This is a genomic window from uncultured Lamprocystis sp. (assembly GCF_903933125.1).
GTDB lineage: Bacteria > Pseudomonadota > Gammaproteobacteria > Chromatiales > Chromatiaceae > Thiodictyon.
Genome location: NZ_CAIZIZ010000148.1, coordinates 1 through 57,185, shown reverse-complemented (window position 1 = coordinate 57,185; position 57,185 = coordinate 1). Strand labels below are relative to the sequence as shown.

The 57,185-nt window shown below is 62.7% G+C and carries 52 protein-coding genes (1 of these 52 running past the window's edge); 21 read left to right on the top strand and 31 right to left on the bottom strand.

Features of this window, described 5'->3' with window-relative positions:
- Positions 1-701, top strand: partial view of a class I SAM-dependent methyltransferase gene (locus QZY03_RS07485; RefSeq protein WP_295579698.1) — the 3' portion only. 115 nt of this gene lie to the left of the window's left edge; only the last 701 of its 816 coding nucleotides appear in the window; its start codon lies beyond the left edge, outside the window; its stop codon occupies positions 699-701.
- Between the two features lie 48 nt (positions 702-749).
- Here the strand turns inward: QZY03_RS07485 and QZY03_RS07480 are convergent, their stop codons facing one another.
- A complete protein-coding gene (locus tag QZY03_RS07480; RefSeq protein WP_295579696.1) occupies positions 750-1,013 on the bottom strand; it encodes a hypothetical protein in 264 nt (87 codons plus the stop codon).
- Positions 1,014-1,112: 99 nt separating this feature from the next.
- On the opposite strand from QZY03_RS07480, the gene QZY03_RS07475 reads away from it, so the two are divergent.
- The 5 genes from QZY03_RS07475 (at position 1,113) to QZY03_RS07455 (ending at position 7,933) form a co-directional block, all read left to right on the top strand.
- The gene (locus tag QZY03_RS07475; protein WP_295579694.1) at positions 1,113-3,035 is read left to right on the top strand and encodes a hypothetical protein; all 1,923 of its coding nucleotides are present in this window, start codon (positions 1,113-1,115) and stop codon (positions 3,033-3,035) included.
- Positions 3,036-3,090: 55 nt separating this feature from the next.
- The gene (locus QZY03_RS07470; RefSeq protein ID WP_295579691.1) at positions 3,091-4,125 is read left to right on the top strand and encodes a glycosyltransferase family 2 protein; all 1,035 of its coding nucleotides are present in this window, start codon (positions 3,091-3,093) and stop codon (positions 4,123-4,125) included.
- A gap of 36 nt (positions 4,126-4,161) precedes the next feature.
- Complete coding sequence (locus QZY03_RS07465) at positions 4,162-4,599, top strand: GtrA family protein (RefSeq protein WP_295579689.1); 438 nt, start codon at positions 4,162-4,164, stop codon at positions 4,597-4,599.
- A 61-nt stretch (positions 4,600-4,660) separates the two neighbouring features.
- Positions 4,661-5,614 (top strand): NAD-dependent epimerase/dehydratase family protein, encoded by a 954-nt coding sequence (locus QZY03_RS07460; protein WP_295579707.1) that lies wholly within the window; start codon positions 4,661-4,663, stop codon positions 5,612-5,614.
- Between the two features lie 429 nt (positions 5,615-6,043).
- Complete coding sequence (locus QZY03_RS07455; protein WP_295579687.1) at positions 6,044-7,933, top strand: nucleoside-diphosphate sugar epimerase/dehydratase; 1,890 nt, start codon at positions 6,044-6,046, stop codon at positions 7,931-7,933.
- Between the two features lie 252 nt (positions 7,934-8,185).
- Here QZY03_RS07455 and aroB read toward each other — a convergent pair whose 3' ends face one another.
- The 7 genes from aroB to QZY03_RS07420 all read right to left on the bottom strand — a co-directional run bounded on the left by aroB (position 8,186) and on the right by QZY03_RS07420 (position 15,492).
- Positions 8,186-9,316, bottom strand: coding sequence for a 3-dehydroquinate synthase (gene aroB / locus QZY03_RS07450; protein ID WP_295579685.1), 1,131 nt, complete (start codon positions 9,314-9,316; stop codon positions 8,186-8,188).
- Positions 9,317-9,517: 201 nt separating this feature from the next.
- Complete coding sequence (aroK, locus tag QZY03_RS07445) at positions 9,518-10,042, bottom strand: shikimate kinase AroK (RefSeq protein WP_026199074.1); 525 nt, start codon at positions 10,040-10,042, stop codon at positions 9,518-9,520.
- Between the two features lie 246 nt (positions 10,043-10,288).
- Positions 10,289-12,442 (bottom strand): type IV pilus secretin PilQ, encoded by a 2,154-nt coding sequence (gene pilQ, locus QZY03_RS07440; protein WP_295612913.1) that lies wholly within the window; start codon positions 12,440-12,442, stop codon positions 10,289-10,291.
- Positions 12,443-12,564: 122 nt separating this feature from the next.
- The gene (locus QZY03_RS07435; protein WP_295579704.1) at positions 12,565-13,053 is read right to left on the bottom strand and encodes a pilus assembly protein PilP; all 489 of its coding nucleotides are present in this window, start codon (positions 13,051-13,053) and stop codon (positions 12,565-12,567) included.
- A gap of 113 nt (positions 13,054-13,166) precedes the next feature.
- Entirely contained in the window at positions 13,167-13,772 is a 606-nt protein-coding gene (locus tag QZY03_RS07430; RefSeq protein ID WP_295579679.1) for a type 4a pilus biogenesis protein PilO, read from the bottom strand.
- A 71-nt stretch (positions 13,773-13,843) separates the two neighbouring features.
- Complete coding sequence (locus tag QZY03_RS07425) at positions 13,844-14,419, bottom strand: PilN domain-containing protein (protein ID WP_295579677.1); 576 nt, start codon at positions 14,417-14,419, stop codon at positions 13,844-13,846.
- Entirely contained in the window at positions 14,419-15,492 is a 1,074-nt protein-coding gene (locus QZY03_RS07420) for a pilus assembly protein PilM (RefSeq protein WP_295579675.1), read from the bottom strand. Before QZY03_RS07420 ends, QZY03_RS07425 begins: the two co-directional genes overlap by 1 nt.
- Before the next feature lie 221 nt (positions 15,493-15,713).
- On the opposite strand from QZY03_RS07420, the gene QZY03_RS07415 reads away from it, so the two are divergent.
- On the top strand, positions 15,714-16,328 hold the full coding sequence (locus tag QZY03_RS07415) for a hypothetical protein (protein WP_295579672.1): 615 nt from the start codon (positions 15,714-15,716) through the stop codon (positions 16,326-16,328).
- Between the two features lie 72 nt (positions 16,329-16,400).
- Positions 16,401-17,387: a malate dehydrogenase gene (locus QZY03_RS07410; RefSeq protein WP_295579670.1), complete on the top strand. Its 987-nt coding sequence runs from the start codon at positions 16,401-16,403 to the stop codon at positions 17,385-17,387.
- Between the two features lie 217 nt (positions 17,388-17,604).
- On the opposite strand, the gene rpmE is transcribed toward QZY03_RS07410, so the two are convergent.
- The 5 genes from rpmE to trkA all read right to left on the bottom strand — a co-directional run bounded on the left by rpmE (position 17,605) and on the right by trkA (position 23,191).
- Positions 17,605-17,805 carry a 50S ribosomal protein L31 gene (gene rpmE / locus QZY03_RS07405; RefSeq protein WP_020502836.1) on the bottom strand — a complete coding sequence of 67 codons (201 nt, stop codon included), beginning with the start codon at positions 17,803-17,805 and terminating at the stop codon, positions 17,605-17,607.
- Between the two features lie 239 nt (positions 17,806-18,044).
- The gene (gene hemW / locus QZY03_RS07400; RefSeq protein WP_295579667.1) at positions 18,045-19,238 is read right to left on the bottom strand and encodes a radical SAM family heme chaperone HemW; all 1,194 of its coding nucleotides are present in this window, start codon (positions 19,236-19,238) and stop codon (positions 18,045-18,047) included.
- Entirely contained in the window at positions 19,235-20,320 is a 1,086-nt protein-coding gene (locus QZY03_RS07395) for a TRAP transporter substrate-binding protein (protein ID WP_295579664.1), read from the bottom strand. The genes hemW and QZY03_RS07395 overlap by 4 nt, the downstream gene beginning before the upstream one ends.
- A gap of 13 nt (positions 20,321-20,333) precedes the next feature.
- Positions 20,334-21,788, bottom strand: coding sequence for a TrkH family potassium uptake protein (locus QZY03_RS07390; RefSeq protein ID WP_295579661.1), 1,455 nt, complete (start codon positions 21,786-21,788; stop codon positions 20,334-20,336).
- Complete coding sequence (gene trkA / locus QZY03_RS07385; protein WP_295579659.1) at positions 21,788-23,191, bottom strand: Trk system potassium transporter TrkA; 1,404 nt, start codon at positions 23,189-23,191, stop codon at positions 21,788-21,790. The genes QZY03_RS07390 and trkA overlap by 1 nt, the downstream gene beginning before the upstream one ends.
- Before the next feature lie 87 nt (positions 23,192-23,278).
- Between trkA and QZY03_RS07380 the strand changes: the two genes are divergently transcribed.
- Complete coding sequence (locus QZY03_RS07380; protein ID WP_295579656.1) at positions 23,279-23,557, top strand: twin-arginine translocase TatA/TatE family subunit; 279 nt, start codon at positions 23,279-23,281, stop codon at positions 23,555-23,557.
- Between the two features lie 163 nt (positions 23,558-23,720).
- Here QZY03_RS07380 and QZY03_RS07375 read toward each other — a convergent pair whose 3' ends face one another.
- The 5 genes from QZY03_RS07375 to queF all read right to left on the bottom strand — a co-directional run bounded on the left by QZY03_RS07375 (position 23,721) and on the right by queF (position 27,154).
- A complete protein-coding gene (locus QZY03_RS07375) occupies positions 23,721-24,329 on the bottom strand; it encodes a hypothetical protein (RefSeq protein ID WP_295579654.1) in 609 nt (202 codons plus the stop codon).
- A 114-nt stretch (positions 24,330-24,443) separates the two neighbouring features.
- Positions 24,444-25,253 (bottom strand): iron export ABC transporter permease subunit FetB, encoded by an 810-nt coding sequence (gene fetB, locus QZY03_RS07370; RefSeq protein ID WP_295579652.1) that lies wholly within the window; start codon positions 25,251-25,253, stop codon positions 24,444-24,446.
- A gap of 8 nt (positions 25,254-25,261) precedes the next feature.
- Positions 25,262-25,900, bottom strand: a complete 639-nt coding sequence (locus QZY03_RS07365; RefSeq protein ID WP_295579650.1) for an ATP-binding cassette domain-containing protein — start codon at positions 25,898-25,900, stop codon at positions 25,262-25,264.
- A complete protein-coding gene (gene trmB, locus QZY03_RS07360) occupies positions 25,900-26,607 on the bottom strand; it encodes a tRNA (guanosine(46)-N7)-methyltransferase TrmB (protein WP_295579648.1) in 708 nt (235 codons plus the stop codon). Before trmB ends, QZY03_RS07365 begins: the two co-directional genes overlap by 1 nt.
- A 154-nt stretch (positions 26,608-26,761) precedes the next feature.
- Complete coding sequence (gene queF / locus QZY03_RS07355) at positions 26,762-27,154, bottom strand: preQ(1) synthase (protein ID WP_020502826.1); 393 nt, start codon at positions 27,152-27,154, stop codon at positions 26,762-26,764.
- A 179-nt stretch (positions 27,155-27,333) separates the two neighbouring features.
- On the opposite strand from queF, the gene pap reads away from it, so the two are divergent.
- From pap to QZY03_RS07340, 3 genes are all read left to right on the top strand, one after another.
- Positions 27,334-29,034: a polyphosphate:AMP phosphotransferase gene (gene pap / locus QZY03_RS07350; protein ID WP_295579645.1), complete on the top strand. Its 1,701-nt coding sequence runs from the start codon at positions 27,334-27,336 to the stop codon at positions 29,032-29,034.
- 86 nt (positions 29,035-29,120) lie between these two features.
- Positions 29,121-29,663 carry a hypothetical protein gene (locus tag QZY03_RS07345; RefSeq protein ID WP_295579643.1) on the top strand — a complete coding sequence of 181 codons (543 nt, stop codon included), beginning with the start codon at positions 29,121-29,123 and terminating at the stop codon, positions 29,661-29,663.
- Between the two features lie 176 nt (positions 29,664-29,839).
- Positions 29,840-31,189 (top strand): paraquat-inducible protein A, encoded by a 1,350-nt coding sequence (locus tag QZY03_RS07340; RefSeq protein WP_295579641.1) that lies wholly within the window; start codon positions 29,840-29,842, stop codon positions 31,187-31,189.
- A gap of 94 nt (positions 31,190-31,283) precedes the next feature.
- Here the strand turns inward: QZY03_RS07340 and QZY03_RS07335 are convergent, their stop codons facing one another.
- Positions 31,284-32,237: a nucleotidyltransferase family protein gene (locus tag QZY03_RS07335; protein WP_295579700.1), complete on the bottom strand. Its 954-nt coding sequence runs from the start codon at positions 32,235-32,237 to the stop codon at positions 31,284-31,286.
- A gap of 499 nt (positions 32,238-32,736) precedes the next feature.
- On the opposite strand from QZY03_RS07335, the gene QZY03_RS07330 reads away from it, so the two are divergent.
- The 3 genes from QZY03_RS07330 (at position 32,737) to QZY03_RS07320 (ending at position 36,333) form a co-directional block, all read left to right on the top strand.
- Positions 32,737-32,940: a PqqD family protein gene (locus tag QZY03_RS07330; protein WP_295579639.1), complete on the top strand. Its 204-nt coding sequence runs from the start codon at positions 32,737-32,739 to the stop codon at positions 32,938-32,940.
- Positions 32,941-32,942: 2 nt separating this feature from the next.
- Positions 32,943-33,560 (top strand): lasso peptide biosynthesis B2 protein, encoded by a 618-nt coding sequence (locus QZY03_RS07325; RefSeq protein ID WP_295579638.1) that lies wholly within the window; start codon positions 32,943-32,945, stop codon positions 33,558-33,560.
- 895 nt (positions 33,561-34,455) lie between these two features.
- The gene (locus tag QZY03_RS07320; protein WP_295579636.1) at positions 34,456-36,333 is read left to right on the top strand and encodes an asparagine synthase-related protein; all 1,878 of its coding nucleotides are present in this window, start codon (positions 34,456-34,458) and stop codon (positions 36,331-36,333) included.
- Positions 36,334-36,585: 252 nt separating this feature from the next.
- Here the strand turns inward: QZY03_RS07320 and QZY03_RS07315 are convergent, their stop codons facing one another.
- Positions 36,586-37,410: a hypothetical protein gene (locus QZY03_RS07315; RefSeq protein ID WP_295579633.1), complete on the bottom strand. Its 825-nt coding sequence runs from the start codon at positions 37,408-37,410 to the stop codon at positions 36,586-36,588.
- A gap of 470 nt (positions 37,411-37,880) precedes the next feature.
- Between QZY03_RS07315 and QZY03_RS07310 the strand changes: the two genes are divergently transcribed.
- A complete protein-coding gene (locus QZY03_RS07310; RefSeq protein WP_295579631.1) occupies positions 37,881-39,221 on the top strand; it encodes a heterodisulfide reductase-related iron-sulfur binding cluster in 1,341 nt (446 codons plus the stop codon).
- Positions 39,222-39,290: 69 nt separating this feature from the next.
- On the top strand, positions 39,291-39,869 hold the full coding sequence (locus QZY03_RS07305) for a DUF3501 family protein (RefSeq protein ID WP_295579629.1): 579 nt from the start codon (positions 39,291-39,293) through the stop codon (positions 39,867-39,869).
- Between the two features lie 92 nt (positions 39,870-39,961).
- Here the strand turns inward: QZY03_RS07305 and QZY03_RS07300 are convergent, their stop codons facing one another.
- The 3 genes from QZY03_RS07300 to QZY03_RS07290 all read right to left on the bottom strand — a co-directional run bounded on the left by QZY03_RS07300 (position 39,962) and on the right by QZY03_RS07290 (position 43,804).
- Complete coding sequence (locus QZY03_RS07300; protein WP_295579627.1) at positions 39,962-41,833, bottom strand: nickel-dependent hydrogenase large subunit; 1,872 nt, start codon at positions 41,831-41,833, stop codon at positions 39,962-39,964.
- A 69-nt stretch (positions 41,834-41,902) separates the two neighbouring features.
- The gene (locus QZY03_RS07295; protein WP_295579626.1) at positions 41,903-43,045 is read right to left on the bottom strand and encodes a hydrogenase small subunit; all 1,143 of its coding nucleotides are present in this window, start codon (positions 43,043-43,045) and stop codon (positions 41,903-41,905) included.
- A gap of 156 nt (positions 43,046-43,201) precedes the next feature.
- Entirely contained in the window at positions 43,202-43,804 is a 603-nt protein-coding gene (locus QZY03_RS07290; RefSeq protein WP_295579624.1) for a CDP-alcohol phosphatidyltransferase family protein, read from the bottom strand.
- A gap of 384 nt (positions 43,805-44,188) precedes the next feature.
- Between QZY03_RS07290 and QZY03_RS07285 the strand changes: the two genes are divergently transcribed.
- Positions 44,189-44,638 (top strand): RimK/LysX family protein, encoded by a 450-nt coding sequence (locus QZY03_RS07285; RefSeq protein WP_295579623.1) that lies wholly within the window; start codon positions 44,189-44,191, stop codon positions 44,636-44,638.
- A gap of 288 nt (positions 44,639-44,926) precedes the next feature.
- On the opposite strand, the gene QZY03_RS07280 is transcribed toward QZY03_RS07285, so the two are convergent.
- The 3 genes from QZY03_RS07280 to QZY03_RS07270 all read right to left on the bottom strand — a co-directional run bounded on the left by QZY03_RS07280 (position 44,927) and on the right by QZY03_RS07270 (position 46,827).
- On the bottom strand, positions 44,927-45,466 hold the full coding sequence (locus QZY03_RS07280) for a hypothetical protein (RefSeq protein ID WP_295579621.1): 540 nt from the start codon (positions 45,464-45,466) through the stop codon (positions 44,927-44,929).
- Between the two features lie 358 nt (positions 45,467-45,824).
- Entirely contained in the window at positions 45,825-46,397 is a 573-nt protein-coding gene (locus QZY03_RS07275; RefSeq protein WP_295579619.1) for a cytochrome b/b6 domain-containing protein, read from the bottom strand.
- Positions 46,398-46,434: 37 nt separating this feature from the next.
- Positions 46,435-46,827, bottom strand: coding sequence for a DUF302 domain-containing protein (locus QZY03_RS07270; RefSeq protein WP_295579617.1), 393 nt, complete (start codon positions 46,825-46,827; stop codon positions 46,435-46,437).
- 329 nt (positions 46,828-47,156) lie between these two features.
- On the opposite strand from QZY03_RS07270, the gene QZY03_RS07265 reads away from it, so the two are divergent.
- Positions 47,157-47,378 (top strand): hypothetical protein, encoded by a 222-nt coding sequence (locus QZY03_RS07265; RefSeq protein ID WP_295579615.1) that lies wholly within the window; start codon positions 47,157-47,159, stop codon positions 47,376-47,378.
- A gap of 41 nt (positions 47,379-47,419) precedes the next feature.
- Here the strand turns inward: QZY03_RS07265 and QZY03_RS07260 are convergent, their stop codons facing one another.
- Together QZY03_RS07260 and QZY03_RS07255 are read right to left on the bottom strand one after the other, a co-directional pair.
- On the bottom strand, positions 47,420-48,049 hold the full coding sequence (locus QZY03_RS07260) for a NapC/NirT family cytochrome c (protein ID WP_295579613.1): 630 nt from the start codon (positions 48,047-48,049) through the stop codon (positions 47,420-47,422).
- Positions 48,049-49,434: a multiheme c-type cytochrome gene (locus tag QZY03_RS07255; protein ID WP_295579610.1), complete on the bottom strand. Its 1,386-nt coding sequence runs from the start codon at positions 49,432-49,434 to the stop codon at positions 48,049-48,051. Before QZY03_RS07255 ends, QZY03_RS07260 begins: the two co-directional genes overlap by 1 nt.
- Positions 49,435-49,733: 299 nt before the next feature.
- Between QZY03_RS07255 and QZY03_RS07250 the strand changes: the two genes are divergently transcribed.
- The gene (locus tag QZY03_RS07250) at positions 49,734-51,044 is read left to right on the top strand and encodes a cytochrome c family protein (RefSeq protein WP_295579608.1); all 1,311 of its coding nucleotides are present in this window, start codon (positions 49,734-49,736) and stop codon (positions 51,042-51,044) included.
- A 366-nt stretch (positions 51,045-51,410) separates the two neighbouring features.
- Here the strand turns inward: QZY03_RS07250 and QZY03_RS07245 are convergent, their stop codons facing one another.
- Genes QZY03_RS07245 through sucC form a run of 3 tightly spaced genes read right to left on the bottom strand, consistent with a single transcriptional unit; the run spans position 51,411 to position 55,131 of the window.
- Positions 51,411-53,033, bottom strand: coding sequence for an NAD+ synthase (locus QZY03_RS07245; protein ID WP_295579606.1), 1,623 nt, complete (start codon positions 53,031-53,033; stop codon positions 51,411-51,413).
- 40 nt (positions 53,034-53,073) lie between these two features.
- Positions 53,074-53,949: a succinate--CoA ligase subunit alpha gene (gene sucD / locus QZY03_RS07240; RefSeq protein ID WP_295579604.1), complete on the bottom strand. Its 876-nt coding sequence runs from the start codon at positions 53,947-53,949 to the stop codon at positions 53,074-53,076.
- Between the two features lie 12 nt (positions 53,950-53,961).
- Complete coding sequence (gene sucC, locus QZY03_RS07235; RefSeq protein WP_295579602.1) at positions 53,962-55,131, bottom strand: ADP-forming succinate--CoA ligase subunit beta; 1,170 nt, start codon at positions 55,129-55,131, stop codon at positions 53,962-53,964.
- Positions 55,132-55,374: 243 nt separating this feature from the next.
- Between sucC and QZY03_RS07230 the strand changes: the two genes are divergently transcribed.
- Positions 55,375-57,015 carry an ATP-binding protein gene (locus QZY03_RS07230; RefSeq protein ID WP_295579600.1) on the top strand — a complete coding sequence of 547 codons (1,641 nt, stop codon included), beginning with the start codon at positions 55,375-55,377 and terminating at the stop codon, positions 57,013-57,015.
- Positions 57,016-57,185 lie beyond the last annotated feature (170 nt).

Below are 57,185 nucleotides of genomic sequence, written 5' to 3'. Positions count from 1 at the left end.
CGGGAATCTACCTGCGACCCGGCGCACGCGTCCTGGATTTCGGCTGTGGAAGCGGGCGCGCCGTCTACGATTACCGCGATTGCGGGTTCGATGCTTACGGCTTTGATATTGCTGACTACGTCGAACGGCGCAACCCGACCGATACGGATTTTTTTCGCTTTTCCTTGACCGGCAGACCAGCACACATACCCGACTACCAAGTCAATGCAACGGATTACCGGCTGGACTTCGAGGACCAAACCTTCGATTTCGTTTTTTCGAATTCCGTCTTCGAGCATGTCCAGAATCATGATCTCGCGCTAAGAGAAATCGCACGGGTTCTGAAACCCGGCGGGATCGCGATTCACACGTTCCCACCACGTTACAGCCTGATTGAGCCGCATACGTTCGTTCCGCTCGGCGGCGCGATCACGAACCCGATCTGGTACCGCCTGTGGGCAATGCTTGGTATCCGCAATCAATTCCAACGCGGAATGACCGTTGCCGAAGTCGTCAATGCCAATCTTCAATACAGCCGCACCGGCGTCAACTATGTGCCCGTCAAGTCGCTGGTCAGGACGGCACGTCATCACTTCACCGAGACGATTCTCGCCCCCTATCTATGGACAATCGGCGGTCGCCGCCATCCCTTGATCCAATTTTCGCTGGTGGCATCGCTTTACAGCAGGATCGTACTTGTCGTGCTGCTGTTGCACCGCTAACAGCGACCGCTGTCACGACCGGCAGCGCCAAGACTCTGATAGCAGTTCTTAGAGACTTGCGCCGCACATCAGCATTTTCTCCAGCCCTGCTATCCCATTGATTTCAGGATGAACAACACACTGTTTACCGCTTTGTTTGGTCGCGATAGAAAGACCCAAGCCGGCCAAACCTTTTTTTCGCTTGTTTTCATTGCGAGAAGAGCGGCCCGGCTGCTCTTCCGGCCAGCGGCACTGGTGGTACTCTTGGCCATCGCGTTGCAACTCACCGCGCCCGAGAAGACTGCCAGCATAGATCCCGGCGCTATTACACATGATCAAGGTTTCGCCTATATTCTCCGGCTGCCTAAGGAATCGGGGTTCAGTCTTTTTTCTCCGACGCGTGGCGATGATTTGGATTCGCCGAACGGCTCAGTGCTGGAACTCCTTGAAGACGGGCGTCCGCTGCCCAAGGCGCATGCCGGGCATGATGAGATCAGAAGCCTGGGAAGCGGCCGGTATTCTCACTGGAAACGACTCCTGCTGTTCTCCTCGACCGATGGCATATCACCCGCGTCGGGAGTCCACAGGTACAGCTATCGTATCACTCAGAATATCGCACCCTGGTTGCAGGGACTTGCATTACTCTGCGCACTCCTGATCGTCTTGCACAAGCGGCGGCAATTGCTGACCCTCCTCACCTCACATCAATTTTTCCACTTTCTGATCCTGCTCAGTCTAGGTACCGCCGTGCTGGTCACTGCACTTGTCGCACATTCGCTCTGGGGCGCCTGGCGGCTGGTTGACTTACAGCCCGACAGTTCCACATACCTGGCACCGGCAGCGACGGCGCTGTTTGCAGGAGACTGGGGCCACCTCGTGCGGCCGTTTGTCTATCCGGCGATTGCCTTTGCTGCGATCTGGTCAGGCGGCACCCTCGATCACCTCATTGCATTGCACATTGCCGCCTATCTGCTCGGTGCTCCGCTGATCTATGCGATCGTCCTGCTGCCGGGACAGCTCGCGGCCCGCTCACTCGATCACTCACGCACAGCGTTCAATCGCGCGATGAGTCATCTGATTGCGGCAGCCGCCGTGGTCGTCTATTTTTCGCTTTCCGCCCTTTACCTTGCCTCGGTTTTCTATGTCGCACCGGAGATCTTATCGTCCATTGCGGCACTCGCGGCCCTGTGGCTCTCCCTCAAACTCATGCTCGACCATCGACTGAAACGCGCAAACCTGGCAGCGTGTGCGCTTGGCGCCGGACTCTGCGCCGCGGCGATCGTTGGTATGAAGCCCGCGCTGTTGGCGCTGGCCGGATTGACATTGCTCTTGGCGACCTGGGGCTTGTGGCAACAGCGGATGCGGTTTCAAAAAACCATTTTGATCGCGACCTGGGGGGCCATGATCGCCTTACCAGCCGCCGTCGTCGTCGGGGATCGCTACCTGGCGCAGCAATACCATGACGCATCAGCGCGACTGTTTGGGCCAACCACGGTATTTTGTAATAATGCGGATATCATAGGCCAGGCGCTGGAGACTCCGGATTCCCGAGCCCGGCAACTGCTGGGCGACACCGCGGCGCGCGATGTGGCGCAGTTCCTCAAGGATGTACAAGAAGATGAGAGCTGGCCGCTCCTGGGATTCAATGGCGACCGGTGCATGTATACGCTCGCAATACGACGCATCGCATTGGAGCGTCGCTACTTCGGCCTGACCAGCGACGACGTGGTGCGCACCTATCGTCAGTTGCTGACAGCAAGTATCGCTGATGCGCCTGGGCTGTACGCGCGACGGGTCTTGCGACAGTTCAAGCGCTTTCTGCTCGATCGGTCAGCGGACGACTGTTATCGTCACGAACAGCACGCGTGGTTGCCGGGAACCTTTGCGCCCGACTTGGCGCTGGTCCAGCGACTGGTCGAAGAACGGAGCAGCCGAATCCGGGGGCACGCACTTCCTCATCCGCTCCCACTGGACACACTTTGCAACGATCTTGCCAAGCGGATGACCACTGCTCACATACCCTTGGTCGCACTTACGCTCATTGGGTCAACGCTCTGCTTTTTCGGGCGTCGGACGATGCCCCGACTGCTGATGACGCGGGCCTGGGCGGCGCTGGTCAGCATCGGTTTCTGGCTGTCGACCGCACCGATCGTGGCCCTGGTTCACACCTTTGATATCGAACGCTATATCACCGTGACCTTCCCGCTCTATGTGGTCATGCTGGCATCGACCTTGTGCTTTTCTTTGGCACTCGCCGTTTACGGACTCACTCGGGCAGTCGACTGGGGGCGCGGTCGACGGTCGGACTGGCGGCGACTCCCCAAGCCACCTTCAGCGCTGCCGCCGGCACCCTGACCGGCGTTGTGGCATCCGTCGCTGCCCGCAAGGTCGCGGCGCGGCCGGTTGAGCGGTGGAAGGAATAACCAACACCCTTGATCTTATTACAGATACAATACTGAAACACCTAAGTCCGTCGGATAGATCTGAAGCAATGACGAACGCAATGGCCAACGATCACATGCGGATCGCCGTTCTGGTTCCTTGTTACAACGAGGCGACCACGATCGCCGCGGTGGTGCGGGATTTTCAGTCGGCGCTGCCGCAGGCGACTGTTTACGTATACGATAATAACTCAAACGACGACAGTGCGGCGAACGCCCGGTCAGCCGGCGCAACGGTTCGCAAGCAACCGTTGCAGGGCAAAGGACACGTCGTCCAGCGCATGTTTGCAGACGTCGAGGCTGACGTCTATGTCTTAGTGGACGGCGATGACACCTACGACGCCGGCGCCGCGCCGCGACTGATCGAACGCTTGCTGCGGGAACGTTTGGACATGGTGAACGCGGCGCGGGCGACCACCTCAGGGGACGCCTATCGCACCGGACACCGCTTCGGCAACTGGATGCTGACGTCACTGGTCGGGGCGATGTTCGGGCATCGCTTTAACGACATGCTGTCTGGTTACCGGGTCTTCAGCCGGCGATTCGTCAAGAGCTTTCCGGCGCTGGCGCAGGGCTTTGAGATCGAGACCGAACTGACAGTACACGCCCTTGAATTGAATCTGCCGGTGGACGAGGTACCAACCGCCTACAAGGAGCGCCCGCCCGGATCGACGAGCAAGCTGAATACCTATTCAGACGGTGCGCGAATTTTGCTCACGATCGCGCGTCTGTTGAAGGCCGAGCGTCCGTTTGGCTTCTTCGCAACGGTTGCTGGAATTTTCGCGCTGTTGGGTCTCCTGCTGGCCGTCCCGCTGCTTCAAACCTATTGGGAGACCGGGTTGGTACCGCGCTTTCCGACCGCGTTTCTGATCGTTGGACTGATGGTGTTGTCCGCTTTGTCGCTTGCGAGCGGACTCATCCTGAATACTGTGACGCAAGGTCGGCGGGAACTGAAGCGACTGGCCTACCTGCAGTTGAAGTCGGTCGGGTATGATGCCGAGTAAGGTGCGCACCCGGCGCTTGGGATACGGCGCGAGGTCATGTTGACACCGTCTGAGTTTCGCGCCTTAGGTCGCTTTACGCTCGTCGGCGCGACGGGTTTTGTAATCGATGCCGGGATATTGACTCTGCTTGCGCAGGGCGTGGCCCTCAATATTTATATCGCTCGTCTCTTTTCCTTTGCAGGGGCGGTGCTGGCGACCTGGGCGCTGAATCGGGCCTTTGTCTTCACCGCTAAGGCAGCGGTACGATCCCGGGCCACGACCGCGACCGAACTGGCGCAGTATCTTCTCGTGCAAAGCGGTGGTGCGGCGGTGAATCTGGCCCTATTCGCAGGCCAGATTATGGTTTGGCCCATGCTGCGAGATTACCCTGTGATACCACTGGCGGTAGCCTCCGTGCTGGCGCTAATCGTCAACTTTATCGGTATGCGGCTGTGGGTCTTCGGCGGCGTGAGAAAGCGGTCGGAATCGGCCTGACTCATTGCATCGTCGACCACGGTTGTTGCATCTTGGAGGTTCTTTGACCAACGTTGCCTTAGTGAGCGGAGCCTCGGGGTTTATTGGCCCAAGTCTGTGCCGACGCCTCAAGGTCGCCGGCTGGCATGTCCGCGCGATCATGCGTCGGCCTATGCCGGGGCCTTGGGATGCGTCTGTCTTGGTTGATCTCGGCCGGGAACCAGTGCCCCTGAAGACACTCGCGGACGTGGACTGCGTTTTCCACCTGGCAGGCAAGGCCCATGCGTTGGCGCAGGGATCCGGCGCCGACGAAGAATACCGACTGGCAAATTGCCAGAGTACGCTTGACTTGCTCGCGGCGTCACGCGCTCAGGGGGTACGCGGGTTCGTCTACTTCAGCAGCGTCAAGGCTATCGGAAAAGGCGACGGCCCCGGCAGCAACCCTGGTTTCGAGCCAGCATGCCTGTCCCCTTATGGACGCTCGAAGCGCGCGGCCGAAGACGCAGTGCTGGCAAGCGGGGCGGTGCCGCACCCGGTGGTCTTGCGCCCGTCCCTGGTCTACGGCCCGAACCCCAAGGGCTATCTTGAGCTACTCATTCGAGCCGTGCGGGCCGGTTGGTTTCCGCCACTGCCGGACCTGGGGAATGCGCGGTCCATGGTTCATCGCGACGACCTCGTAGAAGCCGCGCTGCGCTGCACTCTCGACCCTCGCGCACGGGGCCAAACCTATGTCGTCACCGATGGAACGCCGTATAGCACACGGCAAATCTATGAGTTCATTTTGGCGTCCCTGGGGCGCCGGGTACCGGGCTGGACACTTCCGCCTGGCCTACTGCGCGTGGCCGCGCTGGGCGGGGATGCGCTGGGGCGGATGCGTGGCCGCCGTTTCGTATTCGACTCCGCTGTGCTCGACAAACTCATCGGGTCGGCGCTCTATGACGGCGGACAAATCTGTCGGGAATTAGGGTTCGCGCCTTATCGGCATCTTGGCGAAAGCATGGCGGAGATTGTGGCTTCCACTCGGCCTGTTGTTTAGTCAAGGACAAACTCCGGAAACCCAACGGCGGCGAGTGCCGGGCCGGGGATCAAGGCCGGGGCGCGACATTGGCCGCATCCGAACCCTGGCGCGGCGACGGTGCTGTCGTCATGGCAGGCCGGCCACTGCCCGCTGTCGACGGCGCGCTTGTGTTCGTCGATATATCCGCTGAACCTGACGGAGAAAGACCATGACGAAACCGGCTACAATTATCTGCTTCCGAAACGCCAAGCGGCCCGGTGGTGTGTGCGGGCCGAGCGGTTATCGGCGATCCTGCATGGCGGCGATCACTGCACGCCGCACCCTCTGATTGACTGATACCAGGTTGCCTGGGCTCAAGACTCCGCCCGTGCCGCCCGCTGAACTGGTCCCTTACCTGTAATGGAAAAAGTTTCCCCGGATGTCGACACGCGCAGGAGTCGCGCCTTGATGCGGTATTGGTTCCAGCGTTCGCGCTCGCGGGTGCTGGTCTTTCTGCATGATTTGCTGATGATCCCGGCGGCCTGGGCATTGACCTACTGGCTGCGCTTCAATCTCAGCACGGTACCACCCGAGTTCATCGACCAGGCGGTGCGGATGTTGCCGCTGGTCGTGCTGGTCCTGGTACCGGTGTACTGGGCCTTTGGTCTGTACCGCGGGGTGTGGCGCTACGCGTCGATGCACGATCTGGTGCGCATCGCACTGGCCGTGCTGGTCGGGACGACGCTGCTGCTGTTCCTGCTGTTCGTGTTGAACCGGATGGCCTATATCCCGCGGTCGATGCCGGTCCTGTTCGTGATCTTTCAGTTTTTACTGCTGGCGGGGCCGCGGCTGCTGTACCGCTGGCTCAAGGATCGGCGGCTGGATTTCCACGACGGGAAGCGGGTGTTGATCGTCGGCGCGGGGCGGGCCGGAGAGATGCTGGTACGGGACCTGTTACGGGACCGCAATGTCGGCTATGTGCCGGTGGCCTTCGTGGACGACAAACCGCGTCGACTGGGTGGCGTAGTGCATGGGGTACCGATTCGCGGGACTACGCGCGAGATTCCGGCGGTGGTCGAGATCTACGGGATCGACGTGATCCTGCTGGCGACGCCAAGCGCGTCGATGAGCGAAATGCGGCGTTTGGTCGATCTGTGTGAAGCGGCCGAGCGGCCATTCCGGACCGTACCGCAGATCCGGGAACTGATGGCCGGACAGGTGGCGGTCAACCATCTGCGGCCGGTCTCCATCGAAGATCTGCTCGGGCGCAACCCGGTGACCCTGGATTGGGACGGCATCAGCGCCGGACTGACGGAGCGGGTCGTGTTGGTCAGCGGGGCCGGGGGCTCGATCGGCTCGGAGCTGTGCCGACAGATCAAGCGCTGCAATCCGCGGCGGCTGATCTTGCTCGATCACAGCGAGTACAACCTCTACAGCATCGAGATGGACTTGCTGGACCGCCCCGATCCGCCGCTGCTGAGCCGGTACCTGGTCAACGTGACCAATGCCGCCGCGGTCGCGTTGGTATTCGAGCGGACGCGCCCGGACATCGTCTTTCATGCGGCGGCCTACAAGCATGTGCCCTTACTGGAGGACCAGGTCCAGGCGGCATTGCACAACAATGTCATCGGCACGCAGATCATGGCGGCGGCGGCGGATACCTGGGGTTGCGAGCGTTTCGTGTTGATCTCGACCGACAAGGCGGTGAACCCGTCCAACGTCATGGGGGCCTGCAAGCGATTTGCGGAGCTGATCTGCCGGGACTTGAATCAGCGCTCCGCCTGTCGGTTCATGACCGTGCGGTTCGGCAATGTGCTGGGGTCGGCGGGGAGCGTGGTGCCGCGGTTCCAGCAGCAGATCGAGCGGGGTGGCCCGGTGACGGTGACCCACCCGGAGATCGAACGCTTCTTTATGACCATCCCGGAAGCCTGCCAGTTGATCATGCAAGCGGCGGTGATTGGTGCCGGCGGGGAGATCTTCGTACTCGACATGGGTGAGCCGGTGAAGATCCGCTATCTGGCAGAGCAGATGATCCGCCTGTCGGGCCGCGAACCGGGCCGCGATATTGCGATCAAGTACATCGGCCTGCGCCCTGGAGAGAAATTATTCGAGGAATTGTTCTACGCCTCGGAGGGCTTTGCCGATACCCCGCATCCACGCATCCATGTCGTCCGGCAGGACACCGATCCCAGCCCGTCGCTGCTGCAGGCGGCACTGGACGACCTGCGTGAGGCGCTGTTCGCGCGCGACGACGAACCCAGCCTGCGGGTGCTCGCGCGCGTGGTACCGGATTGGCAACCGCAGGATCAGGCACCGATTGGGGAACCCGGCAGAGATAAGGTAATTTCCGGGAAATAATCTACCGACTCGGGGGCGGTTCCGAACAGCACGGCGAGCGCGAAGCCAATACACTTAGACAGGATTAACAAGATTTACAAGATTTTATCTATTCTCAATCTTGTAAATCTTGTTAATCGTGTCAAGAAATCTCGGAACTGGTCCGGGTCGCGGCCGGAACTATAATCACGAAGTTCTTCGGAAATCGCCTAACAGTAACGAGTAAGAAATAGGTTAAACAACGACAACGACCGGGACGCCAAAGGCATCACCCTAAAGGACTGGTTTCGCCAATTCGTGAACGATTCCGAAAGCGGCGTCGGTGACTGGCCCGCTCGCGCCAAGGGTTGCCCGCAACAAGGCCGGATCGAACTGATCGGTGACGACCGCGGCGCCGATCGCGCGCAGCAGCACCAGACGCAGACGACCGTCGAGGACCTTCTTGTCCACAGCCATGAGCTCTAGGAAACGCTGGGCCGGGAGATCGGGCGGCGGCGCGATTGGAAGGCCGGCGCGCCCGATCAGGTTGCGCGTGCTTTGCAGCGCCGCGGCGCTCAGCCAGCCCAGACGTGCGGACAGGTCCGCGGCCATGCACATGCCGACACCGACCGCCTCGCCGTGGAGCCAGTTGCCGTAGCCGGTGCCGGTCTCGATGGCATGCCCGAAGGTATGGCCCAGATTCAGCAGCGCGCGCTCACCGTTTTCCAGTTCATCCGCGGCCACCACCTGCGCCTTGTTCTCGCAGGAGCGGCGAATCGCCTCTGCCAGGGTGTCCGGATCCCGGTCACGCAGAGCCATGAGATGTGTGTCGAGCCAGTCGAAAAAATCGGGGTCACGAATCAGCCCGTACTTGATCACTTCCGCCAGGCCAGCCGAGAGCTCGCGGTCGGACAAGGTGTTCAGCGTGGCGGTGTCCGCGATGACGGCCCGGGGCTGGTGGAAGGCCCCGATCATGTTCTTACCCAACGGGTGATTGATGCCGGTCTTGCCACCGACCGAGGAGTCGACCTGAGCAAGCAGAGTAGTCGGGATCTGAATAAAGGCGACCCCGCGCTGGTAGCTGGCGGCGGCGAAGCCGGCCATGTCGCCGATCACGCCGCCGCCCAGGGCAATCAGGGTACAGTCGCGACTGAAACGCTCGGCCAAAAGGGCATCATAGATGCGGTTCAGCGCGTCCTGCGTCTTGTAGACCTCGCCGTCGGGCAGGATCAGGGTGCTGACGCGCAACCCGGTCAAGGCGGCGCACGCGGCCTCCAGATAGAGCGGTGCGACCGTCTCGTTGGTCACAACCATCACTTGACCGCCCTGGATATGCGGGCGGTAGTGGTCGGGATCGGCGATCAGTCCGGTACCGATATAAATGGGATAGCTGCGCGCGCCGAGCGAGACGGTCAGGGTTGTCATGGTGGTTCGTTTGTCGTAACTGCCAACTCAGGGCGGCGGATAGCGCGGCTGAATGCGCTTTAGCGGCTAAAAAAGCCCGCCGTGGGAGCGGCCTCTGGCCGCGATGCGCCGTTGTGGTGAGAGCCGATGTTGGATATCCTGCGGCCCCGTCGCGGCCGGAGGCCGCTCCCACAGGGGGATGAGGCGCGGCACCCGCCGGCTCTACGTCTCTTCCGACTCGAGTCGGCGGCGGATCTCTTTGACGACCGAGGCGGTGCCGCGTTTTTCGGTGGAGACGACCAGGTCCGCGACCTGCCGATACAGCGGGTCGCGCTCTTCCATCAGTTCACGCAGCCGCTCCAGCGGATCATCGGTTTGCAGCAGCGGTCGACCGCGGTCGCGGGAGGTCCGGCTGTGCTGTTGCTCCGGGGTGCAGTGCAGGTAGATCACCACGCCGCGGGCGGCCAGGCTCTGCCGGGTATCGGCGTTGAGCACGGCACCGCCGCCGGTGGCAAGCACGATGCGCTCCTCCGCCACCAGATCCTCGATCACCTGGCGCTCTCGAGCGCGGAACCCCTCCTCACCCTCGTATTCGAAGATGGTCGAGATATCCACGCCGGTGCGCCGCTGGATCTCATGATCGCTGTCCTTGAAGGTGTAAGACAAGGATTCCGCGAGTTGTCGACCAACGGTACTTTTGCCGGCCCCCATGGGGCCCACGAGGAAAATGTTCTGCGCTCGTATCATCTCTACACATATGCCAGATTTTGACCCGATGGGCAAGGCTTAAGCGCAATGCCGGGCGATTCAGGAAGCCTGCGCCACGGCCGCGCCGGTGTCGTCGCCGGCCATCCGGCCCTGTAGCGAGCGTTGTGAACGCCTGCTTAAAGCAATATTTACGCCAGATCCTGCGTCGCGACCCCGACGGCAGCAACGATCACAGCAGTGATTCTCGTTTGACCGGGACAGTCACCCCCATGGCGATTGTTCCGGTCAATTGCGAACCATGTCTCCCCGCAGGATTTTTGGGGTTACGAAGATCAGGAGTTCGGTGTTGTTGTCCTGCCGCGCCTCTCGCTTGAAGAGCCGCCCGAGCACCGGGACGTCACCAAGCCAGGGCACCTGCTCCTTGTTGAAGGTCTTATTCCGTTCGTAGACCCCGCCCAAGACCACGGTCTCACCATTGTCGACCAGGACCGTCGTCTCCACCGAACGGGTATCGATCGGGGGTACACCGAGCACCTCGCGCGAGAAGTCCGGGTTATCTTTGTTGACTTTCAGATCCATGATGATGCGATCGTCCGGAGTGATCTGCGGCGTGACGTCCAATTGCAGCAGGGCTTCCTTGAACGAGGTGGTGGTGGCGCCGCCGCCGCCGCCCGCGTTTTCCTGATAGGGAATCTCCTGACCGACCTTGATCGTTGCCTGCTTGGCATCGGAGGTGATGACCCGGGGACTGGAAATGATCTCGCCGCGGCCTTCGCGCTGCATGGCCGAGAGCTCCAGTTGGAGCAGGTAAGATCCGACTTTGCCGATCAGCAAATTGATGGCTCCGGACGGGTCCACGGCAGGCAGGCTCACCAGCAGCGGAACCGTGTCGGCGGGACTCATCATGGTCCCCACACCAGCCACCGCGGGATCGCGCGCGTTGTGGACGGATGCGGTGCCGTCCCATTCGCCGGGAATGCCGCCTGACACCTCATTGAAACTCTTCTTTCTAAGGCTTTCCTGCCAACGGGTGTAGCCGAAACGCACGCCCAGATCGCGAGAGAAATCGTTGTTGGCAATCACGATGCGCGACTCGATCATCACCTGACGGACAGGGACATCAAGACGCCCGACGATCTTGCGGATATCCTCAAGCTTGGCCGTGGTGTCCTGAACCAGGAGCGTGTTGGTGCGGGCATCCACCGACACCTTGCCGCGCTCGGAGAGCATGTTGCTGCCCTCGGACTTGAGCATAGCCGAGAGTTCCGCGGCCTTGGCGTAGTTGACTTGAATAAATTCAGATCGCAGCGGGGCGAGTTCCTCGATCTGCTTCTGCGACTCCAGCTCCAGCTTTTCCTGGGCCGCCAACTCCTGGCTCGGAGCGACCATGATGACGTTGCCGGTCTGCCGCATGGCCAGTCCTTTGGACCTGAGGATGATATCCAGCGCCTGATCCCAGGGAACGTTCTTGAGGCGTAGCGTGATGTTACCGCGCACTGTATCGCTCGCAACCAGATTGAGGCCGGTGAAATCGGCAAGCAACTGCAGGACGGCGCGGACCTCGATATCCTGGAAGTTGAGCGACAGCCGATCGCCGGTGTAGACCACTTTCTGTTTCTCGAGCTGCTCTTTTTCGGCCGGCGTCAGGGAGCGAAACTCCAGGGTGAACAAGTCATCAGTCTGATAGGCCAGATAGTCAAAATCGGTGCCGGTCTGGATATCGATCAGAACGTTGCGGCCGTCCGGCTTCGCCTCCACCGCGATCACCGGGGTGGCGAAGTCGGTTACATCCAGACGCCGAAATAAACGCTGCGGGAGCGTGCTGTCATAGATGTCGATGAAGACATGCTTGGCCTGTTCGCGCACGGCTACCCGGGTCTGCGCACTGGGGAGTTTGATGATCACGCGTCCTTCGCCGCCGTCGCCGCGCCGAAAATCGATGTCACGCACCGCGCCGCCGGCCCCCGCGGAGCGCGCGGGCGACGGCACCGAGCTCGCCGCCGCGCGCCGCGAACCGGCAGCCGGTCGCGGCGGAGCCGTGTCCGGTACCCCGGGCACCGCCGCGGCCGGCGGCGGCGGGGGCGCCACGTCACCGCCCTGGGTATTGATTTTCAGGGTGACCTTATTGCCGTTGGCGCTGACCTCGTAGGGGACCGAGTCGTTCAGATTGACCACGACGCGCGTGCGATTGCTGGCCTCCACCGCCACCAGGCTGTGCACTGCGCCAACACCGATCGGGATGGCTTTGCGGTCGAGTTTACTGGTGACGCCTTCGAAATCCAGCGCGATGCGCGCCGGATTCTCGGTCGCGAAGGTCTGGGGCGCGCTGACCGGCCCGGAGAAGTCCAGTTGGATCTCGACCCGGTTGCCGGGGAGTGCGGCAAATTCGACGGTACGCAGGTCGACCGCCCATGCCGGAGCCGCGGTGATCATGACCATCATGGCCAATAGCAGCCAAGCCGGCCATCCGACCCGGCTGACCAGGTAGGGTCGTCCATGGCGAGGCCGCCGGCACGCGTTCACGGGACCTGGGCTGTTCATCGCGGCTTGCCCTCCAAGGGTTACTGGCTGAGCTGGACCGTCGCTTGGCGCTCACGCCATTCGCCGGGGCCTTCCGACACGATCTCGGTCAATTGGATCGCTTCGTCGCTGATGTTGATAATCTGACCATTGTTCATCCCCAGGTAGTTGCCGACGCGCACGCGGTGCAGAATACCATTGGGTCCGCGGATCAGCCCCCACCGGGTCTGGTTCTGTTCCAGGGTGCCCACCATCCGCAAGGCGTCGAGTGCGAACCCCTCCAGTTCTTCCTTGCGCCGCAGCGGGTCAGGCGCAAGGCTGTTGCCCGGCGCGGCGGCCGGCAGATCGCCGCCGCGCACGTCGACCACGAAGGGGTCCCGACGCTCGGCGGGCTCATAGACGAAGGTGTTGATCTGCTTGATGTCCGGGAGCGGCTCGATCGGACCCGGATCACGCGCCTTGACCTTCTGGACATACTCCTCCAAGTCACTCTTGTCCGCCCCGCCACAGCCCGCGAACAGCACCGACAATAGCACGGGAACGAGCAGCCGCAGAAGCCGGACACGCCGGAACCCGCGGGAGCGGGCACCGCCCGCGGTCGGGAGCACCGCGAGAACCCGCCGCGGAAAGTGTACAGGCGCTGTCATTTGGTCGCCGCCTCGTCCAGGTACCGATAGGTCTTGACTTGGGCCTGCAGCAGCAGCTTAGCGTCCGCTGCCCCCCGCTCGCCCCCAGGATTGGAAATCTTCACGTCATGGATGGTCACGATCCGCGGCAGGGCGGCGAGACCGCTGATGAAGCGGCCGAACTCGTGATAACGGCCGGTGACCCGGATGTTGATCGGCAGTTCCGCGTAGAAGTCCTTCGATTGCTCTCCCTCGGGTTGGAACAGCTCGAACTCCAGCCCCGCGGCCAGCCCGGTCTGCGAGACATCGACCAGCAGCGCGGCAACCTCGGTCTTGTCCGGCAGTTGGCGCAGCATGGCGCCGAAGGATTCTTTCATCTCTTCGAGCTGCTGCCGATAGGCATCGAGATTGGCGGCCTTGCGTTGCTTGGTTTCGAAGGTCTGGCGCAGCTCCAGTTCCTTGGCGCGCTCCTGGTCCAGGCGCAAGAGCTGGTTCTGCGTGTCCAGATAGTAAACCGCCCCGCCGATGGCGATGCAGCCGATCAGGATCACGAGCGCCTTGATCGCCGACGGCCATTCGCCGATGTTATTCAGGTCGAGTTCGTTGAGGTCGCGCAGGTCCATGAGGGATTCTGGTGAGTCGGTTGAGTCTTGCCTGGTTGCGTCGTGACTGGCGGATCGTCGGGGTCAGGACGTCACGTCGGGCTCGCCGCGTCGCCGGCCGCGACTCCCGGTTGTATCTGGTCGAATGACAAGCGGAAATGACTGAGGCCGGTGCCGGTCTTGTCCTTGTTCTCGATCAGCAGGAGGCGCGGGTTACCGATCCAGGCGGATCCCTCGACGCTGCGCATGAAGGCGGAGACACGCGCATTCGATTGGGCCCGGCCCTCGAGCACGACACTGCGGCCGGTCTGTTCCATCCGGGTCAGAAAGACCCCTTCGGGCATGGCATTGACCAGTTCGTCAAACAGCCTGACGACCTCCGGGCGACTCTGTTGCAGTTGCTGGATGATATTCATGCGCGCCAGGAGATTGGCCTTGGTCTCCTCCAAGGTCTGGATCTCTTTGATCTGGCGATTGAGTTGGCTGATCTGTTCGTCGAGGAATTGATTTCTCGCTTGTTGGGCGCCGATCCAGGCCTCGACCTGAAAATGCACCGCCGCGGCGACGACCAGCGCCAGCCCCAGGCTCACGCCACCAAGGATGGCGAAGTCGCGGCGCCGCCGCCGCCGTTCGGCCTCGCGCCAGGGAAGTAGATTGATGCGTGCCATCAGTCGAATCCTCGCAGGGCCAAACCGACCGCAACCATCATGCCTGGCGCCTCACGCATGAGTTCCTGTGCCTTGATCCGGGGCGAGAGTGTCATTTGGGTGAAGGGATTCGCCACGATGGTCCGCAGTCCCAGTCGCTCTTCGACCAGTTCATCGATTTTGCGGATGCCGGCGGCCCCGCCGGCCAGGATGATCTGATCGACCCGGCTGAAGGTGGTCCCCGAGTAGAAGAACTGGAGCGCCCGACCGATTTGCTGCGCCAGGGCCTCTTTGAACGGACCCAGGACCTCCGTGTCGTAATTCTCGGCGACATCGCCGTCGAGTATCTTCTGGGTAGCCTGATCGCGCGGCAGGCCGTAGCGGCGCTGCACCTCGTCGGTCAACTGTTGGCCGCCGAAGTTCTGCTCGCGGGTGTAGACGACTTGCCCATCGTGGAGCACATGCAGTGTGGTTGTCGAAGCGCCCACATCGGCGATGGCGACCGTCTGCTCGGCGCGTTCGTCGCCATGCTCACCCATGATCAGGGCGCAGGCGTTCTCGATGGCGTAAGCCTCCACATCGACCACGGCGGCAATCAGACCCGCGGTCTCGAGGGCGTTCACGCGATCGTCCACATTCTCGCGGCGGGAGGCGGCCAGCAGGACGTCGACCATGTCCGCACTCGCCTGAGAACGTCCCAGTACGTCAAAATCGATGTTGACCTCCTCCAGGGGATAGGGGATGTACTGATCCGCTTCCAACTGAATTTGTGTTTCCATCTCCGCTTCGGACAGCGCGGCGGACATCGAAATCACCTTGGTGATGACGGCTGAGCCCGAGACCGCGACCGCGGCCCGCTTGGTTTTGGTGCCGGAGCGCATCACGGCCCGCTGGATGCACTGGCCGACCGCGTCGGCATCGGCGATCTTTTTTTCCACCACCGCGTTGTTCGGCAGCGGCTCGATGGCGAAGGTCTCGACCCGATAGAGGGCCGTGGTCGACCCAACGCTGTGCGACAGCTCGATCAGCTTGATCGCGGTCGAGCTGATGTCGATGCCCAGCAGGGCCTTGCTCTTAGGTCGGAGACCGAACATAGGATTCTCTGTTAAGCTGGCGGTGCGCGCGTAAAGCCTACATCAGAATGACGGGATTTCCCGCGAAATATATCAAACTGCGCCGTCGTGGTGTCGCCGCTGTCGGCACCGGGCGCGGTGAGCAGGCGCATGCGGGTGCATGGCGGCGCGGTGAACCCAGTCTGAGTCAGTCGAGGTGCCGGATGGCGGGACGAGACCGATCGCAAGCGTCGCGTGAGCGGATGGCCTACGAGGCCGCCCGCATCATGGTCGAACAGGGGGAAGCGGACTTCGATCGGGCACGCCGCAAGGCCGCCGAACGCACCGGCGTGCTTGATCGCCGCGGTTGGCCGACCAAGGAGGCGATTGCGGATGCGCTGCTGACCCAACGCAGACTTTTTCAGGGCGATGCTCATGCGCGTGATGTCCTGCGGTTGCGCTCCGACGCGCTCCAGGCGATGCGTACCTTCCGCTCCTTCAGTCCGCGCCTCGTTGGTCCAGTCCTGCGGGGATCCGGCCAGGTGGACGCGGGGGTGCAACTCTGTCTGCACGCGGACTGTTCGGAGGACCTAGTGTTCGCGCTCATGGAGCAGCGCATTCCCTGGCAACAGCACGAACATCTGTTTCGTTATGGTGGGGGCGAGCGCCGTGCCCACCCGGTGTTTCGGTTCGTGGCCGGAACCACGCCGATCGAGCTGATTGTGCTGCCGCGCGCCGCGCAACGCAACCCGCCGCTCGATCCGGTGACCGAGCGCCCCGAGCGGGGGGCCGACATCGCGGAACTGGAGCGCTTGCTCAACGCAGACGACGGCGACGCGCCAAGGCAATCGACAGGATTGACAAAACTCATAAAGTGAATAGCGTTTCGGGTGCAATGATCAACCCCCATCGAACAACCTTAACCACACTGCTGACCACCGGAGTGACCTATGTCTAAAGCCCCCATGCGCGTTGCCGTTTCCGGCGCCGCTGGCCAGATCGCTTATAGCCTGCTGTTTCGCATCGCCTCCGGCGAAATGCTCGGCAAAGACCAGCCGGTCATCCTGCAGTTGCTCGACCTGCCGCAGGCGCAGCAGGCCGCGCAGGGCGTGATGATGGAACTGGACGACTGCGCTTTCCCGCTGCTGGCCGGCATGACGGCCACCGATGACCCCAATGTGGCCTTCAAGGATGCCGACGTCTGCCTGCTGGTGGGCGCCCGGCCACGCACCAAGGGCATGGAGCGCGCCGATCTGCTGAGCGCCAACGGCGCCATCTTCACCGTGCAGGGCAAGGCGATTGCCGAAAACGCCAAGGAAGACGTGCGGGTGCTGGTGGTCGGCAACCCCTGCAATACCAATGCATTGATCGCCGCTTCGGCGGCCAAAAAGGTCGGCCGCACCAACCCCGACAACTACCATGCCATGCTGCGCCTGGATCACAACCGCGCCCTGTCGCAGCTCGCCGCCAAGATCGGCCGTGACGTATCGTCCCTGAAGCAACTGGTGGTGTGGGGCAATCATTCACCGACGATGTTTGCCGACTACCGCTTCACCACGTCCAACGGCGAGAGCGTCAAGGACCTGATCAACGATCAGACCTGGTATAACGACGTCTTCCTGCCGACCGTCGGCAAGCGCGGCGCCGCCATCATCGAAGCCCGCGGCCTGTCCTCCGCCGCGTCCGCGGCCAATGCCGCCATCGACCACGTGCACGATTGGATCCTCGGCGCCGATGGCTGGGTCACCATGGGCATTCCGTCGCATGGAGCTTACGGCATTCCGGCGGGGATCGTGTTCGGCCAACCCTGCGAGTGCAAGGGCGGATCCTTCAAGCTCATCGAAGGCCTGGAAATCGACGCCTACAGTCGCGAGAAGATCAATATCACGCTCAAGGAACTGACCGACGAGGCAGAGGCGATCAAGCATATGCTGTAGCGACGGGCCACCACCGATCGGCTGGGGCTAAGGAGAGCCCCAAGCGCGGTGGCACATGAGAGGCTCCGCAGGCCCGTCGCTCTAGATAACGAAATCGGCGCCCGAGGCGATGATATCGAGCGGATACAGTACAAGAGATGCCAGGTTGACTAGCATCTCGAATGAATTTTTCCGCAGTGGCCGCCTGGGAGGCGCGCGAGTGCGCGCCGCGGGAGGATCAGCGCGCGTACTTGCGGCGGAACTTGTCGACACGACCAGCGGTATCGACGATCTTCTGCTTGCCGGTGTAGAACGGGTGGCAGGCGGAACAAACTTCGACGTGCATGTCTTTGCCCAGCGTGGAGCGGGTTGCGAACTCGTTGCCGCAACTGCAGGCGACCTTGACGTCGGCGTATTTCGGGTGGATTCCTTCTTTCATGATGCCCTTTTGCGCCCAGTGCGGGCTCACTTAAACTCTAGGAAACGCGGCACGATATCATCGTTAGCCGCTGATCGCAACTTGGGTTTCACAGCGCGTAGGATGGGCAGAGCGAGAGCGATGCCCATCCTACCGAGAGGCCTGGCCCAAACAAACTACATCACTTCCGATCACACCCTCGCAGCAGGCCGAGGGGCGGGTTAAAACCCGCCCCTACATCCGACGATCGCGCTGGACGCCTACAGGAAGCGTGACACCAGGTCGTCGCCGAAGTCCCGGCCAAGGGCGGTCGGCGCCAGGTGATCACCGCTCATCCGCAGGAGTCCGTCCGCGACGGCGGCAGCCACGACCGCCGCGATCCGCGACCAGGGCAGCCCGGTGGTGGACTCGAACAAGCCCCGCTCGAACCCCTGGGTCAGGCGACAGGCATTGAGCGCGAACTCGCTGATCCGATCCTCATTGCCCAGTTGCCGCCTGCTGCTGATCAGGTCATGCGCGGCGGCGGCGAGGTAAACCCGCGGGTGGCGGCGCTTGGCGGTGCGGCAAATGCGGCCCGCGGCGGCGTCGGTCAGCTTGCCGTGGGCTCCAGCGCCGATCCCGAGATAGTCGCCGAAACGCCAATAGTTCAGGTTGTGCCGACACGCCCGCCCCGGCCGGGCATGGGCCGAAACCTCGTATTGCCGATACCCGGCCTCGTGCAGTTGTTCACCCCCGGCGGCGGCCAGATCCGCGACCAGATCCGCGTCCGGAAGCACCGGTGGCGCGGCCTGCATGGGGGTGTTGGGCTCCAGCGTGAGCTGGTAATAGGACACCTGCTCCGGTTCCAGCGCCAGCGCCGCATCCAGATCCGCCCGCGCGCCAGCCGGAGTCTGATCCGGCAGCGCGAACATCAGATCCAGGTTCAGATGATCGAAGCCGGCGGTCCGGGCCGCACTGACCGCGGCGCGCGCGGCCGCCGGATCATGGATGCGCCCGAGTCGGGCCAGCATGGTGTCATCCAGGCTCTGGACCCCGATCGAGAGCCGGTTGACACCGGCGCGCCGATAGGCAGCGAAACGCGCGGCATCCGCGGCGCCTGGATTGGCCTCCAGGGTGATCTCGCAATCCGCCGTCAGGGTCGTCAACTCACGCACGCCATCCAGCAGCGCCTGGATCGCGGTCCCCGGAAACAGACTGGGCGTACCGCCGCCGATGAAGATGCTCAGCAACGGGCGCCGTGCCGCGCGGTCGCGCAATGTCTGCTCCAGATCGACCAGCAGCCGCGCCACATAGTCGGCGAAGGGCGGCTCGGCATCCACTGCGTGTGAGTTGAAGTCGCAATAGGGGCACTTGCGCAGGCACCAGGGCAGGTGAACATAGAGTCCGAGCGGCGGCGCCTGCAGCAACCGGGGCGCATCATCCCCGGCCGAGACTGTACGTCGGCCCGCGGTCATGCCTGATCGCGCGCTTGCAGGTAGGCGAACGCGCTGATATCGCTCCACGCCTTGGCCTGGGCGAGACACTTCTTATAGGAGGCGTGGACCTTCGCCGCGAACGCGTCCTGCTGCGCCAGCCCCGCGATCACCTCGTCGGCACGCGTATGCAGCGTGCAGATCACGTCATCCGGAAAGCGCCGCAGTTCGACCTGGTGCTTGGTGACGACGGTGCTCAGTGCCGCCGGATTGCGTGCCGTGAATTCGGCCAGCATGTCCTGATTGGCCACTTTACAAGCGTTCAGGACGATGGCGCGCAGGTCCGCGGGTAGTGCCTCGAGCGCCTGCGTGTTGATCAGGGCCTCGACGACGGTGCCCGGTTCATGCCAACCAGGGTAATAATAATACTTGGCGACCGCGTACAGGCCGAGGGCCTGATCCGCGTAAGGACCCACCCACACGGCCCCGTCGATGACCCCGGATTGCAGCGCCGTGAGCAATGCATCGGGCGGCAGCTTGATGGGGGTCCCGCCGGCGCGTGCGAGGACCTCGCCGCCCAGACCCGACAGGCCGAGCTTGAGGCCCGACAGGTCCGCGGCCGACCGAATCTCCTTGTTGAACCAGCCGCCCATGTTGACCCCGGTATTGCCCGCGGCGGCTGGGACCAACCCGAACGACGCATAGGCCTCGTCCCACAACGCCTGTCCGCCGCCATGATAGAGCCAGGCGTTGACCTCCTGCGCGGTCATGCCGAAAGGGATGCTGGAGAAGAATGGCACGGCCGCGCCCTTACCCGGCCAGAAGGACGCGCAGCCGTGCCCCATCTCGACCGTGCCGCGGCCGACCGCGGCGAAGACCTCGGTCGCCGGGACCAGCTCGCCGGCCCCATAAACCTGAACCTGAACCCGCCCGCCGCTCATCGCGCCGATCAGGGCCGCCAGTTGGTTGGCACCGGTCCCCAGGCCCGGGAAGTTCTTGGGCCAGGTCGTCGCCATCCGCCACCGGTGCCCGGACCGGGCCTGGGCCGCCCGCAGGCCCCCGCCGGCCGCGCCGAGGGCGAGTGAGCCGGCCCCGACGCCCCTGATGAATTGCCGACGTCGCATGCTGTGCTTCAGCCTATTTCCGCCAGAACTGGGGTGTAAACAAAATCAGCAGCGAGAAGACTTCGAGCCGCCCGAGGAGCATGGTGAAGCTCAGAACCCAAATCTCATAGTCGGTCAGGCTGCCGTAGTTGGTGGCCGGGCCGACCTGGCCGAGGCCGGGACCGGCGTTGTTGATGCAGGCGATCACGGCGGTGAAGGCCGAGATGAAGTCGAGTCCGCCGAAGATGAGCAGGAAGGTCAGTACGACGATGCTCATGAAATAGAGGAAGATGAAGCCCAGGACCGCGAACACTACGCTATTTGGGATCAGCATCCCGCCGATGGTGATCGGCGCGACCAAATTGGGGTGGATCATGCGGGAAAGCTCGCGCGAAGACTGACGTATCAGGATCAAGGTGCGAATCATCTTGATACCACCGCCGGTGGACCCGGAGCTGGCGGTCACCGATGACAAGAACAGCATCCAGAAGGGAACGAAAATAGGCCATTGGGCATAGTCGACGCTGACGACCCCGCAGTCCGTGGCGATTGAAACCAAATTGAAACTGACGTGGCGCAGTGCTGTCCAATAGTTTTCGTAGGTGTCGACCATCCACAGATATCCGGCGCAGCCGATGCAACTCAGCAAGAGAACCCCGAGCACCCCCTTGGCCTCCGCGTCGTGCCAATAGGCGCGCAAACTGCGCGAGCGCCAGACGGTGTAATGGGTGGCGAAGTTGAGGGCGGCCACGACCATAAAGAAGATCATCACTGCTTCGATCGCCGGTGAGTTGAAAGCACCGACACTCGCGTCGCGGGTCGAGAAGCCGGCCAGGCTCAAGATCGAAAAAGCGTGACAGATCGCGTTGAACCAATCCATACCCACCAATTTGAGTGCCAGGAGACAGGCGATCGTGATGCCCAGATAGACAGTCCACAGAATGGTCGCGGTGTCGCCGACACGCGCGGTCAGTTTAGTGTCCTTGATCGGGCCCGGGACCTCCGCGCGCATCAACTGCATACCACCGACCCCCAACAGGGGCAAAATGGCGACCGCCAGGACGATGATCCCCATGCCCCCCAGCCAGCACAGGGCGTGACGCCACAGGTTGATCGATGGTGCGGTGATGTCCAGAGTCGCCATCACCGTTGCCCCAGTCGTGGTGAGTCCCGACATGGTCTCGAAGAAGGCGTCGGTAAACGAGAGCTGGGAGTGTATTATCAAGGGTATGGTCGCGACGGCGGCAGTCAGTGTCCAGGCCATGGCGACCAGGATGAACCCGTCACGCGCTTTGAGATCGACGCGGTGCCGCCGGGTGACCGCTATCAGCAGCAGGCCGGTCAGGATACAGGCAGCCATGCTGAATACGAAGGTCAGCAGGGTTCCATCCGCGTAAATCAGCGCACAGGCGATGGGCAGTAGATAGGTCAGGCTGACGACCAGCAGCAGACGCCCTAGAACATTAGTAACGGACAGCAGGGAGCGCATCAGAAGAAGCCCAGTCCGACCTGGAAATAGCGTTCTACCTTGGGCACCAGTTCTTTGCTGATCAGGAACAGGATCACATGGTCGCCGGACTCGATCATGGTGTCGTGATGAGCGATCAGCACCTGACGGCGGTCGGACTCCCCCGGTCCCGGCTCAGGCCCGCGGACGATGGCACCCACGGTCACCCCGTGGGGCAGATCCAATTGCTCGATCCGCCGCCCGACCACTTTGCAGGTGGCGATGTCGCCATGGACTACCAGTTCCAGGGCCTCGGCCGCGCCGCGGCGCAGACTGTGCACTGCAGCCACATCGCCGCGACGGACATGCGCCAGCAGCGAGCCAATGGAGATTTGGGCGGGTGAGATGGCGATATCGATGCGGTCCGCCTGCAGCAGGTCGGCATAAATACGGCGGTTGATCAGCGCCAGCACCCGGCGCGCGCCCAGCCGCTTGGCGAGCAGCGCGGACATGATGTTGTTCTCGTCGTCGTTGGTCAGGGCAAGAAACAAATCCATGTCCTCAATGCCCTCGGCGTCCAGCAGATTCTCATCCGCGGCATCGCCCGCCAGCACCAGTGAGTGCTTCAAGGTACTGCCCAAATATTGGGCGCGTGCCTCGTTGACCTCGATCACCTTGACCTGATAGCGCCCCTCCGAGGCCAAGGCCACGCGTTCGCCGATGTTTCCACCTCCGGCGATCAGGATGCGCCGGGTCGGCCGGTCCCGCCGCCGCAGTTCGCCGATGATCTGGCGACTGTCGCGGGTCGCGGCCAGGAAGAAGACTTCGTCGCCGGCCTCGATCAGCGTGTCACCGTCCGGAACGATGGCCTGATCGCGGCGGTAAATGGCGGCGATGCGGACATCCACATGGGGGATGTGTTCGCGCAGATCGGACACCGGGCGGCCGACCAGCGAGCCGCCGGGGATGGCGCGCACGGCGACCAGACCCACCAGCCCGTCGGCGAACTCCAGCACTTGGAGCGCCTCGGGGAACTCCATCAGCTTGACGATATAATCGGTGACGATCTGCTCAGGGCAGATACTGAAGTCCACCGCGAAGTTCTTCGGCTCCAGCAGTTGCGGGTAACGGGTATAGTCCGAAGAGCGCAGACGGGCGATTTTTGTCGGCGTGCGAAACAGGGTGGCGGCGGTCCGGCAGGCACAGAGATTGGTCTGGTCGCTCTGAGTGACGGCGATCAGCAAGTCCGCATCCGCCAGTCCGGCCCGCTCCAGGATGGACGGCAGGGCCGCGTTGCCGGCGACCGTGCGCAGGTCCAGACGTTCCTGCAAACGCGCCAGGCGCTGCGTATCGGCATCGACGATGGTGATCTCGTTAGCCTCGGACACCAGGCTTTCGGCCACCGATGAACCGACCTGACCGGCGCCGAGGATGACAATGTTCATAGTGGAATTTGGAGACGGGGGTGCGATGCGCCGACATGCTACAGTCTTGTGTGGTGCCGGGCCAACGACCGCGAGGATTTCGGGCGATTGCTGCAGGATAACCACATACTGGTCATGTTGCCCGTCTTCGGCGTCGTGATAACAGCTATCTACTTGGGAGTTGAAATGATGGGTTTTTCCGGAATCAGTTTCGGTGAATTACTTCTTGTCCTGGTTGTTCTGCTGCTCCTGTTCGGGTCCAAGAAGTTACCCCGAATCGCCTCAGACCTGGGCTCCGCGCTGCATGACTTGCGCCGCTCACTGGCGAGCGGCCGGGATGACGACAGCGGTGCAGGTCCCGTGAAGGATCAGACTCAAGACCGTTGAGCCATCGGGGCGGGTTTGAAACCCACCCCAACGTCGGGTTATCGCGTTCGACGCTGATCGGCACGAAGCGACCGAGCCCATCCGCCGGGCTGCTCCGCCGGCTGCGCCGGATGACAAGCTGCGGCCCTGGATTCCAGGTTGCTCCGCTCAGAACCGCTGGGCCTCAGGGTCGCAGAGCCCAGCGCTCCAGCAGGTTCGGCGGGGGCGAATGCCAGGCCGGATCGGCGCCCAGGGGCAGCATGAGCGGCTCGAGTTGTTCCCAGACCTGCCGGGCCTGGCGCTTCGGCAAGAGTCTGGGGAGCAGTTCCCGCAGGTCATCCAGTTCGACACGCAGTGCGCCGACGGTTTTGGCCGCATCGATGCGCTCGACATGGTAGGCATCGACCGGGCACAAGGATTCGAGCAGGATGAGGCGTGCGTAATCCTTCGCTTTCTCCAGGTTGAAGGCGCATTCGGGGATGGCCTCCCCTTCCGGCTGGAGATCCCGCGGATCGAGCAGGCCGGCCGCAAGCAATTCCCATTGATCGACGCTGAGCCCGTCCATTTCAGGCATGGACTCCTGGGGGGCGAGGAATCCCTCGGCAACCAGGGTCTCGAGTTGCGATTCGGTCTTGTTCGCACTCCCGGCGAACTGGTCCAGCGTCTCACCCACCGAACAATCCTCGTCCACCCGGATGAGCAGGTGACGCAATTCCGGCGGAAGATGGTACGCCTTGGTCAGGACTTCATCCTGGCCCTTGGCAGTCCTGACGAGAACCTGATTGCGGTTCATAGGTGGATATCGACCTCGTGTGTGGCGTGAAGGCGTTGTCGTCGGTTCGATCCCTGCAATTATAGCTCGCAAAATGCAATTCGCCTTCCCGTGTTGAGGGGTTCAGTGCTTGATTCAGTGCGTGCTCCCCGCGGGGCGCAGTCGGTCCAGCCGCAGGCGCTCGCGGTCGTCGAAGAGTCGGCGCGAGCCGATCCAGACCGCCGCCATGGACCCGAGACCGGTTCCGGCGGAGATCAGGAACATCATCAGGAGCTGGTACTTGGCGGCCTCCATCGGCGGACTGCCGGCCAGAATCTGACCGGTCATCATCCCCGGCAGGCTGACCAGGCCGGCGGTGGCCATGGCGTTGACGATGGGAATCAGACCGGCCCGCAGCGAATCGCGACGGATGTCGGCGATCGCGTCGTTCCAGGTACCGCCGGACAGGAGGCGCGCCTCGATGCGCCCACGGGCGTCCCAGGCCCCGCGGGTCAGGGTGTCGAGCGCGATGGCGGCGCCGCTCATGGTGTTGCCGAGCAACATGCCGAGCAGCGGGATCAGATATTGGGGCTGGTACCAGGGCTCGACCCGAATGATCACGGTCAAGGTCAGCAGCAGCACGCTGAAGGAGGAGATGAACATGGAGAGCGCGCCGATCCCGTAGCCCCAGGGGCCGCAGAAGCGTCGTTTCTGGCGTTGCAGGATCTCGAATCCGGCGACCGTCAGCATGAACAGGGCCATGAGCCCGATCAGCCAGGGATTGGTCTGGGCGAACAGGGCCTTGAGCACCAGGCCGACCAGCAGCAACTGGACCGTGCTGCGCACGGCGGCGATCAGCAGGCGCCGCTCCACCCCCAGTTGCAGCCGCCAGGACATGAAGGCCAACAGTAGCACCAGCAGCGCGGCGCAGGCGAGATCAAGGGGGGTCAGCAGGACAAGACTCATCGGCAGGCTCAGGTGATGGCGGCAAGGCGCCCGTCATGAATGCCGAACTGGCGTCCACCCAGGCGGGCGCGCTGCTCGGGGTCGTGACTGACCCAGAGCACCGCCGCGGCGCGGCTGGCGCGATAGCCCCCTATCAGCTGCTCCACCCGCTCGCGGTTGCTTGGGTCCAGATTGGCGGTGGCCTCATCGAGCAGCAGAGCCTCCGGGTTCTGGGCCAGCAACCGCGCCAAGGCCAGGCGTTGACGCTCGCCGGTGGAGAGCCGGCCGACCGACCAGTCGAGGACGTCCGGTTCGAATCCCAGGGCGCTCAGCAGAGCGGGCAGACCGGATGGGGGCGGCGTCCCCGACGCGCCCGCACCGGCCGCCGCTTGCGGGAAATGATCGCCCACCGTATCGGTCCACCAGAAGGCCTCGGCCGGGAGCAGGCCGACCCGGCGGCGCCAGCGCGCCGGGAGCATGGCGGAGCGCGCCTCCGCGCCCAGCCAGACCTCACCGGTATGGGGGTCCAGGTCGGCCACGGCGCGCAGGAGCAGGCTCTTGCCGGAGCCCGAGGGGCCGGAGACGAACACCAGTTCGCCGCTGTCCACGCACAGACTCACCTGAGCGAGCACCCGCGGCCGGAGCGCCTCGAGTCGCAGGAGGCCCATCAGCGCCGCGCGAACACCAGGTCGCGGACCTGGTGACCGAGACGCTCGCCGCGTCGTTCGAAACGGGTCAAGGGACGGGTGTCCGGGCGGTCGGCGAAGCCGCCCGGACCCGCGGTGTTGCGCAATGGCGACCCCGCCGCCTCCAGCACTTCAAGCATCTGCATGGCGTAGGGCTCCCAGTCGGTGGCCGCGTGAAAGACGCCGCCGGGTCGCAGTGCTCGGCCCAGCAAATCGCGAAAGGCGGGGCTGACGATCCGGCGTTTGTGGTGGCGGGTCTTGGGCCAGGGGTCCGGAAAGAAGAGCTGAACCCGCGCCAGCGACCCGGGCGCGATGGCCTGGGCGAGCAACTCCATCGCATCATGGCGAATCACCCGCAGGTTGGTCAGCCCCAGCCGTTCGCACTCGAGCAGCAGGTGCCCGACCCCGGGCGCGTGGACCTCCACCCCCAGCCAGTGCCATGCCGGCTTGGCCGCGGCCATGGCCGCCAGGGTCTCGCCGTTGCCGAAACCGATCTCGAGGACCACGGGCTGGTCGCCGCCGAAACAGGCGGTCAGGTCCAGCGGGGTGCCGGGCGGCCAGGCCACACCGTAACGCGGCCAGAGCTGGGCGAAGGCGCGTTCCTGGGCGGCGGTCAGCCGTCCCTGACGCAGGACAAAACTGCGCAGCGGACGGCGCCGCTCGGCAGCGTCCGGTGCGGCGGATGGCATCAACGGCGGAACGGGTCGCACGGGGATTAAGGCGATTGCCGGAAAATCATGTAAGCGAGATGGTACATGATTTGACAGAAATCGCCTAAGGCTCGGGAGGCGCGCGGGGTCGATCAACAAGCGGTCTTTATACCACGGTCTGCAATCGCCGGGTTCAGCCGGGCAACTGGACCGGCGGCGGCGCCGACCAACCGGGGGCGCGGTGCTCGGCCACGACGGTCGTGTACACCCCGCCGCGGACGTTGAAATCCGCACTCAGGCGCATGAAGCGGGGCGCGGTGACCGTGACCAGATCGGTGAGAATACGGTTGGTCACGGCCTCGTGGAAGGCGCCCTCGTCGCGGTAGGACCAGACGTAGAGCTTGAGCGCCTTGAGTTCCACGCACAGCCGATCGGGGACGTACTCCAGCGTGAGTTCCGCGAAATCCGGCTGACCAGTCTTGGGGCAGAGGCAGGTGAACTCCGGGACCCGGATGCGGATAGTGTAATCGCGTTCCGGCTGCGGGTTTTCGAAGGTCTCCAGGGATTTGCTCGGGGCACTGGGCATGGGGCGGTCTCCGGGTTGCCAGGGTGTGGCCGGGAAAAAAACGTGCGGTTCACCACGAACGGCACGCAATAGGGTAGTGTACCCGGCTATCATCGCGGTGCGGTCGCGACCCTCCCGATCGCCGCCGATTCAATCCCTGGTCCACGGCCCCCTGCCGATAGCCTGAAGAGAGCATAGCTATGTTCGAAGCCACCAAGGTCGGACGTTCCGTCAGCAAAGACGACTTCAAGGAGCAGCAGGAGGCGTTGCGCACCCAACTGCTGGCGGTCCAGCGCGAGCTGCGCCAGACCGACATCCCGGTGATCATCCTCATCTCCGGCGTGGAAGCGGCGGGCAAGGGCGAGGTGGTCAACCGGCTCAACGAATGGCTGGACACCCGCGGGGTCTGGACCCATGCCTTCTGGGACGAGACCGACGAGGAACGCGCCCGCCCCCGCTACTGGCGCTTCTGGCGTACCCTACCGCCGCGCGGCGAGATCACCATCCTGTTCGGCGGATGGTACATGACGCCCATCGAATACCACTTCCAGGGGCACTGCACGGACGCGGAACTGGACGCGGAGCTGAACCGCATCGTCGACTACGAGCGGATGCTGATCCAGGACGGGGCGCTGATCGTCAAGTTCTGGTTCCATATGTCCGAGCAGGACCAGAAAGTGCGCCTGCAGGCCCTGTCGCGCGACGATCGCAGCCGCTGGAAAATGATGCCTCAGAAGGCGAAGTTCTCCGAACATTACCAAGCCTTCGAACAGGTCGCCGAGCGGGTCATCCTGCATACCGACCGGGGGATCTCGCCCTGGTATCTGGTGGAGGCCGAGGACCCGCGCTACCGCGATCTCACGGTCGGCAAGACCCTGCTGCACGCGATCCGCACCCGCCTGAGCGACCCGGGGCCGGAGGATCTGACCCCCAACGCGGGCGGTCCGGAGCTCCCGAGCGGTCCGCGCGCTCAGACCACCGTGCTGGATCAGTTGGACCTCACCATGTCGCTGTCCGATGACAAGTACAAGGCGCAGATGAAGGATCTCCAGGTGGAGATCAACGAACTCGCCTGGCACGCCTACAATGCCAAACGCTCAACCGTGTTAGTGTTCGAAGGGGTCGACGCGGGCGGCAAGGGCGGGACCATCCGGCGCATCACCAGCACGATCGACGCCCGGCTCTACCGGACCATTCCCGTTGCGGCCCCGACCGATGAGGAAAAGGCGCACCACTATCTGTGGCGCTTCTGGCGCCATGTGCCGCGCGCGGGGTACATCACGCTCTATGACCGCTCCTGGTACGGACGCGTCCTGGTGGAGCGGGTGGAGGGCTTCGCGAGCGACGCGGAGTGGCGGCGCGCCTATTCGGAGATCAACGGGTTCGAGGAGCAACTGGTGGGCAGCGGCGTCATCCTGCTCAAGTTCTGGGTGCACATCGACCAGGACGAGCAACTGCGGCGCTTCCAGGACCGTGAACAGGTCGCCTACAAACGCTACAAGATCACGGCCGAGGACTGGCGCAACCGGGAAAAATGGCCGCTCTACAAGGAAGCGGTTAACGAGATGGTTGCACGCACCAGCACCGAACATGCCCACTGGACCCTGGTCGAAGGGAACGACAAACGGTATGCGCGGGTCAAGGTGATGCGCACCATCTGCGCGGCCCTGAAGGAGGCGCTGGCGGCCGGGCCCGGCGCGACCACCCGTTACGTGCCGTGCGGCGACAAGCCGCCGCGTGAGCCGATCGAGACGGCCGTGCCGACCCTGAAGCCGAACGGGACGGACAAGGCCGTGAAGACGGACAAGGACGCGAAGGTGGATAAGGATGCGAAAGCGGATAAGGCAGTGAAAGTGCCGAAGGAGCCGAAGGAGCCGAAGGAGCCGAAGAGCAGAGGCTGAGTGCTCGCGGAAGTTGCGCCGTCATTTCGGCAGGATGTCGGAGTGAACGGCGCCAAACCGCTGACCCATAACGGAAACCCAAGCCCATGAAACAGCACGCACTACTCACTTTCGTCCTCGGCTGCTGGCTCGGTGGTTCCGTGCTCATGACCGCGGTGATTTACTACAACTTCGCAGGATTTACGGACCTGTTCGACCGCAACCCCAAGCTCGCCCAGGCGGCCGGTTTCGACCCGCGGGATGCGGTCGCCAAGAAGGGCAGCGTGCAGTGGGTCCAGGCCTCCGAGCTCAACCGGGTCTTTTTTCACGCCTGGAATCGCACCCAGATCGTCCTCGGCCTCATCGCTCTGGCACTCGCGCTGGCAAGTCGCGCCCGCCGTCTCCCCATTGCCCTGCTCGCCCTCGGATTGGGCGTGGTGATCGTCATTCATCTGGGCCTGGAGCCGCGGGTTGTCGACCTCGGCCGTCAACTGGATTTCCTCCCCCGCGACCCGCCGCCACCGATGCTTGACGCCTTTGCGCGGGTTCACGGTGCCTATTTCATGGCCGAGACGGCCCGTTTCGCCTTGGTGCTGGTCGCTTGCGGGCTGCTGTTCTTCAGCGGACCGCGGCCCCCGCGTGCGGCCTAAGGCGATTTCCGACAATTTGGATACCGGTCAATGTAGGTGCGACTTCAGTCGCACCTACCTCCGAGCCGATGGTCGGTATCCGATGTTCCGGAAATCACCTAAGATGCATCGCGGCCTATGAATTCCCACACGCTTCGGGGCTACAATGCGCCGCCTTGTCCCGTTGGAGTATCAGGATGTCTACTGCACTCATCGTCCGCCGCGCCCTTGCCCTGCTGGTGTTCTTGGGTGCGCTCGCGCTTGCGGTGCACCTGATTGCCGAGCTGAACCGGGTCAAGGCGCTCAAGAGCGACCTGGGTGAGATCAACAATGTGCGCTACGGTCTGCTGGATGCGGACCAATGGGTGATCCGCTTGTCCGCGGTGGTGGAAAACCGGATCAATGCCTTCGAACTGACCGATGAAAACCGGCCCCAGGTCAAGCGGGCGGTGGAGCAGGTCCTGAACACCTTGCTGGTCGAGGTGGAACGTTATCTGCGGCGACGCAATCTCCAGGCGACCGGCGGCTCCTGGGTCGATCAGCTCAAGGGAGTCTTGCAACAGGGTGTGCAAGACTTGCTGATCGACTTCGATGACCTGCGCCGCAAGGTGCCGCAGTACGCGGATCTGGTCGTGGAGGAACTCTCCAAGCCCGAAGCAAAACGGGAGATCAAGGCCCAACTCGTGGCCTTCCTGCAGAACGCCGCGGACACCACCTTCGCCAAGACCGACCGGTCCCGCCTCCAGACCCAGTTGACGGCCTACGGGTGCGCAGATGTCGCGGCCTGTGACCGGGAACTCGGCACCCGAATCGCGTCTACCCGACTACCGGTCCTGCAGCAACTGCTGGGGGTTTTCGCCCTGGTCGGCCTGCTGTTCCTCGTCTGCCTGAGCCCAGGGGGGCGCCTGGATGCGGGGGCAGACGGGACCGGTGTGGCTGTGTCGCCACCGCGCTTCGATCAGTTTCGGCTCTTTCTGCTCACTGGAGCGACCCTGATCCTGCTCGCCGGGGGCATCCTGACGCCCATGATCGAGATCGAGGCGCGCATCGCGCAACTCAGCCTCCAGGTGCTGGGGGAGCCGGTGATCTTCACCAACCAGGTGCTGTACTTTCAGACCAAGAGTGTCTTCGATGTCGTTTCGATCCTGATGCGCACCGGGGCCGCGGATATGATCCTGGTGGCGGTGTTGCTGGTCGCGTTCAGCGTCATCTTTCCGGCCCTCAAGGTGCTCGCGACCTACCTCTATTATTATGATTACCAGGGCCTGCGACAGGCCGGACCGGTGCGCTTTTTTGCGCTCAAGTCGGGAAAATGGTCGATGGCCGACGTGATGGTGATCGCCATTTTCATGGCGTATATCGGTTTCAATGGTCTGGCGGACAGTCAGCTCGGCAGTTTGCGTCGAGCCAACGCGGCGCTGGAGGTGCTCACCACCAACGGCACCGCCCTGGCCCCCGGTTTTTTCCTGTTTCTGGGTTTCGTATTGGCCAGCCTGCTGCTGTCGACCATCATCGAGAACCGGATCGGGGAGGGGCATTCGACTTAGTCGGGGCTCAGCATTCGGTTCAGGCGCCCCGGCCCCTGGTTCCCAGCCTGCCGTGGGTCAACTGCGCAAAACACCACCGGCGGCAGGCCCTGACTCAGCCTGGCGTCCGGCCGATCTGTTGCAGGTGTTTCAGGATGCTCCCGGCCTCCAAGCGCGCCTTTGCTCGTTGTAAGATGAAGCGCAGCGCATCCCCTGGCCGCTCATGCAGCGCCAGGGTAAAAGCCCACTGGACCAGACCGGGCACGACATTAAGCCGGGCGGTCAGTCGATGGTCGATCCAGGAGGTCAGGTAGCGGCGCTGCAGCCTGCCCGGTTCCAGGTAGCGCAGCACGGTCGGATCAACGGGTGTGTCCAGCAGCGAGCGCTGCCAGTGCAGCACGGCCCAAGCGGCGGTGCGCAGACCCGCGGCACCGATTAAGGGTAGAATCCAATCCCAGTCCGGTTGGGTCGTACGCAGCATGCGATCAAGATCGATTACCCGAATCAATTTGGCGGTACACCCGTTGACATACTTGGCGAAAGCTGGATGAACCAGTAGCACGAGCAGGTTCGCATCATCGCCGAGAAGAGGCAGACCGCGCTCCTGTCCAACAGTCTCCAGCAGGGTCGGCACCAGATCGAACCGGCTGCGTCCGGGGCGCAACACATGCCAGTGAAGATCTACAGCGACAGGCCCATCGAGCAACGTAGCGGCGTGGCTCACGTTGTCGCGATTTGCGGAAAAGGTCATTCCGTAACCGCAGAGCGCCCGAATCGCGGCGTCGCGATGTTCCGCCGCTACGACGATGTCGATATCATCCGCGGGGCGAACCGAGGGATCCACATAGAGTTTCTCCCTCACGGCGGCGCCCTTGATCAGAGCGCAGGGAATATCCTCCTGGTTCAGGCAGGTGCCGACACGGATTACGGTGCGGTGCTGCAACCGATAAGACGCGGCGGCGGCAAGGCGGCGATTTCTTAAGATATCGCCTAAACCCCCCGTTCCTTGAAGCGCATTTCTGGTAACCAACTCATACCACAATGAGGACAGCCCTTGAGCGGCGAGCATCTGTCCAAAGGTGGTCGTCAGTGCGTCAGACGCGGAAAGCCAAGGTAGTGCTTCCTGTGGGCGCACCAAAGGTGCCAGTGCGATAGTTGGCGGCCAGACGATCACGATTGCCTCTCGACACATAAGATCGGTTGCGAATAGCGGGAGCGTGGTGGCCGCGGCGCACTGGCACCCTGATGTTGCTTGCCTGGATTTCGCGGTTAGGCCTCGGAATCCGCCACTTTTTAGGTACAGGCAACATATAGTCGCCGGACCTGATAACCGGACGTAGGGGCTGGTTTCAATCCCGCCCCTACACCAAGGGCCTGTCCGGATATCAGGTACGAAGGCTATACTGTAATCTCAAAAGAGCCGGCCCCGCCATCGAAACAGAACTCCTATTTCCGCGTTCGCGGCTCGTTTTACATCAGGGCTACCAAAGATGATGCCAGGTTCCTCGACCAGCCGGATACGCATCTCTGCGGATGTACTCTATCAAAGGGTCGACGCGGAGGCGGTCTTGCTTGATCTACACAGCGAGCGCTATTTTGGATTGAATGCGGTCGGCGCCAGGATGTGGGAATTACTCGCGGCCGACGTATCAATCGGCGCAATCCCCGCACTGATCGCCAAAGAGTTCCGTGCGGATCCGGAGCGGATTCAGGATGACCTCGCGGCATTGGTCGCCGACCTGCTGCAGGCTGGGTTGGTTCAACAGGTTTAGCCATGCGACCCATCGGCAGGCTGCGACGGTTTGTCGCGCTTCCTCCTGATCGCCGCCGGCTTGTGATTGAGGCGTCGGGATACTTGGTCGTCTCGACTATGATGCTGAGCGCGTTCGGGTTTGTGCGCAGTCAACAATGGTTGAGCCGATTGGTGAGGCCCTTACGTACCGACCCAGCGACTACTCGGACGCCGGACGATGCCGCCCGGTTGACTTGGGCGGTCCAGACGGCGGCGCGCGGCTTGCCGGATCAGTTCACTTGCCTGCCGCAGGCGCTTTCCCTCTGGCTGCTGCTGGCACGACGAGGCCAAGTTGCGCATATCCACTTTGGCGTACGCATGGCTGCGAGCGGTGTGGAAGCGCATGCTTGGGTCGAACTCGACGGGGCAGTGCTGGGTCAAACTGCCGCGCACCAGAGCCAGTTTGTTGCTCTCAGGCCCAATCGGCCGGATCAATCAGTACAGCGCGGCAAGATGACGCGGCACCGCTTAGTTGCAACTGGCCAGGAAGCTCCGAATGTGCTCGCAGACCACGGGCAGATGCTCGTAACCCGATGGATATTCAAGTCTAAGGACCGGCAACGCATTGGCGAGCGCGGCGACTTGGGCCAGCATTCCTGACAAAGTAAGCCGATCTTTGATATCGAGTTTGAACATATGCGTCATCACGCAGGCGGCCACCTGACTCGCGGAAAGGTCGGTAAGTCGTATAGCAACGAGCGTATTGGCATTCGATGGCTCCCGGCGATCGAGGATGAGAATTCCGCATAATGGGATAGGCTCGGGAACTGCCGTTCGCACTGGAGCGTCATACAGCAAACGAAGCTTTTCACAGGACTGAGTGGGGACCACAACGGGGGGCCCCGTCCGGGCAAAATATGCTGCGGAGTCGGTACAGACGCGGACGCCTGGATACGCCGGCCAGCAGACCGGACCTTCGGGCGCCAGGTCGACTAAAACCGCATCATCTGCGCAAGAAGCCAATCCCGCATGGTGAAGTGCCGCGGCCAACGTGGATTTTCCCTGACGAGGCGAGCCGGCGAGACACAAAGCGCCAGTGGGACCGCAGACCGCACTCGCATGTAAGACAAGTCGCCCAGATTGGGCGAGGGCGCGCGGGATCACTTGATCCAACAGGGCGTGCCTGAAGGATGCAGCAGCCGCAGTTGGATCGCGTCGGTACGAAATCATGCCGGGCCTTTCCGAAATCACGAAATCGCCGATGCCTGGGAATCGCAGTATGTAACCCTGGCTGGATGTTGCGGCCCCTAGTTGCAAGCGGCCGTCTGCGGCATACCATTGTCGAGTCCAAGTGATCGGTTCTGGACTTGTCGCGATCGAACGCACTGTGAGGTCGGCCCGCCCGGCGTCCACGAGGGGAAGCTCGGTGAGGGCGACATCCGCATCTACACTCAATCCGAAAATGCGTGTAAGCTGAGTATTTGACGGGGTCGAGTCTAGCTGGTGCGCAGCACCGTGGTCAGACTCGACGATTTGATCTCGTACTAGAGCTTTCATGGGTACATTCTGCGCTATTGTTCATCAAACGCCACGCATTGTCTTGCCGAGCGAGCTAGACACACTGCTCGATCCTGTCGCGTATCTCGGAACCAGCAACCGCCGCAGATGGATCGGCAAGTCTATCGGGGTTGGAGGCTTTGATACCTTTTTACCGGCAGCCCCCTCCAAAGTCCAGTGTCCACTGGAAGACAACTTTGGGCGCTTCGTCATGGCTGCCGATGTACGGCTGGACGGCCGGGAGGATCTCATGCATGCGCTGGCGTATCCATACGAGCGTCGGCCAACAGCGACGGACGAGGATCTGCTGTTGGCCGCCTACCTCCGTTGGGGCACCGATTGCTGCTTGCATTTACTGGGAGATTTCTGCTTCTTAGTCGTCGACCGACGTTCGAACACAATCTACGGGGCATCCGACGCCACGGGTGCACGTCGTCTGTTTCTCGCGGAACTCGCGTCCGGATCATGCGTCATTGCGTCCGAAGAGGGTTGTCTCGTTGCTTTACCGGAGCTCTCCAGTCACTGGTGCGAGGTTGCTGTTGCCTTCTGGATGATGGCCTCTCCGCATCGTGAGTTGTCGTTGTTCGAGCGAATTCGCGTCGTGGCCTGCGGCCAGTATTTCAGTAAGACCGCAAAGGCGGTGCACTTCGGGCGGTGGTGGTCACCGACGGCACTGAGACCGATTCGCTACCGCAGCCTGGATGAGTATGCGGAACACTATCGAGAGTTGCTCACGTACGCCGTTGCTGATAGACTGGGAAGAAATAATGAACCAGTGCTTTGCGAACTCAGCGGCGGCTTGGATTCAAGTACCGTCACCGCGACCGCCGTCGCGTTGGGAGCGGCGAAATCGAGACGCGTCGCGGCGTTATCTTACCTTTACCCAGACTACCCCGGCTGCGACGAGAGCAGGGCGATTACCGAGATACGGGACCAACTGGCCTTGGCGTCTTGGCACGGGGAGGATGGGGCGCGATTCCAAACACTGTCCCCGTGGGACGGTTACCGTCCCCGTCCGGAATCGCCCGGGACCTTTTTACTTATGGCACAGGAGCATGCCATAGAACACGCGATCAAACTCGGCTGCTCGGTGTTACTGACCGGGCTCGGCGGTGATGAGCATACAGCAGGCAATCCGGGCTTCGCCGTTCTGGCACGGTTAGCTGAGCGAGACATGAGCGTCTTTCTGGAGTTGCTCGAGATCAGTCGTCGCCGCGGCGTCAGTCTTGCTGGACTGCTGAAAAACCGGGTATTGAAACCGGCATTGAAGACGTTCTTGCCAGGCCGGTTGACTCGGCGTGTCGAGTGCCAACGCATGGTCACCGGGAATCTGCCGCCATGGCTGATGCGCGATAAGGGCTTGGTCCGGCGGATTGCCGAGCAGTGCGTTAGCGATGCTTGCATCGGGGAACTGGATCCCTATCCCAGATCGATGCTGTTGAGGCTTCGGCACAACAGTACCTGGGTAGGGTTGGACGCTTATCGGTCCAGTGGGCGCGCGCGCGGGGTGAAAGTCCAGGCGCCATTGTTTGATCTCAGAATCACGAATTTCATGCTGGCTTCTCCAGCGCATCTTTGGTGTCGTGACGGCTATAACAAGCACTTGGTACGGCAGGCGTTCCGTGGAAAACTGCCGCAGTCCGTACTATGGTTGCGTGATAAGGTTTATTACCATCAAGCCGCCGACCATCGCTGGGCCTTGCATGGCTCCGCCCTGGTTCGCGAGTTCGACCGAATCCGCACGAACGGGGAAAGCAGCCGCCAATTGGCAAAAATGCTGCCGAGAGCCGACGAGAATCTGGAAACAGGCAATCGCTTCAGTATCATTTATGCAGCGTGCCTGGCACGCTGGTTAAACAGTCGCTCACTCGGGTAGACAAAGAGGTTACTCATGAACACGACAGAGCCATGTGAAACGATGCGGCGCAATCCTCAAGACGATCGCGAGACCTATGCGGTGCCGAAACTACAGTTCCTTGGCTCACTCAGAGGGCTAACCAAATCCCAAGGCTTAGGGAATACCCCCGACTTCACCTTCGTGATGAATGACCCATCGCCCGCCCCCTAAAGCAAGGTCGATGCATTCCTCGATACCGATTCCCGGTATTGTTGAAGCGACGCCGTTTCCTCAAGCCTCGTGATAAGTAGTAAAACGACGACGCTTGAATGCCAAGAACAGGATCCCCGGGGTCAGCAGCGCAATGGCTGACGGAGACGGGACAAAAAACGAGATATTACCGAATACGACGCCCGAAGTGTCGCTTGATGACAGCGTAATGCCTTTGATTCTTGCATCTCCGCCAAGGGTTTCGAACCAGAAGTCTTGAAAGTTCGGATCCTGTGGCGTCGCTCGATCCAGGCTGATCGTGAGGCGGTCCAATACCGATCCATCGGCCTCAAAGAAATCGACGAAGAGCCTGGAATTCGGATTATTCGTCGGGGATGCCACGTCGATACCGAAAACGACCAGATCGAGCGTCGACTGGAAATAGTCGAACAAAAGCGAGAGCGTTCCGGTTATTGCTGTCTGCGGCGGAGTGCCGGACGTCAATCGACCACCAATCAGATACTCGTATTGAGGAAAAGGGATGCGGACATCCAGCACCTGGAAACTTCCGGCCTGGCTGAGTTGAAGCGGATCCCCCTGACTCGTCAGAGGGGTCCCCAGGGTTGCATAGTTGGACGGCGCGCTCAACGGCCCCCCTGCTCGCTCGACGACGATGACTTGTGAGGCGTCGAAGGCAGTGCCCACCATCGCACCCTCGATACGCTGAATGGCATCGAAGGCCCCTGCACCGAGATTAGAAAAATCTGCCTTTTTGTTCGCATTAAGGATCCCGTCGTGGGCGATGACCATGCCAGTGAGGCTGGTATATTGAATCGCTTGCACCACCGCGGGGCTGAGGCCAGCGCCCAAGACAAACATCCACCAAGCCGCCGCTAGATATTTCATTTTACATACCTAAATTATCAGTCTCGACGGCGCGCCAATGTCGGCGCTGGTCGTTTCGGCGCTTTATCCATGCAAAAAACGCGCCGATTATTATATCTCTCTGATAAATAATGCATCACGTATCTCGAGCGTCACCTACTCAGTCGTTCAGCCAGCCCCCGATGTAAAAAAAGCTGACAGTTCTTGATTTTGGATCCGCCAACGGGCTTGAGTCGTCGCGGGTGCGTGGTTGGGCATTCGACAACAGCGGCTTACTAAACCCTTTCAATGCCATGGTTAACTGGGATTCCGTACGACTGCTGGACCCCGGCAACCGCAATGGTCATCACCTATCAGGCTGATTGTAAAATCCATTTTGCGGATCGACCTCGGACAAGCCAGACTTAGTGAGCAGCAGCAGGACGAAGTGATCATAGCGGCCTAAGCACTTCGCACATCTCCGGCAAACCAGCACATCCAAGGGTAGCGATATGAGCAGCACCAGCGTTCGCGAGGGTAGTCTTGAAGCCCCGACTCGCCACGCCCTCGACTGGCAAAATCCGACCTTTTACGACGAATCCATTCTTTTCCATGAACTGGAGCGGATCTTTGACATCTGTCACGGATGTCGACGCTGCGTGAGTCTCTGTCAATCATTTCCTACCCTGTTCGATCTGGTCGATTCCTCAGCGTCGCAGGAGGTCGACGGTGTCGCGAAGCAGGATTACTGGCAGGTGGTGGACCACTGTTATCTCTGCGATCTCTGCTACATGACCAAGTGCCCCTACGTACCGCCGCACGAGTGGAACCTGGATTTTCCTCATTTGATGTTACGAGCCAAGGCGTACAAGTTCAAGCAGGGTGATGTGAAATTCCGCGACCGTGTGCTGACCAGTACGGACCGGGTGGGGACGCTCGCCGGAATCCCGGTGGTGAGTGGTTTGGTGAACGCGGCCAACAGGAATCCACTGGCGCGCAAGGCGCTGGAGGCAGTGTTGCAAGTCCACCAGGAGGCGCGAGTGCCGGAGTACCATAGCGAAACGCTGCGGAAAGCGGAACGGACACGCATCGGGAGCAACGCGACGGGCGAAGCGGCGGGCGCGACCACCGGCAAGGTGGCGCTGTTTGTCACCTGTTACGGCAACTATAACGAGCCAGGGGTGAACGCTGATCTGATCGCGGTCTTCGAACACAACGGCATCCCGGTCACCCTGGCGCGGCAGGAGCGCTGTTGCGGTATGCCCAAGCTGGAATTAGGTGACCTAGAAGCGGTCAAGGCCGCCAAGGAGTTCAACATCCCGGTGCTCAAAGGGCTGGTGGATGCGGGTTGGGACATCGTGGCGATGGTGCCATCCTGTGTGCTCATGTTCAAACAGGAACTCCCGCTCATGTTCCCGGATGACCCGGACGTCCAGGCGGTCAAGGAGGCCATGTATGATCCCTTCGAGTATCTGATGCTCCGGCATAAGCACGGCAAGCTGAATCTGGACTTCACGCACCCCTTGGGGAGCGTTGTCTATCAGGCATCCTGCCATCAACGGGTGCAGAACATCGGACAGAAAACCCGCGAGGTGCTGGCCCTGATACCAGAGACGACCGTGGAGATCATCGAGCGCTGCTCCGGGCACGACGGAACCTATGCGGTGAAGAAGGAGAGCTACGCGGCCGCGATGAAGATCGTAAAACCCGTTGCAACCCGGGTGGACAAGGCGGCCGCCGACCATTTCGGCAGCGATTGTCCGATGGCTGGTGCGCACATCGCCCATGCGCTTGGCCGGGACGGGCAACAGCAGCATCCCCTGCGCCTGTTGCGCCTGGCTTACGGCATTTGAAATCCGCGGCGGTTAGCCGGCCGCGTCCCGGCTGGTACGGGACCGCCGTCACCGCAATCGGAGACGACCATGCAGCTTCAGCGCGACGACCTCTACAGCCTCGAGCACTACGCCCGGATCCGTCCGGACTTTCGCGCCCGGGTGATGGCCCACAAGAAGCATCGTCAGGTGGCGATCGGTACTCACGCAACCCTGTATTTCGAAGATCGGCTGACCATCCAGTATCAGGTGCAGGAGATGCTGCGAGCCGAGCGTATCTTCGAGGCGGCCGGTATCCAGGACGAGTTGGACGCCTACAACCCGCTGATTCCGGACGGGAGCAACTGGAAGGCGACCTTCATGATCGAGTATGAGGACGCGGACGAGCGGCACGCGGCGCTGGCCCGCCTGCGCGGCATCGAGGATCGGGTCTGGGTCGAGGTGAACGGTTGCGAGCGCGTCTACGGCATTGCCGATGAGGATCTAGAGCGGGAAGACGCGACCAAGACCTCCGCGGTCCATTTCCTGCGTTTTGAACTCACGGCGCCGATGGCGGCAGCCATGAAGGCCGCGGCGGGGCTGACCCTCGGGATCGATCACCCGGATTACCGCGGCCAGGTCCAGACCGCTGCGGCCGTCCGGGATGCGTTGGCTGCGGACCTGGCCTGACCTTCGGGTCAGCCGCCGGCTTACTCCCGGTGCTCCGCACAGATTGCCGAGCGGGAGTGCATGGCAACCGTAGCAGGTGTAGCAGGGAGGCGTCATACCAGTGAACCCGATCTGGCCGCGTGCCTCACTTCGACTTGTACCAGCGGCTGCCCGTCCGGGTCGGCGATATGGACCGCGCACCCGATGCACGGATCGAAACTATGGATCGTGCGCAACACCTCCAGCGGCCGCGCGACATCGGCCAGCGTCAAGCCGACCAGAGCGCGCTCGTAGGGGCCTTCGATCGCGCCTGCATCACGCGGCCCGGCATTCCATTGGCTGGCGACGACGCATTGATAGTTCTCGATCTTGCCGGACCCCGGATCGATCGTCACCCAGTGCCCCAGGGCCCCGCGTGGGGCCTCCGTGAATCCGACACCGACGACCTTGGGCCAGGATGCAGGCTCCCGCAAGCGCGCAAACGTCTTGGGATTCCAATAGGGACCAGCCCGGCCTTTGTAATAGCCCTGGTACCAGACAGTCATCTGATCAGCAATGATCTTCGTCTCGAGCATCCGGCAAAAGATCCGGCCCAGGGTCGAATTGAGCTGCGCGAACGCTAACCCCACTCCCCCCGCGGATGCGGGGTTGGTCCAGTACTTCCGGACGTAGCCGCGCACCACGGCGTCGGTCGGCAGAGTGCCCCGCGCATGCATCGTCAGGATGTGCGCGAGCGGGCCGACCTCCATGGGTTGACCATTGTAACGGGGCGACTTGATCCAGGAGTATTTGTCACGCTCCTGAAGCATATAGCCCGATCCGCCCTCGGCCGCGGGTCCGGTATAGTTCAGTTCGGTCGTACCGACGGACGGGTGTACCCCCGTCGCCGATCCGCGATACCAGGCATGCGCGACGTTCTCGGTGACCAGGGCCGGATCGAAGGTGGCCAGCCGATCGCGGTTGCCGGCCCAGATCACCCCGCGTGGAAAGAGGTAGCCCGCCGGATAATCGCCGGCGCCGTCAGCGAACTCGGTCTTCACCAGCGTGGGTTCTGGAAACTCCCCATAACACAGAAAGTTCCCCGCCGTCGCACCGTAACCGGCCCACTCCGGATACCGCTTTGCCAGCAGCAGCACGTCCGGCAGGTAGACCTGGTCGACAAAGGCCTGCATCCTGGCAATCGCGGAGCGGATGACCGCAAACCCGGCGTTATTGAGCGAGGTCCCGCCGGCGTCTTCGCTGACGCGCCCGGGGTTGCTGCTCAGGGTGCAGGGCATCCCGCCGACCACCAGATTGGGGTGGGGGTCCTTGCCGCCGAAAACCGCATGCAGTTTCACCACGTCCCGCGCCCAGGCCAGAGCCTCGATGTAATGGGAGAGCAGCAGCAGATTCTCTTCCGCGGTGAGATGATAGGCGGGGTGACCCCAATAACCGTTTCCGAACAGTCCCAACTGCGTGCCGTCGCCCGCCGCGCTGGTGAGCCGGTTCAGGACCCCTTGGAAATAGGCGGCGTTCGGCAGTGCACCGCTGTCGGCCTTGAAACCGGGGTTGTTGTCCTTGGCCAGCCGGGCGGTCGCGGCCGGGTTTGCCTGCAAGGCGCTCGTGACGTCGACCCAGTCCAGGGCGTGCAGGTGGTAGAAATGCATGACGTGGTCATGGACGTATTGGGCGCCGATCATCATGTTGCGGATGTAGTCGGCATTGCGCGGCACCTTGATGCCGATGGCATGCTCTACGGCACGCACCGACGTGACACCATGGACCACGGTGCAGACCCCGCAGATCCGCTGGGTGAAGGCCCAGGCATCCCGCGGATCGCGGCCCCGCAGGATGCGCTCGACGCCCCGCACCATCGTCGCCGCACATAGCCCCGGCCGGCGGATCACGCCGCCGCCGCGTCCGTCAGGCTCGGCAAAGGCCTGGATACGCAAGTGGCCCTCGATACGGGTTACAGGATCGATAATTACATTGGGCGCGGTTGCCATGGTCGGTCTCCTGGGTTAGCCGGACGAGTGGATCGGGTGTACGAATGCGGCGGGCGCGCGGCAGGGGTCTCAGTCGTCATCGTCGTCCTCATCATCATCCTCATGGCCATGGCCCCAGGTGCCCTCCGTTCTTCCCCTTTGCTCCGGTCCTTCGTTGATGGGGTCCGTCGCGCTGCTGTTGTGGCCCAAGGGTACATAAAAGCCCTTGGTGCCTCCGGTATTGACGCGATCCCAGAAATCCGGCTCGGTACAGCCAATACACCCGTGTCCCGACATCATGGGAAAGCTGGTGCCCTGGTTCCAGCCGATCCTGGCACAGGCGCTATGGGTGACCGGCCCTTTGCAGCCGAGCTTGATCAGACAGCCGCCCGCCCGGGCATGCGCATCGTCGAATGACCGGGCATGGGGTCCGTCCTCGAACGATTCTTCGCGATAACACCCTTCATGCACGCTGCGGCCATAAAACATCGTTGGCCGATTGAGCGCGTCGAGTGCCGGTTTGCCGCGGGCCAGGTAGTACAGGATGACTCCGGTCAATACCTCCGGGATCGGCGGGCAGCCGGGAACGTTGATGAGATCCTTCTTTATTCCCAGTTGTCGCAGCAGGGCGCCGACCGACACCGCGCCGGTTGGGTTGGGATCCGCCTTCGGTAGTCCGCCGAAGCTGGCACAGGTGCCCGCGGCGATGATCAGGCGCGCGCTTTCGGCCGCCTCCCGGAAGCGCACCACCCCGTTTTTTTCACCGCTGACAAAGTAGCCGCGGTTCCCCTGCGCCGGGATCGACCCGTCGATGAGCAGCACATAGCCCGATCGGTTCGTGGCACTGCGCAGCTGTTGTTCGGCCTGATCGCCGGAGGCGGCCATCAGGGTTTGCTGGAAGTCCAGGGAGACCAGGTTGAGAATCAAATTCTCGATGGTTCCACCGCCCTGAAAGGGGAAAGAATTCACCATGGATTCCAGACAGCCGGTGCATTCCTGAAACGACAGGTAAACCACGGACGGTCTGGTGCGCGCGGTCGCCGCAGCGGCCAGGCCGGGCACCATGGACTGCGGCAAGGCCATCAGGGATGCGAGCCCAGCGCAATAGGACAGAAAGCGCCGTCGGCTGATGCCAAGTTCGAGCAGTCGGTCCGCGGTCGCATCGTCGAGCATGACGTCCTGGTCGAGCTGCGTACCCGACCGCGGCGCCGAGGTTAGGGAACGGAGATTCATGGTCGCGTCACCTCTCATATGGCTGGTTACTGGCCCGGTCGGCGCACTCAAGGCGGACCGCAATCTCGCTTGATCCTTGTGTAATCAACTCGACAGCAGGTCCAAGAAGGGATCATGCGCATTCAGCGAGGTCCGCGAAATGGGCGGGGCGCGCTGTTACGCCAATGCTTTGCGATGCCGCATCAGGAAGCGCGCCAAGGACACGTAAGCCAGGAGCAGGCCCGTGACCGCCAGGACGGTGCCGGCCGCCCGCAGCACCGCATCCGGCCGCGCGTCGGCCACGAAGGCATGGGTACCAATCATCATGAGCATTGCGGTCATGAATAATATCCCCTTGATCTTGCTCAGCTTGTCGGCCGCTATGACAAGACTGTTAGAGGCGGCCAAGGCCCTCATGGTATCCATCATGTATTCCCGTATCAGCATCAATATGCCGAGATAAAAAAACAGCATGTCGATGCCTACCCCGATGAAGAGAAACGTGGATATAATGACGATCTTATCGACCATAATATCCAGGAAAACGCCTTGCTTGCTCACCTGTTGCAGGCGGCGCGCCGCCTGACCATCGACGATATCCAGGATCGTCGCGACGAATATCAGCACGAACGCCGTCTGCCACCAGTTCAAGGTCATGAAGACAAAGCTGATCAATGCGATCACCAGCCGGGCCGCCGTGATCCGGCTGGCGACCGTGAGACCGGCGTCATTCTTCGGCCAGTCAGGCGCCGCCGCGGCAGCCGGTCGTTCATTGACCACGCCCGGCTCCGGCATCCGCCCGACCGCGATCTGTGCATCTGCGCTCATTGAACCTCACACTACGAGTCAGCCGGCGTGAACGATCGACCGCGCAGTCGTGATCCGGACGCTACAGAGCAGGAGTCGCGGCCGCATCGATCAGGACTTGGGTACAGCCTAGCACTGAGCAGTTCGCGGCAACCTGAGAGACCCTGTCAGCAAACGTTCAGCCGCGGAGTCACTCCGTCCGCTGGCTATCTGTCGGCGCGCGGTCGTCGTTGCCCGTGCTGTTATCGTCGGTTGGTACGGGTATTGCATTCTGTCGCCTTGGCGACGCTGGCAGCATTCGTGGCGCTTGCACAAGCAGGGAGCGAAGATGGCCCGTGTGAGGCATCGCCAGCGTCTATGCCGGCAGTCATCGGGTGGGCAGAGAAGGTGCGCCTCACCGCACTGGGTATAGAACAGTCGGCGCGCATGGATACCGGCGCCAGCCTCGGCGCGATTGATGCCACTATTATGAGAATCAGCGGAAGCGATACGCCAGGAACACCCGAACGCGTCGTATTTTCCATTGCCGACGGCGATGGCGGGACCGTCGTCGTGCAACGTGATATCGTCGATTGGATCAGGATCAAGAACAAAGGCGCAGCCGGTACAACGCTGCGGCCGGTGGTCATGATGGAGATCTGTCTCGCCGGCAAGACGATCACCGATCGCATGACGTTGGCCGAACGTCAGGCATTTTCATACCCGATCCTGGTCGGCCGCAATTTTCTCCGGGCCGGGCGGTTCTTGGTCGATTCGGATGCGCGTGACACGCACGCTCCGGACTGCCGGGGTTCAGCAGAATTCTGACAGTCACCATTGCGAGGAGGAAAGGCCGCGCTGTAAACCATTGCTCCCGTTGACCCATTACCCCCCGCACCATCAGCATGGGATAGGAAATCCAACTGCACGGCGGCTGGGGGACCGGCCTTGACCATCATTGCGGCCAACTCCGCCGCACCGATCAAAACCAGGAGAAGTTGACTCCGGTACTGGTCGATGAACTTGAGCCAAAGCAAACACGGCGGCGAAGTGGCATTCCCCTGGGTGCGTCACACCGGAAACCCTGGGAAAATGGGCCGCGCCGGGGCTCCGGGATCACTCCACCGCATAGACCTCCATGACGGCGTACTCCGGATCCTCCGCGCCCTGGTCATAGACAAAAATCAGCGGTTTTGCGGCAGCGGCGATCGTCTCGTGCGCTGCCGCGCAACTGCTGCCGAGGCGCACCGATCCATCCGGCGCCCATTGCACGTTGCGACTGCGCGACATGCGCACGTCCGCGTACCAGTCATCCTTGCGCCCTGACTGCGGACCGTTCCACTGGGCATCCTTCGCGCGTGTACCGCCTTGCCAGACGTCCACTGCCTCACCAACGCGATAGCCGTGTGACCAGATTGCTTTGAACTCCTTCGGCGCCTTGTCGTCGCCGCAGATCTTATTCGGGTTTGTCGTGATGCTGACTTTGGATGCGATGTCGACCATGACCCAATCGGACTTGGCCTCCTTGACCTCTCCTTTGTTCTGGGCCAACTTCACGACCACCGGCTGACCAGCCAGTTGCAGCAGCTTCGGCCAACTGTCGGCGCTGGCAGAGAAGTTGATCGCGGTGTCCCCAGCCAGGCAGGTGGCCTCCACGGATTTCTCAGCACTGCTAAACCAGCCCTCGTTGGCGCCCTTGAATGAGGTCTTCGCCAGGGTGCAGTTCAAGATGCGCGCGACCGGCGCCGAACCGGCCAGCGCGACCCCGGCGTTGTCGAAGGTACCGGCCAGGGCACGGCGGAGGTCAGGAACAAGGCGGACGCGGCTGTTGTAGAAAGCTTCATCACGAAACTCCTTGTCGCGGTGTGTGACCGCGAATAATAGTGGACTCGGTTACGGGACGATTTCGTGCAAATCCAAGACAGCGCTTGGACAGCGCAACCAAAGCCCAGGCTAAAACACCGCGCCTGAGCGCCTGCTGAGCGGGGTTGTCAGCCTATTATCAGGAAGAGACTCAGGCGCGTTTATCGCCATTGATCATAGCACGCACCAGATTCTCTCGGTGCTGGAAGCTCGCGACCGCCACCCCGAGCAGGTGCAGGGGGACCAGGCACAGGGTGGCGTAGGCGATCAGCTCGTGGACCTCCTTCAAGCCATGGACGCTCTGTGCGGCCAGTCCAGAGAGTGTCGTCAGAACAAGTCCCGCGATGAGGGCGACGGCCATGGCCCCGCCGGTCGGGTTATGGCCCAAGTAGCGGGCCGGGTGCCCGCGCAGGACGTCCCCGAGATAGGCCTTGATGACGCGGGGTCCGCGCACGAAGTCCCACCACCGGGCGTGCTTCGGCCCGATCACCCCCCACACCAGGCGGGCGGCAATCAGCCCCATGACGACATAGCCGACGAAGACGTGCAGCCCCTCGATCGCGTCTCCGGTCAGGAAGGCGATCAGCACGGCAACGGCCAGGCTCCAGTGGAAAAAGCGCAAGAACGGGTCCCAGACCCGCACCCGCTCGGGGCTAGCGACGCGCGCGACCGGGCGGGTCGCAAGGTCACCGTGCTGGACAACGGCAGTGCTTGTGTTGGTCATGATGCCATCTCCTCAAAGGTGGGTGGTAGCCATTGCCTCAAACGACTATGAGAACGTCACGCACCCGCTCCAACTGCCCGCGCACCTCCGACGCGAGTTCGGCGATCTCCGGCTTGTCAACGAGTTGCAAGACCGCTTGCGGATCCATAACGGCGACGACGATGCTGCCGTCCGCCGCTTCCCGCACAATCACGTTGCACGGCAACAGCAACCCGATGTCGGGTTCCGCCTCTAAGGCCCGGTTGGCCAGGGGTGGATTGCAGGCGCCGAGGATGCGGTAGGGTCGCCGCTCGACGCCCAGCTTGGCCTTGAGTGTGGCCTGGATATCGATGTCGGTCAGGACGCCGAAACCCTCGCTTTTCAGGGCCTCGGTGACCCGGGTAACGGCCTGGTCGAAGGGGGTATGCAGGGTCGTGGAAAATCCGTACATTAGGGGTCGAGCCTCTTGCGACTGTGGAATTGGGGCGCCAGATTCGCTCCGGCGTGGGTAGGGCGTGGCGCACGGCGCCGCAGCTGCGCTATACAATTCGAGAATCAAGGATGGCGCCAGCAGCGATCACTTGAGCATCCACCGCGCCTTGATCGCCGGTTGCACGTCAATGTGTCGCACTTTGCCTTCGCTGCCGTACCGCAGCCCTAATCGACAGTCTACTGGCGGAGGGCGGGGGCGTCCGTACGTTGACACACCGATGGTACCCTCTGGAAAGTTCCGAAAACCCAGTTAATATTAGATAAGACAGATTCACATGGAGATGTAACGTGACAACTTGTACGACGATGCGGTCGGCGGTCATCCTGTCCGCTGGCTTGTTCCTGGCGGGTACCCTGATGCTCGCCTTCGCCGAGTGCACCGGGCTGGCTGTGCCCGCCAGTCAGATCGCACTGCTGCTGGTGCTGGGGGCGGCCGTCACCCTGGTGGTCGCCGTGCTGATCGCACTCTGGCCGGGCAACGCCCGACGCCTGACGGAGTGTCTGCATTAGGCGATCTCTGGCAAAGCATCGACCATCCGGCTCCCGGCCGGTCACTCTTCCGCCATCATCCGACCGGCCATGCCCGGAGCCAGACCAAACTCCTCCTCGATCATCCGATTCCAGGCGTCACGCTTAAAGGTGCTTTCGTCGGGAACCGGCCGGTGGACCAGATTATAGTGGCAGTCGACGCAGGTCTTGCCCGCGGTCTCCTCCCGGTGGATCGCAGCGGTATCGGCGCGTTTGCCTTGGATCGCCTCCATGGTGTGACAGCGCTTGCAAGTGGCCGAGTCACGGCTGCGGAACCAGGCGCGCGCGGCGAAAGCGGACTCCGGCAATCGCAGGGCATTGACCACCGGATCGTCATCGTCTGCCCCGAACCACTGCTTGAGCAAATCCTTGCCGCCGATCAGGTGATCCCAGGTGGCTGCCAACAGGCCGGGCGAGACATGGCAGTCGCCACAGGAGGCGCGGACCCCCGATGCCGAGTTGTAGTGTGCGGAGCGCTGGTAAGCGGTCTCGGCATAGATCATGGAGTGGCACGCGGTGCAGAAGGCATTGCGGCTGGTAAAGCGATCGAATTCGAGCAGAAATCCAGCGAAGAGGACCCCGCCGATACCTCCGACCACCAGCGCGATCAGGACGTGCCGGGTGATGAAAACCGGGATGCCCAGGCGGGTCATCAGGGGGCCTCCGATGCGCTGCTGCCGAGGATTGGATTGCCCGCGGCCGGATCGGTCAGCCACTGATGATGGTCACCGGTCAGGTGGGCCTCCACCAATTCGGCTGACCGGTCACCGGCCGCCGCCCGCGCCGCGGGCAGAAAACGACTATAAAAATTGCGCCCCACCAGATACATCCCCTCCCACCAGGTATGGTTCGGGCTGGCCATGGCCGCGCCGTGACGGGCGCGGGCGCCCTCGTCGTGCCAGAGTTCCCAATAGGTGAACTCGATCGGCTCGTCGAAGGGCAGCGGGGTCAGCAAACCCTGGGCGTAGAGTCCGGCCATGATCGCCTGCGCGGGCTGGGCGAACTTGCCGTTGAACAGGTCCACCACGGCGTCGAACTGCTTCATGAAGGCGTCGGTGAAAAGTTTGCCATGGCATTCCTGGCAGACCATGGACATCGCCTGACGGCGGCGCTCCGGCGTCCCCACCGACTTGACTTTGCCGAGCGTGCCGTCGGCCTTGGTGATCTCGGCCCCGCGCTTGGGGACCGGTGCGCTCGCCGGTAACTCGAGCTTGCCGCCGTCCTCCAGCACGACGAGCAGTTGCCGTTGCGACACCGGGCTGTTGAGGCTCCAGGCATTACGTAGACCAACATCATGGGTGGCCGGGAGTTTGCCGGCGGCGCCCATGTGGCAGGTGACGCAGGTGGGGGCGGCCGTATAGTCGCGGCCGGCGACCCATTCCGGCGCATCCAGATTCATGCGGTCACGCTGGGAGGCATAGAGCATCCCATGCTTCGAGGCTTCGTAGATCTCTTTGTCGGGCGAATCCGGACCCGCGTGGCAGCGCACGCAAGCTTGCGGTTCGCGCGCTTGAGCCTTGGAGAACAGGTGCCGGCCGTGACAGGCCGAGCAGGACCCCTTGGATCCGTCGGGGTTGACGCGTCCGATTCCGGAGTTGGGCCAGGTCGCCGCGTCCAGGCTGCCGTCGCCGCGCACCTTGACCAACGAACCGTGGCACTGGTCGCAGCCCGCCGCCTGGACCGCGGGGCCGGTCAGGTTCTGCGCCAGGGCGGGCACCCGATCCTTGATGATGGCATAGGCTTCCGCGTGGACCGAGCCTTGTTGTTCCTCGAACTCCTGGGTATGGCAGCGCCCGCAATCCTTGGGTGAGACGATGGTGGCGATCACTTGACCCTCGTGCTCGCGGGCATCCGCATCGGCCGCGGTCGCCTGATGGCAGTCCATGCAATTCACGCCGGCCCGCTGATGGGCGCTCGCTTGCCACTGCGCCGCCAGGCCGCTCGACGCCTTCAGATGACAACTCACGCAGGCCTCACCCGCCGGGTGCCCCCATTGGCCTGGATCGAGGGCGACCTTGGCCGCGTCAGCGGGACTCAACCACAAGACGATGAGTATTGAGAATGCAATGCCGTGGCACCCTGTGTCACTAACTAATCGATAAGTATTTCTGAAATTCATTATTTTCTTAATTACTTTTTCTTAGCCTTCGGGCGTTGCCGAGAATCTCCTGCCGGTGCGTCGTCGAGCGTACGACCAGACGTGATTTTTCTGTTGACCAGGGTCTTTTCCATTGCCAACATCCGCGGCCAACAAGAACCGCGCTGAATCATCCCCGCAGCACCCACTGGTGACAAGGGTTGATGCAGCCCTAACGACCGATGAGGAGTGACATCCCGATGCGTATTTTCGGTACCAATCGCGATCTGGCCCGGACGCTGCTGCTGGCCCTGGCCTGCATCGGCGGCCCTGCCGCACTGTCCGCTGCCGACCAGCAAACCCCGATCCACCAGGTCTCGGCGGAGGTCTGCAAGGATTGCCATCAGGAGATATACCGCCAGTGGCAGGGATCAATGCATGCCAAGAGTACAGCCCTCAGCGACCCGATCCACGGGACTTTTTACCGCCAGGAAGTTGGCGATCCCCAGGCCGAAGGGCAGGTTCACCAGAAGACGAAGACCTTTCCGGTCTGTCTCTCCTGTCATGCTCCCAATGCCGCCCGCGACAAGACCACCAAGCTCGATGCCATGCCGGCCTATAGCGAGGGGGTGAACTGTGTGGCCTGCCATACCATCGCGGGCTTCAAGGGCGTCAAAGGCGAGGACGGCAAACTGCGTCTGGGGCTCGCGGCCTACACGTTGAGCGATACACTTCAAGGACCCGCCGGCTTCCCGCGCGGGCTGCAAAAACTCAGTGCCGGCGGCGACCTGTTCGGCGGAGCCGTCGGTGACGGTACCGACCAAAAACCCAACCCGCACCTGGGTGAGCCGGTCGAGTTCCGCGGTCAACCGGTACCGGCCCTGCCGCTGGAGGCCAACGCCGTTCAATTCAAGACCTCCGATGCGTGCATGGGCTGCCACGACCAGCGCAACAATCCCCAGGGCGTCCCGCTCTGTCAGACCGGCAACGAGTATCTGGAGGGTGCCTCGAAAGTCGTTTGCCAATCCTGCCATATGCCGGTCGCGGGCGGCATCTCGGACCACACCATGGGCGGCGGTCACAACGCCGGCATGCTCAAGCGCAGTGTCGTGTTCACCCTGACCACCGATGCGGCGGACGGCAAGGTCAAGACCAAGGTCCGGTTGCAGAACCTGCAGCCGCATTCCATGCCCACCGGCGCGCCGTTTCGCAATCTGTACCTGAAGCTTGCCGCCTATGACGCGGCCGGGAACCTGGTGTGGCAGAACGCCGAAGGCCATCCATCCAAAGGTGATCCCAAAGCCTATTTCTCCTACAACATGGTCGACGATAAGGGCATGCCGGCGCCCCCCCCGACCGCGACCAAGGCCGGTGACGACACCCGCCTCAAGCCGCATGAGGTGCGCGAGTTGAGCTATCAGATTCCGGCCAAGGGGGTGGTGTTGGTGCGCGGTGAGCTGTACTACAACCTGCTGTGGCCGGCCCTGGCTGAGAAGTTCACCAATCTGCCGGAGGAGTTGCGGTCTCCGGTCTTGATCGGCGTCGCCGAGAGCGCGGTGGCCGCCCGCTGAACGGGCCTTGATCATCGTGCCGGCCACCAAGTCTTGGGGGGTGCGATGAGCTTGCGAACCGCACCACCTACTCGCGGTGCGGTTCATTCCTGACACTGGTAGCGAATTCACTAACCCATTGAAGAAAAGCGCCTACCAATTCTTCTTTCAACGGGTTACGTTTCGCCACCCGTGTCCGTACCTCACCGCACCCTACGCGCTTGAGCCTGGGAGCCGGATCAAGGGTTTTTCACGAAAACACGGAAGAAAGAGAAGAAATCCTCTCACAAAGACACAAAGTTCGAGAAGCCTTATCCTGACTTCTTATCTCTCTTTTCTTCTTCGTGTCTTCGCGTCTTTGTGAGAGCATCTTCTTTTAAGGCTCGCTCAGAACCCGCTGGTGATCGGGTAGCGCCGATCGCGGCCGAAAGCCCGTCGGGAAATCCGCACCCCCGGCGGAGCCTGACGGCGCTTATATTCGTTGCGGTCCACCAGGCGCACGACGCGGCGTACCTCAGCCGCAGCGAAGCCTTGGGCAACGATTGAGTCTACGCTCTGGTCTTCCTCGATATAGAGCCGCAGGATCGGGTCCAGGATTTCGTAGGGAGGCAGGCTGTCCTGATCGGTCTGATCCGGACGCAGTTCCGCCGAGGGCGCGCGGGTCAGCACCCGCTCCGGGATGATCGGGGCCAGCCCGTTGCGGTACTGCGCGAGCCGATAGACCAGGGTCTTGGGCACGTCCTTGATGGGGGCGAAACCGCCGGCCATGTCGCCGTAGAGGGTGGCATAGCCGACCGACATTTCGCTTTTGTTACCGGTGGTGAGCAGGATGCGGCCGTGTTTGTTGCTGAGCGCCATCAGGATGACGCCGCGACAGCGGGCCTGGATATTCTCTTCCGTGACGTCGGGGGCGCGATCACCGAACGCGGGTTTGAGCATGGCGAGAAAGCTGTCGAAGGCCGGCCCGATGGGGATCGTACAGGTCCGGACTCCCAGCCTGCGGGCCTGCTCCAGGGCGTCCTCATTGCTCATGTCCGCGGTGTAGCGCGACGGCATCAGGACCGCTTCCACCTGGTCCGCCCCCAGGGCGTCGACCGCGATGGCCAGGGTCAGGGCCGAGTCGACTCCGCCGGAGAGGCCGAGTACGGCGCCGCTGAATCCGTTTTTTCGCACATAGTCGCGCACGCCGAGCACCAGGGCGCTGTAGATCGCCGCCTCGTCTTGCGCCGACGCCGTAGGGACCGCGCCCTGTCCAGGCGCAGCAGCCTCGCAGAGCGTGCCGTCCGCGGCCAGGTCGACCAGGAGTGCGTGCTCCTGAAACTGGGGTGACCGGGCCTGGACCCGACCCGCCCGATCGACCACAAATGAGCCCCCGTCGAACACCAGCTCATCCTGGCCGCCAACCAGATTGGCATAGAGAATGGTCAGTCCATGGGTGCCGGCACGGCGGGCGACCAGGGCCTCACGCTCGGCCTGCTTGCCGGCATGGAAGGGTGAGGCATTGATGTTGATCAGCACCTGGGCCCCGGCCGCGGCGGCTGCCGCCGTCGGTGCCTGACGCCAGATGTCCTCGCAGACGCTCAGACCCAGGCGTAACCCGCGGTGCTCGAAGACCACCGCCGACGTGCCCGGCTGGAAATAGCGCTTCTCGTCGAAGACGCTGTAGTTGGGCAATTCCTGTTTGGCGTACTCGGTCACCAGGGCGCCGTCACGGATCACCCCGGCGGCGTTGATCAATCCGTCGGGCGCGGCCCGCGGATAACCCAGCACCAGGGTGATGCCGGGGGTCTCGGCACAGACCCGGGCCAGGGCGGCATCGACCCGCTCGAGCAGTTCCGGACGTAGCAGCAAATCCTCCGGCGGGTAGCCGGTCAGCGTCAGTTCAGGAAATACCACTAAATCCGCGCCGGCGCCCCGCGCCTCGTGCGCGGCGGTGATAACGCGCTGCGCATTGCCCGGCACGTCGCCGACCAGGAGGTTCAATTGTGCGATCTGAATACGACAAGCCACCTCGGCCCTCCGGTTTGCGGCTGCGCTGCGCTGATCCACCCTAAGCACTCCCGAGCAATTGCGCCATGCGCGCGCCCATTTGGGCTGGTGAGCGCACCGTCGTCACCCCGGCCGCCTCCAGGGCGGCGAATTTGTCTTCCGCGGTGCCCTTCCCGCCGGTGACGATGGCGCCCGCGTGGCCCATCCGTTTGCCGGCCGGGGCCGTGACGCCGGCGATGTAGGCGACCACCGGCTTGGTCATGTGCGCCTGGATATACTCGGCCGCCGCCTCCTCTGCCCCACCGCCGATCTCGCCCACGAGGATGACTCCCTCGGTACCCGGATCGGCCTCGAACAAGGCCAGACAGGCGACGAAGTCCAGTCCCTGGATGGGGTCGCCGCCGATGCCGATACAGGTGCTTTGACCCAAACCGGCATTGGTGACCTGAAAGACCGCCTCATAGGTCAGGGTACCCGAACGGGAGATGATGCCGACCCGGCCGGGGGTGTGGATATGGCCCGGCATGATGCCGATCTTGCACTCGCCCGGGGTGATGACGCCCGGACAATTGGGGCCGATCAGGATCGCCGGGTGGCCCGCCAGCGCGGCCTTGACCCGCAGCATATCCAGTACCGGGATGCCTTCGGTGATACAGACGATGACGCGAATGCCGGCATCCGCGGCTTCCAGGATGGCGTCTGCCGCGTAGGCGGCCGGGACATAGATCATGGTGGCGTCCGCCCCGGTCGCGCTGACCGCGTCGTGGACGGTGTCGAAGACCGGCCGATCCAGGTGACGCTGCCCGCCCTTGCCGGGGGTGACGCCGCCGACCAGGCGAGTGCCGTAGGCGATCGCCTGCGCACTGTGGAAGGTACCCTGCTGGCCGGTGAAGCCCTGGCAAATGACCCGGGTTTCTTTGTCGATCAGAACGCTCATAGTTTCAGTCTCTCAACCGGCCAAGGCCGCGGCCGCGACCACCTTGTCCGCCGCCTCGCTCAGATTGGCCGCGGTGATCACCGCCAACCCACTCTGTGCTAGCAATGCCAGGCCCGCAGGCGCGTTGGTCCCCTCAAGTCGCACCACTACCGGGACACCGACCCCAACCTCGCGCACCGCCTGGATGATGCCTTCGGCGATCAGATCGCAGCGGACGATCCCGCCGAAGATATTCACCAGCACCGCCCGCACCCTGGGGTCGGACAGGATCAGTTTGAAGGCCTCCGCGACCCGCGCCGCCGTGGCCCCGCCGCCCACATCCAGGAAATTGGCCGGCGCCCCGCCGTGTAGCTGCACCAAATCCATGGTTGCCATCGCCAAACCAGCCCCGTTGACCATGCAGCCGATGTTGCCGTCAAGGCTGATATAGCTCAGTTCGTGCGCCTTCGCCTGGGCCTCGCGCGCGTCTTCCTGGCTGGGGTCGCGCCAGGCTTCCAAGTCGGGCTGGCGGGCCAGGGCGTTGTCATCCAGGTTGATCTTGGCATCTAGGGCAATCAGATCACCGGACGCGGTAATGACCAGGGGATTGATCTCCACCAAGCTCGCATCGCAGTCCATGAACAGCCGGTAAAGACCGCCCATCAAGCCGCTCAGTGCCTTGATCTGCTGGCTGTTCAGGCCCAATCCGAAGCCCAGCCGACGCACCTGGAAGGGTTGCAGCCCGGTGGCCGGATGGATGCGAATCGACAGAATCTGCTCGGGGGTCTGTGCCGCCACGGCCTCAATGTCCATGCCTCCCGCCTGGGATGCCATGAACAAGACCGCCGCGGAGGCGCGATCCACCAGCGCGCTCAGGTAAAGCTCCCGAGCGATGGCCGTGGGCTCCTCGATCAGCAGGGTCCCGATGGGCAGTCCCGCGGGGCCGCTCTGGCGGGTGACCAGGCGGGTGCCGAGCAACCGCTGCGCCGCGGCCGCGGCCTCTTCGGGGCTGTCCACCAGCACGACCCCGCCGGCCTTGCCGCGGCCACCGGCATGGATTTGGGCTTTGACCACCCAGCGGGTACCGCCCAGCGTACGGCACGCCGCCGCCGCGTCCGCCGACGTCGACACGGTCACACCACGCGGGACCGGAATGTGGTATTTCTGGAACAGGTGTTTGGATTGGTATTCGTGCAGATTCATGGATGCTCGGGCGGAATCCTGGCGGCCTGATGGTCGGTGATGGTCGGATTCGTCCTATTCTGATCGAATTCCCGACACGCTGCCAAAGAAGCCGCCTCCACGCAGAGCCGGCCCCGCGTGTGACGAACCAAATGCACTGATCCGACGCACGGCGATCAATGCGCGTTCCGCGTTTCGTCGTCCTGTTGCCTGGGACGCACTCGGCCCCGGCGCGGGAAGTCCACTGCTGCGAGAGTCTATGCCATGGCCAGTGACAAAAGTCCGGATTCAGGCACGCCGAGCGTCGGGACGGAACTGCCCGATGCGCGGCCTGTTGCCAAAATGCCCGCGCGCTTCCCCACCTGGGAGTCGCTGCGCTGGCTGTTTCTGTTCCGTCTGCTGATAGTGGTGGGGCTGGTGCTCGTGTTCTCCCCCGCGGTGGATGATCCGCTGATCGCGCGGGTCGATACGGCCTTGGCCTGGCGCATCCTGGTGGTCTACGCGGTCCTGGTACTGGCCAGCGGGCTCATCCTGTACGCCCGGTGGCCCAGCCGGGAGAATCAGGTGTACCTGGCGATCTTTATCGACCTTGTCGTGTTCACCCTGGTGATGCACGCGGGCGGCGGCGTCGGCAGCGGTCTCGGCGTTCTGCTGGCCGTTGCCGTCGCCGCGGCCGCGCTGCTGATGGAGGGTCGGTTCGCACTGCTGTACGCCGCCTTCGCGACGGTGGCGGTCATGACCGAACAGACCTACGTGCTGCTGCGGGGCGAGGCGCCATACGCCGAGTTTACCCAGGCCGGGCTGCTCGGCGTCGTGTTCTTTGCCCTGGCCTTGCTGGCCCATGTGCTCTATCGCCGCGTCCGTGCGATGGAAGAACTGGTCGCCCGCCGCAAAGTCGACATTGACGACCTGTCCAAACTCAATGCCTTCATCATCCAAGATATGGGCATCGGCGTGATGGTGGTGGACGGTGAGCGTCGGGTGCGGCTGATGAACCAGTCGGCCCGCGATCTGACCAATGTCGCTGGAGACCACCCTGGGACCACGCTGAAGGCGATGTGCCCGGAGTTGGACGTCTGGCTGGCGGAGCGGGTGCGTCCGACCGCGCCCCAGGGTGGAATCATTCGGGTCGGCGATCGGGACATCAAGCCCACCCGCCAACTGCTCGGCGACTACCGCGCCGCTGGCGTGCTGCTCTATCTGCGCGATCAACAGGAACTGGTGAAGGAGGCCCAGCAGATCAAGCTGGCATCGTTGGGAACGCTGACCGCCAGTATCGCCCACAATATTCGCAACCCCTTGAGCGCGATCTCCCACGCCGGTCAACTGCTGGCGGAGACCCGGGGTCTGTCGCCGGATGACCGCCACCTGCTCGATATCATCCGTCGCAACAGCGGGCGGATCGACGAGATCATCCGTAGTGTCCTGCAACTGTCGCGCCGCAATCAGGTGGAATTGCAGCTGACCGAACTGGTCGCCTGGCTGGAGACCTTCTGCGACGAATTCCGGGAATCCCACGGTCTGCCTGAGACCCGTTTCCTGCTGGAGTTCGAATCACCGCCTATTTCAGTCGAGGTCGACCCGCGGCATCTGCATCAGATCATCGCCAACCTGTGCGAGAACGCCCTGTTGCACGGCGGGCAACCGGATCAGCCCGCGCAGATCCTGGTACGGGTCGGACGTGGCCAGGCTGCGGGGCGCGCCTTGGTGGAAGTGACCGACGATGGCCCCGGCATTGACGAGGCGTCCGCCCGCGACATCTTCAACCCATTTTTCACCACCAAGGCCAGCGGCACCGGTCTCGGACTCTACATTGCCCGCGAACTGGCGGAGACCAACGGCATCCGGCTCCAGTATGAACGCCGACACCCCAGGGGCAGCTGTTTCCGGCTCGTGTTTGCCTAAGGCCATGAGCCATGCAAGGCTTCCGGCCGCAGCAGTTCCAAATTTGGGTGGCCGCCGCCGACCGCGTCCCGTCGGCAAGGCTGCTGGTGGATGCGCTGCGCTTATCCACCCTACAAAACCGGCTCCGCTGTAGGGTGGATAAGGCGCGCCGCTCGGTGTCAGGGATCCGG

Excerpts from the sequence above, each read along its gene's own strand:
- hemW (WP_295579667.1), bottom strand. The coding sequence starts at position 19,238 with ATGACCGCGGGCCGACGTACAGTCTCGGCCGGGGATGATGCGCCCCGG.
- QZY03_RS07465 (WP_295579689.1), top strand. The coding sequence starts at position 4,162 with ATGTTGACACCGTCTGAGTTTCGCGCCTTAGGTCGCTTTACGCTCGTC.
- QZY03_RS07430 (WP_295579679.1), bottom strand. The coding sequence starts at position 13,772 with ATGGACCTGCGCGACCTCAACGAACTCGACCTGAATAACATCGGCGAA.
- QZY03_RS07250 (WP_295579608.1), top strand. The coding sequence starts at position 49,734 with ATGCGTATTTTCGGTACCAATCGCGATCTGGCCCGGACGCTGCTGCTG.
- QZY03_RS07425 (WP_295579677.1), bottom strand. The coding sequence starts at position 14,419 with ATGGCACGCATCAATCTACTTCCCTGGCGCGAGGCCGAACGGCGGCGG.
- QZY03_RS07455 (WP_295579687.1), top strand. The coding sequence starts at position 6,044 with ATGCGGTATTGGTTCCAGCGTTCGCGCTCGCGGGTGCTGGTCTTTCTG.
- QZY03_RS07375 (WP_295579654.1), bottom strand. The coding sequence starts at position 24,329 with ATGAACCGCAATCAGGTTCTCGTCAGGACTGCCAAGGGCCAGGATGAA.
- QZY03_RS07420 (WP_295579675.1), bottom strand. The coding sequence starts at position 15,492 with ATGTTCGGTCTCCGACCTAAGAGCAAGGCCCTGCTGGGCATCGACATC.
- QZY03_RS07230 (WP_295579600.1), top strand. The coding sequence starts at position 55,375 with ATGGCCAGTGACAAAAGTCCGGATTCAGGCACGCCGAGCGTCGGGACG.
- pap (WP_295579645.1), top strand. The coding sequence starts at position 27,334 with ATGTTCGAAGCCACCAAGGTCGGACGTTCCGTCAGCAAAGACGACTTC.
- fetB (WP_295579652.1), bottom strand. The coding sequence starts at position 25,253 with ATGAGTCTTGTCCTGCTGACCCCCCTTGATCTCGCCTGCGCCGCGCTG.
- QZY03_RS07345 (WP_295579643.1), top strand. The coding sequence starts at position 29,121 with ATGAAACAGCACGCACTACTCACTTTCGTCCTCGGCTGCTGGCTCGGT.
- aroB (WP_295579685.1), bottom strand. The coding sequence starts at position 9,316 with ATGACAACCCTGACCGTCTCGCTCGGCGCGCGCAGCTATCCCATTTAT.
- queF (WP_020502826.1), bottom strand. The coding sequence starts at position 27,154 with ATGCCCAGTGCCCCGAGCAAATCCCTGGAGACCTTCGAAAACCCGCAG.
- trkA (WP_295579659.1), bottom strand. The coding sequence starts at position 23,191 with ATGAACATTGTCATCCTCGGCGCCGGTCAGGTCGGTTCATCGGTGGCC.
- QZY03_RS07300 (WP_295579627.1), bottom strand. The coding sequence starts at position 41,833 with ATGGCAACCGCGCCCAATGTAATTATCGATCCTGTAACCCGTATCGAG.
- pilQ (WP_295612913.1), bottom strand. The coding sequence starts at position 12,442 with ATGGTCATGATCACCGCGGCTCCGGCATGGGCGGTCGACCTGCGTACC.
- QZY03_RS07365 (WP_295579650.1), bottom strand. The coding sequence starts at position 25,900 with ATGGGCCTCCTGCGACTCGAGGCGCTCCGGCCGCGGGTGCTCGCTCAG.
- QZY03_RS07415 (WP_295579672.1), top strand. The coding sequence starts at position 15,714 with ATGGCCTACGAGGCCGCCCGCATCATGGTCGAACAGGGGGAAGCGGAC.
- QZY03_RS07310 (WP_295579631.1), top strand. The coding sequence starts at position 37,881 with ATGAGCAGCACCAGCGTTCGCGAGGGTAGTCTTGAAGCCCCGACTCGC.
- sucC (WP_295579602.1), bottom strand. The coding sequence starts at position 55,131 with ATGAATCTGCACGAATACCAATCCAAACACCTGTTCCAGAAATACCAC.
- QZY03_RS07340 (WP_295579641.1), top strand. The coding sequence starts at position 29,840 with ATGTCTACTGCACTCATCGTCCGCCGCGCCCTTGCCCTGCTGGTGTTC.
- QZY03_RS07395 (WP_295579664.1), bottom strand. The coding sequence starts at position 20,320 with ATGCGACGTCGGCAATTCATCAGGGGCGTCGGGGCCGGCTCACTCGCC.
- rpmE (WP_020502836.1), bottom strand. The coding sequence starts at position 17,805 with ATGAAAGAAGGAATCCACCCGAAATACGCCGACGTCAAGGTCGCCTGC.
- aroK (WP_026199074.1), bottom strand. The coding sequence starts at position 10,042 with ATGATACGAGCGCAGAACATTTTCCTCGTGGGCCCCATGGGGGCCGGC.
- QZY03_RS07325 (WP_295579638.1), top strand. The coding sequence starts at position 32,943 with ATGCGACCCATCGGCAGGCTGCGACGGTTTGTCGCGCTTCCTCCTGAT.
- QZY03_RS07315 (WP_295579633.1), bottom strand. The coding sequence starts at position 37,410 with ATGAAATATCTAGCGGCGGCTTGGTGGATGTTTGTCTTGGGCGCTGGC.
- QZY03_RS07390 (WP_295579661.1), bottom strand. The coding sequence starts at position 21,788 with ATGCGCTCCCTGCTGTCCGTTACTAATGTTCTAGGGCGTCTGCTGCTG.
- QZY03_RS07335 (WP_295579700.1), bottom strand. The coding sequence starts at position 32,237 with ATGCTCGCCGCTCAAGGGCTGTCCTCATTGTGGTATGAGTTGGTTACC.
- QZY03_RS07320 (WP_295579636.1), top strand. The coding sequence starts at position 34,456 with ATGGGTACATTCTGCGCTATTGTTCATCAAACGCCACGCATTGTCTTG.
- QZY03_RS07285 (WP_295579623.1), top strand. The coding sequence starts at position 44,189 with ATGCCGGCAGTCATCGGGTGGGCAGAGAAGGTGCGCCTCACCGCACTG.
- QZY03_RS07480 (WP_295579696.1), bottom strand. The coding sequence starts at position 1,013 with ATGTGTAATAGCGCCGGGATCTATGCTGGCAGTCTTCTCGGGCGCGGT.
- QZY03_RS07260 (WP_295579613.1), bottom strand. The coding sequence starts at position 48,049 with ATGACCCGCCTGGGCATCCCGGTTTTCATCACCCGGCACGTCCTGATC.
- sucD (WP_295579604.1), bottom strand. The coding sequence starts at position 53,949 with ATGAGCGTTCTGATCGACAAAGAAACCCGGGTCATTTGCCAGGGCTTC.
- trmB (WP_295579648.1), bottom strand. The coding sequence starts at position 26,607 with ATGCCATCCGCCGCACCGGACGCTGCCGAGCGGCGCCGTCCGCTGCGC.
- QZY03_RS07410 (WP_295579670.1), top strand. The coding sequence starts at position 16,401 with ATGTCTAAAGCCCCCATGCGCGTTGCCGTTTCCGGCGCCGCTGGCCAG.
- QZY03_RS07295 (WP_295579626.1), bottom strand. The coding sequence starts at position 43,045 with ATGAATCTCCGTTCCCTAACCTCGGCGCCGCGGTCGGGTACGCAGCTC.
- QZY03_RS07270 (WP_295579617.1), bottom strand. The coding sequence starts at position 46,827 with ATGTACGGATTTTCCACGACCCTGCATACCCCCTTCGACCAGGCCGTT.
- QZY03_RS07275 (WP_295579619.1), bottom strand. The coding sequence starts at position 46,397 with ATGACCAACACAAGCACTGCCGTTGTCCAGCACGGTGACCTTGCGACC.
- QZY03_RS07305 (WP_295579629.1), top strand. The coding sequence starts at position 39,291 with ATGCAGCTTCAGCGCGACGACCTCTACAGCCTCGAGCACTACGCCCGG.